Below are 57,671 nucleotides of genomic sequence, written 5' to 3'. Positions count from 1 at the left end.
AAAAGACACTAACACGATGTTAGTGTCTTTTCTTGTCCATTTTAGTAAAATGCAAGAAAAGCATGCTGTGCGTACAGGAGGAAAAGACGATGAAAACAATTGCCTGTCCAACATGTGATCAGGACGTGCAATGGGATATGAATGACCTGCAGAAGCTGAAGGCGCGGTGGGTGATGGTTTGCGAAAAATGTGGTGACTCGTTATTCAGCGTGTCAGAAGAAGAAAAGGAAATGATTCTGGTAGGCATCCGCTTGACGGAAGAGTATGTACCGGATATCATCCATGCTTATCACAATGAGGATGTAAAGAAACTCCCTTCTAGGGTTTGGTTTGGAGAAATCAAAAAAAGCAAGTGAGAGTAGGACTGATTGCAAGCTTTCATCATACTTCGAAAAACATGGAAAAATGGGTCCCTAGACGCTAGCGATTTCTTAGTGTCTTTTTATATTTATTCAGGTAAAATTTAGTCGAACGATATTTCGGAAAAATAGAGTTAAAAGAAGGGATTTCATGATTGTTCTTGGGATGATGATTTTCATTTGGTTGTTATCTCTCTGGCTGCAGCCGATCCTACAACCTTATGTGGAAGCCTTTCTGCTCTCATTATATGGGGACAGATATGAAACGTACATTCCTTATAAAATGACAGCCTTACATTATGTAGTATATGCCATGGCACTTGGTTTCATCCTTGGACTGCCACTTGAAATTAAATACAAAAGGGCAAAGTCAAAATGTCTCAAGAAGCTCAAGTTTTTTGACAGCCTCGAGTCCGAGAATATCCTGTTTATTCTTTCTCTTGCGCGTGATCAGCAGGGCTATGTGACGCCAATGGATATCGCGTCCCAATCTACTCTTACGATAGAAAAAGCCCAAAATATTTTAAGTAAGCTTCAAAAAGACGGTTTCGCTGAGCTAAGTGTAACTGAAAAGGGTGACATTCTCTATTATTTCGCGGGCTTTACTGAAGGTGAGGAATGAGCGGCGAATGATTAAATTTTTTGGTAGGTTAGTGATTCTTTTTTATGTTGTTGGCTTTTTTCTCATCCTTGCTTTGCTTCCTGGTATTTTTGTCATTGATGGAATCTACCGAGTCTTAGACAACACAATCTTCTTAGCAATCTTTATGAGTCTCATTTCCATTGGTTACGCGTTGTTTTGCATGGAAGGAAAAAGGCTGGAAAAAAAGCAAATGCAACGAACACAGCAAGCCGTTGCAATGACGGTCGCCAATCGTAATCATGGAGTCGTCTCTGTTGCATCGTTTGCGCTGGAATCGGAGTTGCCGCTATCGCAGTGTGAGGAAATTCTAAAAGAGATGGAACACCGAAAGGTTCTGAGGACTTCCTCCTTACTTGGCAAGATGGCCGTCTATCAGTTGGATGATCACGTATACGGACAAATGCCTTATGAAAGTGACGACAACGAGGAGGCTGATGATGAGGACTCAGAGTATGATGATGAGGACTCAGAGTATGATGATGAGGACTCAGAATATGATGATGAGGACACAGAATATGATGATGAGGAAACACAAGAGCTGGAACAATCGCAGCGCATACGCAAAAAAAGAATCGTTCGTGCTGTATTCATTACAGTTATCGGCACATTGATTGTGATCTCCGAAGAACAGATCTTACTAAATGTGAGCGAGTATCTCTATGCTGCAATTACTGCACTTATCTTTCTCGTTTTTATCGGACGTTACCTATTGTCCTCCCATCGAAAAGCGGATCAACGCCATTCGGAACACGATGTTTTGAGGTATGTCATGGATAAGGAAGGGGAACTCAATCCGAAAGAGATTCCTTATTATACGCATGAAAGCTATCAATCGATGGAGCCCATGATCGATAAATGGCACAAAAGAAACTACTGCTCGATTACGCATCAAGAAGACGGGGGAATCATTTATCTCTTTCCGAATTATACGGATGAGTCGGAAGTGTGCGAATATGACGAAGAGTATGATCCGATCCCTGAATGGATCGATAAAAGGTCGAGATTTCTACTATTTTGCTGTTTAGCATTTGTCTTCAGCTATGTAGGCGGCTATGCCCTTGTACATTGGAACAGCCTTATCTTCATTCTCGCTTGTACCATCATAGGAGGGATCTACGGTCATTTTGCCTTCACACAAAAACCGGAGCTAGAGAGAATGGAGCGAATCGCACTGCAAGTAGCTACGAAGAAGGGCGGTGCTTTAGCTGTTTACGAGTTGGCTTACAATGCCAGAATCACAATGGATGAAGCGGCGAAGGTATTAGAAAAATGGGAGCAAACGAACATTGCGAGAAAAGTGTATCCGGAGGAAGGCGTGCCAGTTTACATGGTGAGTGGCGTGGTTTCTAAAGAACAAAGACTAAGCTCGGAGCATGTTTGAATACACTCCCATAATCTGCACATACTACCATCACTCTATCAATCACAACCAGAGGTGAACAGCAATGGCACGTTCGAATTCCTTGGTTTCTGGACAAGCTCGCGCAGCACTTGATCAATTAAAGTACGAGATCGCTGCTGAATTTGGAGTCGAGTTGGGCGCAGATACGTCGGCACGCCAAAATGGCTCTGTCGGCGGAGAGATGACAAAGCGTTTAGTACAATACGCGGAACAACAAATGTTTCGTCTGTAATCCCACTACTATTCCATCAGCGAGCTGATCAAACCTCTGCAAGCGGTGGCGAATATAACGGGAATGAAATACTTGAAACCATTCTTGTTCCAAGGGGTATTGGGGGCTTCGGATGAACAAATTCAGCACAGTGCAGAAGAATATGTGGCTCATGCACTAAACGCTACCATGGAGCCGATAGGAAAATAATCAGACACGAGAGACGATGAGAAAGTTTTCATCGTCTTTTTTGTATGGCTTGAAGAGGTTCTGGGTGCCCCAGCAAAAACCCTTGACCAACAGGTACGCCAAGTGCCAAAGCGACAGATAAGTCTTCCGGCTCCTCGATTCCTTCCAGTACCAGCTGTATTTGATCTTGGCAGTAATGGAGGAAAAGTGAGACGAGCTTTTGCTTATTCGGCATGGAGGACAATTGCTTGCCGAAGTACCTGTCGAGCTTAACGATATCTGGTTCATACTCCACAATCTTTTTTAATGACGCGGCACCCGAGCCGATATCATCTAATGCGATCAGGAATCCATGCTGACGCAGCTCACGTATTTTTTGTCCCAACAATCTTATCTCCCACATCTTGTCTTCTTCATTGGCCTCGTTAATCTCCAAGACAATTCGATTGTTCCAGGACCCAAACAAGCCCTCGGTAATAAACGATAGGAAAGCAGGATTCAACAACGTAGAAGGAAACACATTGATGAACAAGAGCGGGACATGATCGTGAATAGTCACACTCGTAAAGTAGGATTCAATTGCTGTTTTCATCGACAACGTATCCAATTCATACAAGTGTCCTTCTGCACGAGCCTTTCGAAAAAGGAATGCTGGTGAGTGGCGTGTAGAGGATCGAAGAAGTGCTTCGTACCCGAAAAATTGTCCTGTCGTCAGATGCACCAGGGGCTGAAAAACAGGATATGGCGGTTCCTTTGCCAATACAACGTTCATGGAATCATATTCCTTCCTGCACCAAATATTTGACTTTAGGAAAAATTGTTTCCTTAAGGAAAGATAAGTTGTCGATATTTTACAACATAGCGGTGTTGTTTGCAATGAAAGCTTCATGCGCAATTAAGTTTTGCATCAAGGAAACAAAATTGCATATGTACAAAATATTTTTCATCTTGTAAACTAGGCTTGTAACCGACAATCAAGATTGGAGGAAATAGGAAATGGAAGCCTTTATGTTACCGGAACTGCCATATCGCTATGATGAGCTGGAACCTTACCTCGATGCGAGAACGATGGAAATTCATCACGGAAAGCATCATGCAACGTATGTGGCCAACTTAAACAAGGCGCTAGAAAACTACTCGCAGTTCAGGAATGCTTCGGTTGAAGAACTAATCAGTAACTTGGAGGATATCCCGGAAGACATTCGCATGGCAGTTCGAAATCATGGGGGCGGGCATTATGGACACAGCTTGTATTGGTCGATCATGAGTCCGACTGGCGGAGGGAAACCAACAGGGGATATTGCGAAAGGAATCGACAAGTATTTCGGAAGTTTTGAGGAAATGAAGGATGAATTGACAAAAGCAGCTGTCAGTCGTTTCGGTTCAGGATGGGGATGGCTCGTTGTCAACGGAGACAAGTTGGAAGTGACGAGCACGCCCAATCAGGATACTCCTTTTATGGAGAAGAAAACGCCGATATTGGTCGTAGATGTGTGGGAGCATGCTTATTACTTGCAGTATCAAAATAAACGCCCTGATTTTGTCTCGTCGTGGTGGAATGTGGTCAACTGGGAGGAAGTCAATCGTTTGTATAACGAAGCAATCCGCTAAGGCAGGTCCAGCCATGAACAGACACGCGGTCTATTTTCAAGAACAGGAAAAACGTCGAGAAATTTTGGTGTTGCTTAAGAAGCGCCGTTCGGTTAGTGTACAGGAACTGTCAAAGCATCTCGGCATAACTAAAGTCGCGGTGCGTAAGCATTTAGATGTTTTGCATAGGGAACGGTATATCGAATCTCGAATCGTTCGCCAACGAACAGGCAGACCAGCCTATGTGTATCATCTAACGAATACTGCTGAACAATTATTTCCGCGTCACTACAGCGATTTAGCTACAGAGATGGTGGCGGGTATTCAGGATTTGTATGGGGAAACTTTCGTCGATCAATTATTTGAGAAGCGAAAGGGGCGGATGCTGCAAACCTATCGAGAGATAATGAGAGGTCAAGGGTTTGACCAGCGAGTGAAAACGTTGGCGAGCATACAAAAGGAAGAAGGATACATGCCTCACTTGGAAAAAATCAGAGATGGTTTGTATACGCTCGAAGAAGCAAATTGTCCTCTCCTACAAGTAGCCATTGGCTATCGCCAAGCATGTCAATGCGAGCTCTCCTTGTTTGAGTCGCTAGTAGACGCGCATGTAGAACGCACTTCGTGTATGGCGGAAGGACAAGTGAAATGCCGTTACCTGATAAAAGATAAGCTCAGCCATGAAGAATCGTAGTGAGCAAGACATCCGTTACAAGGGCGGATGTCTTTTTGTTGTAAGCAAGGGGGGCGGTCGGTAATTCATAATTTTGGCAAGGCGGGGCAACGTCTTTCTCGGGTTTTGGGGAGAGGGTTGTTCTTTTTTGTCATGGGAAGACGAATTGTTTACCGAAAGGGCAAGTGTCTATACAATCTGACGGGCGATCACGTATGGATAAAGGGAGGAGTATTTGGATGGAAAGGAGTGAGGACATGTCGATTGACAAGAAAAATTCTAAGAATAGAAAGCCGATTCTTAACCATCGAGGCACCTTGAAAAAGTCGAGTGCATCACTCCCGCTCCTCTTTGTCGCACCGAAGGAACAGATGCAGCGTCAGGTAGGTGCCATGGATAAGCAGAAATTGTATCGCTCCAAGAAACCTAAGGGAAAACGAAACCACGCGCCTCGGACTCCGGTCAATCAGACAGCTACTGAACAAGTCACACCACAGTCCACTTCTCCCACCTCCATGGATGCCAAGGATCTTACGCAAGAAAACAACAGACCTCAGCAAGAACTGATTCAAGCAAAGGTAGTCTACGTGGAAAAGGCGGGTCAATCGTTCATGCAGGTTGCTTTCCTAGAAGAAATTTGGGACGTAGAATGGGTCCATTCCTTACGCGTGCCCTGGAAGCTTGATTGGAAAGAGATGGAATGTCAAAGTAAGATCGATGTCCAACACGTTCGCCACGATGATAGCAAAAAGATTGTCTGGCTGTCAGGTGAGGTGGAAATCAAGGGTTTGGGGTTCACTGTCCATTCGCAAAAAGTAGAGCATGAAACGATTCGCATTCCCTTTACCTCCACAGTATTACGACCTTCCTTGCCCAAAGCAAATGTAGGAACAAGTGCCATTCTCCTCACAGCACCAGCTTGTCCGACCAATAGATGGGTAGAAACGGGGGACTGGCAAATCAACATCACGGCAGATCCGCTCACCCATTCGCAATCAGGATGGAAGGGGTTCAGCGGCTTGGCAACCATTAGCGGTCGTGTATGGTGGTATCGGAAGCAGCTGGTTCCCGTTCCGCCCCCATACATAACGAAGAAGGTAAACAGTCTGTTCTAGAAAAAAGGGCAGATAACGCTTGGCATTAGCCAAATCCATGTTGAATCTAGTCCATATAATATAAAGAGAGTAGGTGGCTGATAAAGGAGTGAGTATAAATGGGTATACATGGTGATGGCTGCAAATGTGGCCAAACTGAAGTTACGCAAAATAGCTGTAGGGTGGAAAACGCCCGTATGTTTGGAATGGCTTCAACCGAAACCACTTTTCCTAAAACGATTAAAGTACCTGTAACGTTGGCAGAAACGGCTGCTGTCGTATGTGTGGAGGCTAATGTCCATTTGGAGAAGCCTGCACTGGAGATCGTTCGGGTATTAAAGAGTGTCATTCTAGAGCAATGTGAGCTAGTTCCCACATTCAGCCCGTTGTCTGCAAAGTTGTTTGTCAGTGGTTTTATTCGCAAACATATCGAGTACACCACAGTCGATCAAGCAACGGGAACTGCTGTATGCGGTGATGTACGGCATACAACGGCGCTGATACCATTCGATTTCTGTACGGATCTGACCTTTCCGGCTACAGGACCGACTTTGCAACTGGCACCAGATTTCGAGTCACACGGCGAATATTTGAATAAATCGGGTCATGCGGCAAAGATAAACGTAGGTTTGTTCGGCAATCGAAAAGTTTACAACGAGAGACCGTTTTGTGAGCTGTTATTCACGGAATTCACCGAATTAGACATCGGTTTGGAAAGTAAGCGTTGCAAAGACACAACCAGAACATTCTCGACCGTTCGTGAAAAAATCGTCCTGCGTATTGGTCTGAAGGTTTTGCAAGATCAACAAGTTCCTATTCCAACAACACCACCACCAAAACCGACATTTCCGCCACCTTGTCCTCCTAAGAAAAAATGGTAGTACAAACAACATAGAACTTATGAGACTATCCAGAAGCGATAATGGCACTGGGCAGTCTCTTTTTTATGGAAAGGAAGGGCGACCCAATGAACAAAGCACTTCAGTACGTCAGAATGCTAGCGGAACAATGGTATTGGAAGGTACGCTTCTGATTCCGAATGCTTCAGGTAAACTGAACGGGAAAAGTATCGCCAAGAAGCCGAAACGGGGCATGGGTAGCCTCATTAGCGGCATCACAATCACAGACTGAAGTAGGCTACCTGATTATAGTTGGTGCAGTTGGTGTCAAGTCTGTCCAGCACGCAGCATGGGTTGAAGTTTGCCGTCTCAGCAGGGAAGTTTCTTTGTTTAAAGAGTGACTATTCTTAAAATTAACAATTTTATACCCCTTTTCTATAGAGCCAGCATTCATTAAAGATTTAATAATTGGGACGATTGCATCTAAAAGTAGTGTAAACGTAATTATCAATAATTCAGCAAATGTTACTAGTCCCATATTATCTGTTTATGAAGGTGAGTTAATTGATGAAACCTTAGAAGGTGAGGGGTATTATACTTCGAATATTCAAATGAATTTTAATGATTCTTCAAATTTTTATGGAAAACAGTTGTTTATTGAAGAAGGTGAATTAGTTGACGAGGTAATCGATAGTGAAATTTCTAATGCGTCTAGCATAAAAATAAATCTGAACAATACTAGTAACATAGATTGTGAAGAAGTAAAAATTATCGAAGGTGAACTTATTGATGAAACTGTGGATGTTGAGGATGATTTTACCAATACTGTTATAGATCTTACCATGACCTCATCGGCTAAAGTTTCTGGAAATAAACTTGAAATTATTGGTGGTGAATTAGTTGATGAGATAGTAGATGCAACTAATGGTATACGAAGTAGCGTTAATGTTTCTATAAATGATACAGGAAATTTCGACAAAACGGGGTCTCAACTAAGCGAGGTTCTCATAACAGATGGTGAATTAATGGATGAAATAGTTGATGGAACTTATGTCGGGGTAAGTGCACTTCATATAAATGCTACCAATTCAGCTAACGCAAAAACTCCTTCGTTACCCCTTCTAGGTGATAGTATTTTACTCCCGCCTATTGATATTGACTCTATAGAACGATCAAATATTATTTATCATGTAAAAAATTCTGGAGTTCATATATAAACTTTTTCTTCTAGCTTATGTTTTCTGGAGAAGAGCACCATTTATAAGATAGTCCTACACCTTGCAAAAGCAAGTTAGGTGAAGGCATCTTTTTTTTCAGAACTTCGTGATGGATTTTTATTATTTCCCAAGACTAGCCACAAACAAAATCCGTTTCGGGGCATAAACTCTCCGTTCTTAGGTAGTAGCGGTCACTCATTTCTTTTACCATTTTTATTAAAAAGCGTGCGCTTTGGAAGGAGCAGGATGTGCGATGTTTCGAATCCGTATTAGTATATTTTTGAGTGTATTTGTGGCGATGGTGGGGTTGATGATTATTGCCCCTGTAATGCCGCCGCTTATACGTGAATTAGGCCTCAGTGAAATTCACTCTGGCCTCATTATTTCACTCGGTTCTATTGCAATGGCGGTGATGGCACCTGTCTGGGGGCGGTTAAGCGATCTCAAAGGAAGGAAAGCGGTCATTGTCATTGGTTTCCTCGGAATGTTTGTGAGTTATGTCTTGTTCACAGCGACCATGTACGCAGGATTATCGCAGGTAATAAGTGGCGGGCTACTCGTTGTATTGCTCATTGTGGCACGCGGATTGATCGGTATGTTTATCCCAGCGGTTCCATCTGCAGCGCAGGCGTATATAGCGGATGTCACGAGCGAAAATGGTCGAGCGGCAGGAATGGCCTTAATCGGTGCAGCCAATGGGATGGGTCTCGTTCTTGGTCCAGCGATTGCTGCCGCCTTTGCGCTAATCGGTCTGATATGGCCGTTATACATTGGTGCAGTGTTGCCGATTGTCGCATTAGGCATCGTGTGCTTCTTGATTCCAGCTCAAAAACCCATTATTCACGAAAAACCTCCCAAGGTGAAACCTTTTCAGAAAGGTCTCCCCTTATATTTGTTTGCCGGTTTGGCAACGATGCTCAGCATTATCACCTTACAAGTTGTTGGAGGATTTTATTTTCAGGATCAGTTGTCTTTGACAACAAAGGAAACCGCCAGAATGTTATCAGTAGGCCTTATGATTTCTGGTGTAGCGATGATTGTCACACAAGGACTGCAAATGAAAAATCCAAAATGGCAACCAAGATCGCTCATTCTTTTTGGGGCAGTGCTCTTACTAATCAGCTTGGCTCTCTTTCTTTTCTTTATCAATGTGATCGTCTATTACGTAGCATTTTTCTTGTTTGGTGTTGGAGCTGGGCTTATGATGCCAGGGTTTATGGCAGGGGCTTCCCTTGCCGTTGCTCGTGAACAGCAAGGAGGCGTAGCAGGACTTGTGGCATCGGTCCAAGGAATTTCCGCTGTCATCGCACCGATTCTCAGCACAAGCCTGTACCAGCTGAATAAGTACCTGCCTTTTGCCGTAGTAGCATTAGTTGTGGTGCTGATGGGAGCGACATTGCTTTTCGTCAAAAGCAGGTCAAAAATCAACGAAAATACAATGATAGATTCGTAATCAAAAACGATATGGATACCTGACATTCTGGCATATAATGGGGATAGCATACTCATACGAGGAGGTCCTTTGCTTCGTGAAAATAAGCGAGTTATCCCAATTAACCAATGTCAGTACTCGGTCGATCCGTCATTATGAAGAAAAGGGCTTGCTACAGGCAGAACGACTGGAAAATGATTACCGCCATTTCAATGAATCGGCAGTCAAGCGTGTCAAGATGATTCAACTGTACTTGAAGCTGGGGTTAACGGCGGATGAAATCAGAACGTTGTTCAGAGGGGAAGCAGCATCTCCCGATGATTACGAATATTGCGAGGAAATGCTGGCGATTTACGAACAAAAGCTCAGCAAAGTGAACGAACAGATTGAGGCACTCCAGGAGTGGAAGAAAACGCTCGAGAGGCAAATATCCATTACCCGTGGAAAAAAGGTTACGAGCTAGTTCATAGTCACGGCCCCGAAGCGATCAGCTGCTTCGGGGCCGTCTTATTACAACGAATGTAAGTTTTGCCCGATACCACCATCCACAGTTAACCTCGCACCAGTCGTAAAGGTAGCGTCAAAGGCGAGGAAAAGCACGGCTTTCGCCACTTCTTCTGATGAACCATGACGTTTCATTGGTGTAACCTTATCGCCAAGCTCCTGGAAGGTAGCGCGTTCTGTTTCCGTGAAACCAGCAACTCCCATGGAAGGCGTATCAATGAAACCGGGACTCACGACATTGACGCGAATACCCTTGTCTAGCAGCTCCACCGCAAACCCGGAGGCCAAGGAACGCAATGCCGCTTTGGATGCACTGTATACGCTCATGCCGGGGTAGCCGCCTTCATCTGCTACAGAAGATGTAAAAACGATCGAACCTCCTTCATGAATAAGCGGCGCCAAGCGTTGGACGGTAAAAAATGCCCCTTTCGTATTTACCTCAAAAATCCGATCGTAGGTCTCCTCAGTGACTTCCAAAAACGGTTCCAGAATGGAAGTGCCTGCATTCACATGGAGAAAATCGATCTTGCCAAAATGCTTTTCCACATCGTCTCCGAATGCTTGCACATCCTTCATGTTCGATACATCAGACACCACAACATGTGCCCGTTCGCCCAGCTCACGTTTTGCTTCTTCGGCATTTTTCGGATTGCGACCAGAGACGATGACCTCGGCGCCACCTGCCAGCAATGCTTTTGCCACGGCCAAGCCCATGCCATGTGTACCTCCAGTTACGACTGCTTTTTTCCCTGTATAGTTGTTCACTTTTGTTCCTCCTTGAGTGAATGAGTTATCTTTCTGCATGTAGTCTAAACGTTTACGCTAATGTGAAGGTCAAGTGAGATTTGGCATCAGTATTTAGAAGGTAGACATAAAAAGACACTAGGCTCGTCCAACGAGTGACTATTTGCGTAGATGGAAAATGCATATCACGATCCCATCAACAATCGGGTTGCAGTCGAATGGCTTGGTTATTTTTGGTATAATGAGTGGGCGTTGCGGCTTGGATTCAAATTTGAAATGGAAGTGGCTGTCGTGTTCATGATCAACCTGGAGGATTTTCCTCACAACAAAGAGAGTCTTCTTCGACTACTTGAAAAATCAAGAACAAGTAAACTATTCCATGAAGAAATGGCAAAATGGTGTTGGCTGTTTTGGTCTAGATGGCGCTCAGATGAAGAAGATTTATTTACGAAAACAGACGAGGAGACAATCGATACAGCAATTGAGATCGGAGAATGTTGGGTGGACAGACCTCAGAATGGAAGCCAAATCATCATTTTCGATGAGGAACAAATAGAAAAATGGATAAGTCAATTAAAAGAGGATCGAGATAAAGATAAATAGTTTTGGAGGAGAAAGCTTGGACACTCATCTTACCTTGAATTTCTTGTCCGCCTATGTCCACCATCATAAATACTATTTGGAGGCTTGGCGGGCGAAAGGACTCTCATGGAATTGGGGAGCAGCACTTTTTGGCGTAGCATGGTTTGCCTATCGGAAAATGTATGGATGGGCGACCGTTATTTATTTGGTGAACCTCTTTGTGGGTTTTGCCTTGGGTGCAATGGCACTCGATGATGCTACTTTCAATGAAGTATACATACTCTTTGCATTATTTCAACGAGCGATATTTGGACTAACCGGCAATTTTTTATACTATGTGTCGGCTGTTCGGAAAATAAAAAAAGCGCACAGTAAAAACGCCATGCTTGATATAGAAGATACACGAAAGCTTGGTGGCGTTAGTGTTCGCGGCGTAGTTGTAGTTGTGTTGGTCAATATTGGCTTTAGTCTGCTAGATGTACTACTCACATCGTGAAGAGAATTTTCTCACATGGGGAGGGAGATATAATGGGCGTAGCTTATAAGCTGCATTGTGAACGTTGCTCATACAACCAAAATGTGTACATGGGCGTTGGATTCAGATATGGTTATTTGAGCGAAATCGAAGAATGGTTCGAGGATCCAGCTGGCAAGGAGCGAATCCGAGAATTTATGAAGGACGATCATACAAAGTATAACTGCTTCCATGGTCTATATGTTTGCGAAAAATGCAAATACCTGCTAAATGCCCACTATTTGCACTTGCAGTCGGACACTGATTCGTATTTACAAAGCTATGATTGTCCACGGTGTTCAGAGAAAATGCCATCTATTCCGATTGACAAGGAGCTGGATCACGGGTATTCGCCGACTTGTCCCGAATGCGGGGAGGAAAAGTTGTCCGTGGAAGGTTTTTTGGATTGGGATTAGGGGGAGTATCTAAATCGTAGAGGTGGTTGCAAATGAAAAGTTGGCCAAATACTTTCCTACAACCTGAAGTATTAAAACAGCGCATGCTCGTGCTGAGTGCTCTGGATATTCTAATGTGTCAAGAGGAATGGCTACGCAGATATCAGTTCGATCCACAATGGGATGAAAACACAACATTCGCGAGCATTAACAACGGAGCAGGCGACGATCTTTACATCCTGTTCACCCCCGAGGGCGTTATTGTAAAAGGATTTGATCATGAATCGGAAATGAGTCCTCATGCCAGGGAAGAATACGAGGTTTGGCCTGGCATCTATGAGCAAGTCCCTCCTGCTTTGCTTCATCGACTCGATGACGAAGCGCTTACCAAAGAGGACGTTACGTTTTGCTTATGGCGAGAATCTACTGATCACGTGTGGAAAACGGGAGACGTACATAATCCGCAAGGGCTGGATGACGGATCAGATTTTTTACTTGGGATGATATATGATATTCCAGAAGACTATGTAGAGTGGGCAGAGGCTTACTACGAGGTGAAGGTTCCGTTTGATGTAGTTGGTTACACGTTTTCAAATACTGCCATTACCGAAGAAATGATTACGGAGCTGAATCCGGAAGTTGATCTGGAACTCGCGATCAAGGAACTTCAAGCGATTGGATTTACAGTTACGTAAAGTACGCCATGACTCATAAAAATACAATGGAAAGAAGATGACGATATGCCAAAAGGTATGTATTCTCAAGGGGTTGCCGTCCTGCTGTCAACGGCGGTTCCGATTCACAAAATAGCAGACATGCTCAAGGATCAATTTGAAATTGCCAACATCATGGAAACGTTCGACCAATGGGTGTTCAGCGGCCCTAGCTTGCTTATTCCGTATCGTCCAGAAGTAAACGGATATATTCAGGTCGATGTCGTCGATAAGCCTTGGCCGGATAGTATGGGCGACCCGGCAGAAGATACGATGTTGTTTGGCGCTTGGTCGATGGGCTTTTTCGGACCGATTACGTTCTCGAATAGCCTGGAGCGGGCAGCTCAGCAGTCGTGGGGATATCCTGAAGGGCGGCAAGCTGCATCCGAGCACAAAGCGTTTCTCCGTATTCGTTCTTCTTTCGTGTTGGGAGAGTCGAACGATCAGGCTCCTGTACTGCCTGAGGATTATGAAGCGCTCCCGGAGTTGATGACTGTCACTGCCATTGCTGAGTCGCTGTTGAAAATGCCAGAAGCCCTTTGCTTTTTTAATCCGAATGGGGAGTGCCTCGCGTCTGCCGAGCTGATGCAAGAGCTGAATCTACGCTATGAGCAAATACAGCTTCTTCCGCTGGAGTTGTGGTCCAATGTCCGGCTGTTCAATCTTCCGGAAGGATGGCTCTTGATGGATACCGTCGGCATGCAGCAGTTGGATGTGATCGATCATGAGGCGGTATTTAATGGGGATGCCTACGATCCGAATGAGGTCGCGAGTTTCCTGCGGAATATATCGAACTATGTATATGAGAATGGTCCTGTTATCAATGACGGAGATACAACCGATGGGCCGGGTGAAGAAATTTGGAAGTGTGTCTTGCTGGAGGAAGGGTTGGCAAGCCCACCGCGTGATGTGCTTCGCTGGTATCCAATGGATGGAAGGGAAAAGCCTGCGGGATTGGAATAATTGCGTTATCGCTTGGGACACCAAGGCAACTTGATATAAAAAGCACGACCATTTCCCTTGTTTAGTAGGGCATTGTCGTGCTTTTATTTGTTTGACCTACTTATTTGATAATCTCCTCGTAGATCAGCATACCGTCATGTGTATACACGCCTATCTTCTTGATCCCCGAGATGGTGTATTCGATGGCAACGGTCTCATTCGTAGGGGTGATCAGCAATTGATGTGGAAAGTTGAAGCTTTGATTGTTAGCTGTGTTCGCAATGATCTGGGAATCAGTATGAAACAATTGTCCCGTCTGCTTGAGCTCTTTCATTTGTTCTGGCTTATTTAGCACATATTGTTGAGGGGAGACGACTTTATCTGCTGCATTTATTTTGGCAAAGGTAAATTGCTTGTTGGTTTTCGTCACAGCGAGAAAGTGACCATCGGATGTTGGGTGGATAAACGCATATTTTTTCGAAACAATGAGCCCTTTTTTGTTCATGAGCACATAAAATTCTTCGTTACCTAGCTTACCTGAGACAATAAATGCTCCACTGTGCATATTCGATTCGACTTTATAGTTACGGGAAGGCTTCAGCATAATTTTGCCTTCATTGCTGATAAAATGAGTCTGGCCATTTATTTTCACACGATGCCAGCCTTCACCATATCCGAAATATTCATCAAAAAATGGCTTACTCAGTATTTTTCCATGAATATTTCTCATGCCCATCTTGTAATATTCGTACCCTTTTGCGTCTTTTACCATTTCACCATAGGGCAAGTAATACGGATCAAACGTTTTGGTAGTCGGTTCGGCTAAGTAGAATGGATGATCCGCGTCCGGAAACTTCTTTGTAATTTTCCCTGTTTTGGCATTGTACAGATACGGCAGGTTTCCCGGATAGTCCGTGCCCGTAAACCATTCCCCATGTATCTGCCTGAAAGCAACATCGCAACAGGTACCCATCGGTGAAACTTTGCCCTGCTTATCGTAGACCCAATATTCCGTATGCTTAAAAAAGCTGCCATTATAAAAATAACCGTACCCATTTCGGAGCGGGTACACTTCACTTTTATAAGCGAGGTAATTGCTTTTTATTACTTTTCCAGACGGTGAAACCAATGACATGGTGTAAGTCTTTGGAGATGAATCGTGCTTGTAAAGTGGTTGCTTCGTGAAAAGAAAGAATGGCTCTGTCAAATGAGACGGGATTTGCAGGTTTTGATACACAACCGGTAATTGCGGTGGATTTAATGGGTCTTCCTGCTCTTCAGCCTTGATTGGCGAAGTAGAGAAGAAGGTGAGGAACAGAACGAGCATGGTTTTTAATAGGGTAGAAAATTTCATGATAGGAATTCCTTTCTAGTAGGTTGATGAGTTGGGCCGTAATCTATGACGTTTCAACTGTGACAAATGTTACCATTCGTGTAAAAATGAAATCCAAAATCTCGAAAGGAGGCTACGAATATGCTTGGCGGTGACAAATTGTCAGAAACAGCGAAGGCTTTTATTCGGCAATGTACGAGAAGGGAAACCATTACAGACAGAGAGCAAGTAAAAAAAATCCTCCAACAGCATGGAATTCCAGCCTTTAACGCTTTGTTGGATGTGCAGGAAACGTATGGTGGTTTGAGCTATTCATTTGGTGGAGAGATCGACAATCGTTTTTGTATCGATTTATGGGGGAGCTTTGCTCATCGAGATGGTGAGGAACGGAGAATACCCGAGGTTTTGAATTATGAAGAACAAACGCTGGTAGAGTGTTTTCATGTGATGGATGATGGGTTGAGTAAGGCTGGTTATATAGATGAGAACGGCAAGCTGTATACGCTACACTATACTACGTTTCAAGTATATGCTGAAAATATTGAAGAACTGCTAGAGAGTGAAAGTGTCAAATACAGCCTGCTACGAGAGAAAAAACAATGGATAGTAAAATGGATAGAACAGTCAGACGTTGCGCATTGGCTCTCAAGTATAGAAGAGAAACCTATTCTTATTGAGCAGGCGAGTCAGGGATATCAAAAGTGGTGGAAGAGCCATGATGGCAGGTTATATGTTCATGTTCGAAATGGAAGTGGAATATATGGGGTGGCTTATGCGATGGAAGTCGCTGATCTTACGCAGCTCGGTCTTAGCAGTTATTCCATTCTGCGTGGGTTTCCGTTTGATTGCTCCTACCAATATGATCGTGAATGTGCCGAAGTCAAGAATACGATGGAAATGTTTCATTTTCAATCTCGTTTATACAAAACCTGTGATTATTCCAGGATCACCGTTCCCCAGGTAAAGGAAGCGAAGGACATCTATTTGTATGTCACGGGACAGAAAACCTACGAAAGAGAGCGACCAATCGAAGACTTTTTAATGAAATTTCCTGGGCTTGTACTACCTATCGAAGATTTTGAACAAAGTCTGCTGGAGTTTGCTTTATGCAATGGAGATGAACGGATTCTAAAGCTGATCACGTATATAGCTAGCTTCGCAAATCACCATCATCATAGAAGTACTTCTGCTGAGAACAACGTGGATCATTTATTGTTCCATGAATATTTGCGAAGGATCCACGTATTCATCGAAGCTCATCCAATGAACCTGCATCCATTGTACTTTCATCCCTATCGTGCAGCAGGTGTACCAGCTGAGCTTGATATTGATGAGAAAAATACAGTCGTGTCAAGAATGAGGGGTAACCATGCACAAACCGTTAGTAAGTTAACGTTGTACTATATGACTTGTGCCAAAGAAGGGAATGAGATCGCTGCTCACATCTATCGAATCTATGAACCTATGCTTTTACTATATGCACTAGAAGGAAGTATACGTGTAGATCATGGACTTATTGAGGTTGGTGGTAGCGCCTTTCATCCCTCAAGTTGGCAGGCGAGGGCTGGTAAAGATCCATTCGATGTGTATCACAGAACAGCTGAAGCCTGGAAAAATCGGAATGTAGAGTATGCCATTGATCAAATCAAACGCGTAAAATGGGATAAGAAAATCGGAAATACGGTGAAGCGAGGCTTTGGTATGGCAAAAAGAAATGACGAAACGTTGAAAGCTGCATTCACTCATTTAGAGAGCCGTCTAGGAAAAGATCTTTCTGAATCACCTTTGGCTTCTGATCATACAGAACGCATTCTGGCAAATCTATCCCATGACTACCCGCTCCTACAGACTGATGAAGGCGCCATCGCATACTTGATTTGCCAGCGATATCTAGGGTGGGCTCATTTAGTGGACCGAAAACATCCTGTCGCAACCAAAAGCCCGTGTTTGTACGAACCATTCATTGAAATACTTTATGAAGAGGAACAAATCGAGAAATGGGAAAGGAAGACGATGAATTTGATTCGGCTCATGGAACAGGAACCCATCGAAAAGTATGCGGAAGTACTGCGAAAGGAAAAAGGTTGAGATAAGGGAATACGAACTTTATATTAATTATATTAATATTCGTTCGGTTTTTAATGAGGCTCTTTGTTTGTTGTTAAAAAAATTACGGGGGTAATACTTTTGTACATACCTTTCGATCACCTTAAATCCGAACGATATGGAAATGAATCAGGTATCGGGAATGTTCATCGTTTTCCAATCAAAACCGCTTTCTGAGTACATTCCCTGGAACCGAAATCCGACAAAGCGTAGACAACCCCAAATACCCAAACAACGGATACAAAAACATGAGCAACTGACTGTACCCAATTAGGCACAATATGAAAGAAGTAGAGAATAAATACAAGTAAAGCCGCGATTCCGGAACGTCCAATAATTCACGCAACTGCTGACCAATCCCGAACACGTTCGAAATCAGTGTGGTAAAAATCTCGGAATAGAGCACGAAAACAAAGAACAGCTGGAGCCACTCGTTCCATTGGTCCGTTACAAAAAGAATGGGGATATTCATGAGACGGACATCGTCCCAGTTGGCCAACATAGCCGTATGGACGACGAGGAGCATGAATCCAAGCACGACCCCGCCAATGACGGCTGCCCGAAACAAAACGACCCTGTCACGGATCGCATAGCCGATCGGGATGAGAACAGATTGGGCCATGGCCAAATTAAAGGACACGTATAAGACTGTTTTCCATAAGAAGGAGTAATCGGATGGGGGTGAAAGAGGCATGGGAGATTCTGCGGTGCCATCCAGCAAAATGAGCAGAGCGAACAATAACATGGACGGTACAACAATCGCATTCACGACGAGTAGTTGCTCCAACCCTTTTCGCAGAAGCAACAGAGCGAACAAAATGGTGGCTGTGGTCCCGACCAAATATGGAATGTCAAACTGCTCCTCTAAGACCGATCCCGCTCCTGCCAACATGACAGTCGTTACGCCAAAAAGGGTGAGAAAGACCAAAATATTCATCGCACGACCGATCATCGGTCCAAACAGTTTTTGATTAAAGGATTCATAGGAGGGTGTGCGCAATTGATGAGCGATTAGCATCATCTTGTAGCCCAGCCAAACAAAAAGAGATGTGGCGAGCAGGATGCCGATTGTTCCGGCATGGCCGTAGGCGGTGAAAAACGCGAGAATTTCTTGACCGCTCGCAAACCCGGCCCCTACGACGGTTCCAATGTACGTTGCTGCGACCTGGATACTTTTTCCCCACAACTTCATACTGGTTTTTTCCTTTCCCATCCAAATAGATGCTAGTACAAGTGTATGAGTTTCGGAGAAAAACAGAATGAGAAAACTTGTCTATTTCACACCTAACCAAGGAAAAAAAGCGAATGGCACGTGACCATTCGCTTTTTCGTATAGAAACTGACATTTTACAGAAGAAACATGGCCACGATTGTCGTCACCAAAAGTCCGATCGCCACGGGATACAGATTTCGTCTCGCCAGCTCAAAAGGGTCTACGCCACAAATCGCCGCAGCCGGAATCAATGCCCACGGAATGATCGTTCCACCGCCGACCCAGATGGCGGCAATTTGTCCTAGCGCTGTTAACGTAGCCGCACCGGCACCCAAAGCAGTTGCGAACAGCTGAGCCAAAGAGCCAGCTAGTGTAATCCCGGAGAAGCCTGAGCCATCCAGCCCTGTAATGACACCTACTGCGGATACAGTAAGAGCAGATACTTCCTTGTTAATCGGAATCGTATGTGCAAGCGCCACGCCGAGGTCATTCACGATTCCATGTGAACCCTGCGGCAGGACCTCCCCAAACACCTTGATAAACCCACTGTCGCCCATATAAAAGAAAGCAGCAATCGGGATGACCGGACCAAATACTTTAAAGCCGAACTGAAAGCCTTGAATGAGATGTGTGGTTACCTGCTCGAGACCACTTTGCTTGTGCGCGAGCATCGTTGCGATGATGAGAATGAGCAAGGCGGTTCCGCCTACAAGCGCCGTTGCATCGCCTCCGCGTAAATCAAAAGCAAACATGGCCACGACATCGAGGATAAATAATACCGGCACAAGTCCAGCCAACGTACGACGCACGCCATCTGACAAAGGGACTCGTACGGAAGTAAAAACATCATCGGATACGACAGTCTCTTTGGGAGACGCAAGCACGCCGAGCTTCATGTCCTTTTTCAAATACCAGAATGCGATGGCAGTTGTCACAACACCCATAATGAAAACGAGAGGTACACTGGCCGTAATCACGTCCGAGACTGGAATTCCTGCGGCTTTGGACGTTAAAGTAGGAGCCCCTTGAATAATAAAATCGCCGGATAGTGCAATCCCGTGTCCAAACAAGTTCATCGAAACGGCGACACCCATCGCAGGCAAGCCAGCTCGCAATGCCACGGGCAACATGACAGCACCGATCAGTGCGACAGCTGGAGAAGGCCAGAAAAACCAGGAAATGACCATCATGACGATCCCGATCACCCAATAAGCCAATGTAGGATTTCGAACCAAATGGGTCATCGGTCGAATCATCGTTTCATTTACGCCCGTATCGGTCAAAACGTGACTCATGGCAACGATGATACAGATAACTAAAATCGTCGGCAATAGCTCGGTAATCGCATAGATGAAGCTGCCGAATATTCCACCGACGGCCGTTGTCACAGACCCTGTCGCGACGAAACCGAGGATCGCTATGCCCACGATACTAATCAGACTCGTATCTTTTCGCAAAACCATGACGAGAATAATGCCGATCACAAACAAGACGTACACACCATGTATCCACAAAAGCTCGATTCCCATGTCGCACCCTCCTTTTTCGTTACTCCGATGAAAGTACCTTGATGTCACAATATATGCGAAAAATAGGCCATGGGTGAACGCACATCCTAGAGCGGACAAGTGTATCAACGGAGAAACTGGCATTTTTGTCCATGATATGCCACTATTAATGAATGACGAATATTTGGGTTCCAAGCAAGAGAGGGGGATCGGCACATCGACGTCCTTAACCAGTTCGTCGTGCAGCCAACTACGATGAATTCGACTACACCCATCCAACGTAAAATGGACCAAGCAATTGAGCTTTTGGAGCGCCGTTTCCTGGAAAGAAGTGAATTGATTCGCCTTTTAATGCTCGGCATCATGAGCGGGGAAAATGCTTTGTTAATCGGTCCGCCGGGAACTGCGAAGTCTCAACTAGCACGGTCTGTCTCTCAGCTTTTTGGATCGGAACATTGGTTTGAGTATTTGCTTACCCGTTTTACGACGCCCGATGAGATATTCGGTCCAGTCTCTCTTCAACAATTGAAACTGGATCAATACGTACGAAAAACAGCAGGCTATTTGCCTAACGCTCAGTTTGCGTTTTTGGACGAAATTTTCAAAGCGAACAGCGCGATTTTGAATGCGCTGCTTTCTATATTGAACGAACGAATTTATTTCAACGGCAGAGAAAAAGAGGAGGTTCCGTTGCAGTTCTTAATCGCTGCCTCGAATGAACTTCCCGATGACGATGATCAATTGACCGCTCTGTATGACCGCTTCCTGTTCCGCTATGAGGTTCACTATTTGAAGCATGCTGCAAGCTATGAGCGCATGTTTTCATTGCCAACGACGCCTCTTCCTGTTGTGTTCTCTCTGTATGACGTGAAGGATATTCAAGCGACAGCGAAGCAAGTGGTCATTCCAGAAACCATCATTTATTTCTTGTACCGTCTAAAACAAGACCTGGAAGCAAAAGAGTATGTGCTCTCCGACCGTCGCTGGAGCAAAATCGCGCATGTATGGCGTACTTCTGCCGCTTTGCATGGACGTGAGCAGGTGACAATCTGGGACACCGTTTTCACTCCGCACATGCTGTGGAATGTTCCTGAGGACTTGACGGTCATGCAAGAAGCGTTTGAACAACAATTTACGGAAATGCTGAAGAATGATATGGAGAACGAATTGCCACTCCAACGCTTCGGACAAATTGCAGATAAATGGAAGGAAAAAGAATCGGAGCTGCATGCGTTCCAGTTTAAAAAGGAAGTGGGCGCAAAGCTGGGCAAGGAAGCGATGGAGCACAATGTCCGGTTGTTGGAGGAGAGTCGCGATGAGGTGGAAGAGACGGCGCGAGATTTGCGCAATCGTCTCATTCAGTGGGAGAAGCGGGAACACGATTTGCATGCCTATGTTCTGGAAAAAAACCGCTTGATTCCGCATGTAGAAAAATACGCGGTCAAATATTCGTACCTGCGAATTGAAGGCGAACGGATTTTGCAGCAGCTACAGCGCACGTATCGGACGATTTTTGACAAGGAAATCCCCGGGGCGGATTATGATTTTACGTTGTAGGGGGTAGTTCGTATGATCATTCGCGCTAGTGGTGTTGATCGCTATGTATTTGAAACGTACCTCGCCTCTTCGCGCACTGCTCAGGAATGGGTTCATGAGGCGCGGGCACGAGCAGCATGGTTTGATTTGGAGCTCTTGGCCGATTTTTTCCTCGTCTTTTATTTGGAAAAGCCGGAGATCGATCTGACGCAAGAATCCACTCCTTTTCATCATTGGATGATTCGTACGCTCATGAAGCAGTATTTTACACGCATGATTCATCCTCGTACAGTCGGGCAGGAAAGTGCGTCGTTCAAAACCGCAATCAAGGCCTTGTTGTGGCTGACAGAGACGTTTTCCGAGGAAGTGAAGCAGCGGGAGAAGGATCAGCGGCCCTCTCCGCTCTTGACTGGCTTAAAAGACCAGCAAGGTCAGGAAGGAAGTCAACAAGCACAGCTTTCCGAGCTACTGACAGAAAAACAAAAGACCAAGCTCGAGTTAGTTGGTTATACACTTCAACAGGGGAAGCGGGTCGTGGAAGACAAGCAAGAGGCCATGGACACCAAGCCGTTAGTGCGGGCAGAGGTATTGTCCTTGCAAAAGCGCATTACTGAGCTGCAAGAAGAAATGAAAGTCCAGTTCACGAAACGGACCAAGCTTCTGCAAAAGGTGAAAAAACTGGAGAGTGACCTCGCTCAGAGGGAAAAGCAGCTGGATCGACTCCAAAAGCAAGAGAAGGAAGCGATTGCCGCTTTTGAAAAAGAGCTGGGACAATGGCTGGAGCAATCGTTAAAGGCGACGCTATCCGCTGAAGAACTCGATACGCTTTTTGTTGAAGAGGTATTTACGGCCAGTCAGCGTTTTGCCAACCGAAGCTGGGGTTATGAGCTAGGCAAGCTGCGCAGGCAAAGCTTTGAGCAGTATTTGAAATGGATTGAGAAATTGAAGAGACATCCTGACCTGGTTGCTTTTCTGAACGAGGTAGGAAGGCAAGTTCATCGCTTTCGTGTGAAGCGTAAAGAAATTCGCTCCAGACATTTTCCTGAGGAATACTATGATTTGCGGCAATCGGGCGATATTGCACACATGCTGCCTGGTGAAGCAGTGCTTCTTGCTGATCCGGACTTCGAGAATTACTTCATGCTCAAATGGCTGGAGCAAAAGCTCATGACCTACGATACCTCGGGATGGGTGGAAGAACCGCCAAAAGGTCCGGTAATCTGTATGCTAGACACATCCCATTCGATGCGAGGAAGTAAGCTGCGGCTTGCGCAAATCTTCCTCATGACGTTTGCCGCCCTCGCGATGCTGGAAAAGCGTGATTTTATCCTCCTCTTGTTCGGGGCAAAAGGCGAGATCAAAGAGCAACCGCTTTATCACAAAAAACCTGATTGGCCTGCCTTCTACGGCTTGGCGCAAATGGCGTTTGGCGGTGGAACTCACTTTGACGCCCCGATGAAGCGAGCTATCGAGCTGGTTGAAAAGGAACAGGCGTGGCGTAGAGCAGATTTTGTCATGCTAACAGATGGAATTGGAGGCATTTCTCCTTATGTCCAAGAAAAGCTCATCTCTTTAGGCCAGCAGAAACAAGTTCGCTTGCACAGCTTGATTGTGGGTTCTGCGAGGCAGCATCTCGTACAAGCGTACGATTTGCTGGGCGTTTCTCACCGTGTCAAATTTGCGACGAGCTGGGAAGCGGATGGGGAAGAGAATACAGGACTGCTCCTGGATGTATTTCAAACAGCCAAATAAGTGATTCGACGTCACTTCCAAATCTCGTCTCCTCTCATGGGACGGGATTTTTTTAGGGAAGCTTAAGAAAAATTTTAACTCTTACCTCCTTTTTTCTTTAATAATTTCGCCTATGCTGAGCGTAGCTAACAATAGGATAGGGTAAAAGGAGGACACTATGAAGGAACTGATCAAGCTGGCCAAGCTTATACGGGGAGCCAATGTCTTGTTTTCAAATATTGCACAAAAAGAGCTAGAGACAAATGAAATCAATTGGCAACAAGTATTGATTCTCGAAATTCTTGGAAATGGGCCAAAAACGATGGGGGACATTAGCAAGGCTGTTGATTTGTCAAACAGCACAACTTCAGGCTTAATTAGTAGGCTGGAGGAGGAAAATTTGGTACGAAGATTCCGAGACCAAACGGATCGCCGAATCGTGTGGGTTTCACTGACGGAGCGATTATGCAGTGCATAAAGGAATCGGCTGAAAAAAAGTGGATAGACCGCTTCTTCTCAGCCGATGATCATGACCCCAATTAGCCGACTCTTGCTGCCATCGTACGTCCGAATTCAAGCTCGTCGAATTTGCTCTGAACGACTTGACGATCGTATTCCCACACGGCATCCTCCAGCGCATACTCCACCGGAACATCCCGGATAATCGTAGCCAGCTTTCTGCTCAAGTACACCTGATCGCGATTCTCTTCCAGCTTGCTGCGCATTTTAGGCGTACAATTTGCCAGATTTACATATAGGTTGTCCAGATCACCATGCTCGGTAATCAACTTTGTCGCTGTTTTCTCGCCGATACCTGGGCAACCTGGAATACAGTCAGATGCATCTCCCATTAAAGCTTTGACATCAACGACCTGTTCAGGTGAAATGCCACGCAATGCCAAGAGGCTCGCTGGATTATAATGCTCGTGTTTGCCACCATTTTTCAGGATTTTTACACTAACTCGCTCAGATATGAGCTGCAAGCTATCGTAATCACCCGTCGCAATGATGACCTCGTGTCCTTCTTCGGAAAGACGTGTGGAGAGCGTACCCAATACATCATCGCCTTCATAGCCTGGGCAACCCAAGTTCGGAACCGAGAACGCATCCGTTACTTCTTTTACCAAATCGAATTGAGGAATGAGCTCATCCGGTGCCGCTTGGCGATTTGATTTATAGCCGTCATACCATTGACTGCGCACCAATGACTCGCGCGAAGCGACATCCCAGCCCACTACAAGATGAGTAGGGCGCGTCAACTCTGCGTAATCGAGCATCATTTTTGTAAATCCATAAACCGCATTTGTGTACACACCTGTTGAAGTCTGGCGATAGGCTCCACCCCAAGCAGAACCATAAAAGGCGCGAAATAAAAAGCTCATGCCATCGATGAGCAGTACTTTTCCTGAATCATTCACAAAACCTTGCCCCTCTCACTACCAAACTATACGCACCATTATAGCATAAAGGAGCGGGACAACCTTGTCAGATTTTACAACTGAAATATCGTGAGAAAACGTGCATGTACTTTTATTACGGTGGGATGATAGTACCACAAGAGGTCAACACCACCTCTTGAAATCAACTTCCGGTCTCAAGGCGAGAAGCAAAACGCTGACGGTTCAACCCCGTCCCGGGAGAAAAAACGCGTCGGGAGGAATCAATCATGGCTAACAACCAAGGTGGAACCAACAATCTGGTAGTTCCTCAAGCGAACCAAGCTTTGGATCAACTGAAGTATGAGATTGCATCTGAATTCGGTGTAAATCTCGGACCAGACACTACTTCTCGTCAAAACGGTTCTGTTGGTGGCGAAATTACCAAGCGTCTGGTGAGCTTCGCTGAGCAACAAATGGCAGGTCGCCAAGTTTAACGTACTGACAAGTAAATAGCTGGATGAAGAGAGGTCCCTTTTTAGGGGCCTTTCTATGTTTACCATGAAAAGCCCTTTTCTTTCCTGGGTGGTGCAAACACACAAGCACAATCGCGGACTAGTCATATGGTGTAACGAACAGTTAACTATCCTCGTTTGTCCAGTGGAAAGGAGCGACTTCCGGCTATGAAGAAAAAAGAAGTAAAGCAGCTTTTAAAAAAGCATCCCGAATTTGAAGCGTGGGTTCTCGAAGATTCCATGCGGATTAGAGCGGTCAAAAGCAATCCCGATATGGCGGAAGAATTGTTTAAAAGATGGAACGACCGAAAAAAAGGGGTACTTGATTTTGAAGGCATCTCGCAAAAAACCAAACGTGCAAGCGAAATGCTAACAGGCGTGCAATCCATCATGGAAATGATGTCGGATTATTCGAAGAAACAATAAGATTACATTTGGAATGATTGGAGAAGGCTAGCTCATTAGCCTTCTTTTTCTTTTTCCTTTCAGGGTGTGTTTTGTTATACTAGAAAATGGGAGGGAGCATGTCTATGTTCAAATCAATGGTTAGTCTTATGTTGGTCACAGCATTGACACTCGTCTCTGGGACAAGCATATTCAGCCAGACAGTAGAAGGGGTTTACGCCCAAACAACGAAACAACAACCAGCGATCAGCGTAACACCAGCCAAAACATATCCTGGGGACGTTATTTTTGTACGCAGTAAAGAGCCACAAACCGTAACGGTATTCTCTCAGAACTATCGTTTGCAAAAGACACAGGATGAGTATGCCCGGTTTATCCCGATTCCTTTTAACACGAAAGCAGGCACCTATAAAGTTACATCTGCTGACAAAAAGCTTTCCGTATCTGTGACAATCGCACCGAAAAAATTTGAAGTAGACAAGCTTACGGTAAGTAAACAGCTCAACAAAATGCGACAGGATACGAATCGAATCAATGCTGATCAAAAAAAGATCAATGCAGCCAGATCAAACTCGAGAGCGGTTCCGTATTTCTCGGAGCCGTTTAAACAGCCAGCAGTCGGAAAATTAACGACTCCATTCGGCTACCAACGCGTAGTAAATGGTGTACCAGCCAATCGGCACTCGGCGATCGACATCGCGAACAAAACAGGAACGCCAATTTGGGCGAGCAACCATGGGAAAGTGGTTCTGGCCGACTCTTTATACTTAACAGGTAATACCATCATCATCGATCACGGGTTAAATATTTTTTCCATATATGCTCACTTGTCCAAGTTAGATGTCAAGACAGGGCAAGAAGTGAAACAGGGACAGGTGATTGGACAAATGGGTAGCACCGGTTTTTCTACAGGTCCTCACCTTCATTACGGCATGTTAGTGGGTAATACGTATGTAAATCCGCAGCCGTTTTTTGATGCATCACCTTTCCTCTGGAAGTAATTGGAGGTGTCTTCATGAGAGTCACAAATGTGCCAAGCAAGGTGCTCAACAACATGGTTCATTTCTTGGCGCCGTATGAACAGGCAGTTGAAGAGCTAAAGTTAAAACTAAAAGGAATAAAATACGGCTTTCTAAAAAGCGGCCGTTATTCTCCTATTGAATTTGTTGTCGGACGAGTAAAAAAAGTCGACAGTTTAGTAAAGAAGGCGAACGAAAAAGGAATCGACTTTTTGGGAGATCATTGGCAAAGTGACGTCGCCAAGGAAGTCCAGGATATCGCGGGCCTTCGAGTCGTATGCCGCTATGTAGACGACGTGCGCGAGGTGCTCCAGTTGTTGCAGGAGCGGGAGGATATCGTCATTCACGATGTCAAAGACTACATCGCAGCTCCAAAGGATTCCGGCTACAGAAGTATTCACATGATTGTTTCTTATACGGTCTACCACGGCAGCGAAAAGAAAACACTCTTTTGTGAGATCCAAATCCGTACATTGGGCATGAACTTCTGGGCGACGAATGAACACGAACTGCGCTACAAGTATGCGGGCAACATTCCGACAGATGTCTTGGAGCAGCTTCATGAAGCGTCCGTGATCACACATCAGCTCGACGTGTTGATGAACAATTTGCGTCAAGAAATTCTCACACCGGCAGAAGTTGATACGACATTGGAAGAAAAATTGGAAGAAATATTTTCCTTGTATGTCAAGCAGGATTTGGATTCTGCCGCCGCTTTGTACAGAGAACATGTCAGTGGCTTCGAAGAGGCTTTTGCGGACAATCCTAAGTTTAAAATGATTCACGATTTGTTGGGGATCCGGTTGAAATAACGTCTTTTGTTGTCTACAGACCAAATGTAACCTGAAAAAACGCGACAAAGTAGGAAAGGATATAGACTAACATGCGCTTTTTGCTAACGAACCTACTCGTTGTGGTGATGGTTTTGTTCAACCTTGGCATGTCTTCCGCTTTTGCCGAGGAGTCATCAAGCCTGGAGCCTAACACTCTCACTGGACAATCAGCCATTCTGATTGATGCTACAACGGGACAAGTCTTGTTTGAAAAGAACCCTCATGAGAAGCTGTACCCTGCTAGTATTACAAAAATCGCAACAGGTATTTACGCGATAGAAAAAGGGAAACTGGATGACACTGTCACTGTCTCAAAAAAAGCACGCCGTGAAGAAGGTACACGCGTCTATTTGGAAGAGGGAGAACAGATTTCCCTACGCAATTTATTGTACGGACTGCTCATGAATTCAGGTAACGACGCTGGTACAGCGATTGCTGAGCATATGAGCCAGACCACAGAGCTTTTTGCAGTGGATTTGAACGCCTATTTGAAAGAAAAAGTAGGTGTCACCGAAACGAATTTTACCAATCCACACGGACTGCATGATCCGAATCATTACACAACTGTTGCTGACATGGCCAAAATTTCGCAGTACGCGATGAAAAACCCCGTTTTCAGGGAAATTGTCGGTACGAAGCGGCTGCCTTGGCATGGACAAACGTGGGAAACGGTATTGGTGAATCACAACAAGCTCCTGCGCGATTATGAAGGTGCAACGGGAATCAAGAACGGTTTTACTGATCAAGCGATGCATACCCTGGTAGGCTCCGCCAAGCGTGGAGAAATGGAGCTCATCGCTGTCACGATGAAGGCGTCTACAAGTGCAAATGCATACAAAGATGTGAAAAAACTACTGGACTTTGGTTTTCAAGGATTTGAGACCAAACCAATCGCCAAAAAAGGGGATTCTTTTTCAGAAGTAGCTGTTCCTGGCAACAACTCGGTCGTGACTTTTACAGCCAAGGAGGACTTGTATGCGACGGTTCCCAAAGGTGTGGAGCCATTGGTAGAGCTAAAAGCAGATGGGAACCTGTCTGTTAAGGCTGGCAAGCTAGCCGTCTCTTATCCGTTGCTTCGTCATGATCCGCCTGCTCCAGCTCCTACTACTGTGTTTGGGGATTTAGAAAGTAGCGACACACATCCACTGGCCCGCTATAGCGTATTGATCGTCTGGTTAGGAATGAACCTTTTCTTAATCGTGTTTACGTTTTCCCGTGCACAGAGGAATAAACGAATCCGCGAGCGCAGTCTTCAACGGCGGTTCTATTAATGCGAAAATGAGAATCAAAACAGGACGTAGCAATATGCACGTCCTGTTTTTTTTGCGAAATGACGGTGAAACTGACTGTTTTATGTAGGTCATCTCTTGTTGAGTGGTGAGGGATAGATGCCGTGTCCAATCGTGGAAAGCGCGCGTACATTAGAGTAATAACTTTTCATCTGGTGAGGGGGAGTGAGATGGACAACCGAATCTATGATCACCCTGCCGTGTCCGTCATCATCCCAATAAGTGACAGCGCCAGGAGTGCGAAAAAGCTGCTCTCTGCTGTCAAAAGAATAGATCCACACACGGAAATAATCGTCGTATGCAACGGAGTGAGCTCCCATGAAGATACCCTATCCAATGCATGGGGAGCACAAGTCATTTCAACCGGTTTGGAAGTAGACAGCCATGAGGCAAGAGCGATTGGGTCTGCTCACGCGAGGGGAGATGTTGTCCTCTTTATCGACGAACGCCTCGCCATGCCTCTTTTATACTTGAAGAAATATGTCATGCTAGTCAAAAAGGGATCAGATGTCATTATCACGACATGCTCGGACCGCTCGGTATCAAGAAGAGGAAAACGTTCGCCAAGAAGTGCCTATTGCTTGTTGAACCATCTTCTTGGTCAAAAAAGAATGGGCTCCGCTTCCTTTGAAAACATTCCATTTGCCTTGAGCCGGAATGCTCTAGAGGCGATTGGTTCCGAGAGTTTATGCAATCCGGCAGTTGCTTTGGTTCAAGCATCAGCCTTGGGGCTCAAAATGACGACAATCGCCCCGTTTTCTCCGGAAAAACAACCAACCGGCACTCGTGATATCGTACGAAAAGACATCCGTACGATTTACCGGGAGCATGCGAAAGCAATCCAGTTATTAACGGGTGGAACGAAGCTCCGACAAGCAGATCAGGATGGACAACGACACCGCGACTTGGTGCATTCAACAGACGTTCTGCATTTGCGCTCGGTCTTTCATCTGGAATCGCGCGTAAAGGAGGGCGGTGGATGGGGTGGCAAACGCAAAGCGAAATATGCGAGATCCCACAAAAAAACGCAGAGAAGAGCACATTAATGGCAAAGAAAAATGCCAGAATTTACATCGGTTAAGTGTCATCCTCTCTGTTCACCACGAGCGGACGATTAAAAAAGTACTCAACCAAATTGAGAAGCTCCGGCCCATGGAAATCGTACTTGTTGTGGATGGCTGCCTGGATCAATCGGTGAAAAAGATACTCACGTATTCTTCTTGTCCACTCACAGCGTTTGTGTACCCATTTCCATTAGGGGATGATGTATGGAGAGCAATTGGTGCCAAGGAGGCCACAGGAGATGTGTGGTTGTTTCTCGATGCGGATCACGTTGTAGCTGCAAATGACATGCAGTCCTTTGTCAGAACGTGTTACCGGGGAGCAGACATCGCTTTGAGAAAGCCCATAACATCACTTCGACAACCATCAATAGAACCGGATACCGTTTTGCTAGCGAAGACATTTCTCAATACCTTAGTTTCACGACATGAACTAGGAACTTCCTCGATGTACGACTTACCTTTTGCCATGACGCGACAAGCTGCCTCTATCATCGGCGTTCAACATTTGGTTGTACCTGCCGTTGCGCACGCCATTGCTCTGCACAATCAATTGCGAGTCGAGCCATCTCCTTACATTGCATCAGCAAAGCTTACGAGAAAAAGAGCGACACAAAGAAAGAATAAACCAAGCGTTAACCAGACGATCCTGGGAGATCACTTGGAAGCAATGGATTACGTGATGTCCCTTAAATGAAATGAAACCGTTGTCGAGGCGATGCCATCTGTCGGTATCGCTTATTCGTTATTTTCAAAAGTCTCGTGCAATCATGCAATCTTAAGTCACTGGAATCATTTGATCTCTTGACTTTGCATTGTTCGGTTTTTGTAGTACGATAGGCAAGTAGGTCATTTTTTCTTGATAAAGGAGCAAACAGATTATGAGTATCCATATTGGAGCACAGCAAGGTCAAATTGCTGAAACCATCCTGCTGCCGGGCGATCCGCTACGGGCCAAATACATTGCTGAAACTTTCCTCGAAGGAGCAGAGTGCTACAACAACGTGCGTGGCATGCTCGGCTTCACAGGTACATACAAAGGTAAGCGCGTTTCTGTACAAGGAACGGGCATGGGAGTTCCTTCTATCTCGATCTACGTCAATGAACTCATGCAATCTTATGGTGTTCAAAACTTGATCCGCGTAGGCACATGCGGCGCGATCCAGGAAGACATCAAAGTACGTGATGTGATTATTGGTATGGCTGCATCCTCCGATTCTCAAACGAATCGTCTCCTGCTCAATCAGGTTGATTTTGCTCCGACTGCTAACTTTGATTTGCTGTACAAAGCGTATCAAGCAGCGACAGAGCGCAATCTGTCTGTGAAAGTGGGCAATATCTTTACGAGCGACAGCTTCTATCGCGAGAACCTAGATTTGTACAAAAAATTGGCATCCTATCAAGTGCTTGCTGTTGAAATGGAATCTTCCGCGCTGTACACTTTGGCTGCAAAATACAAGCGCAACGCATTGTCTATTCTCACCGTAAGTGATCACATCCTGACGGGTGAAGAAACATCCGCTGACGAGCGCCAAACAACCTTCAATGAAATGATTGAAGTGGCGCTGGACGCAGCTCTGATCAAGTAAATTAGCATGCAGACGACATCCCACTGGCAAACTATCGTCAGTGGGATTTTATGTAGAGGATAGAAAAAGGGGATGGAATCATGAAACATAATTACCCTGCCTTTTTTGAAACGGCATTTGACGAAGGGTATACGATAGAGCAGGATGGCTATTTATATCGGTTGTTCCGCCAAGATATGGGCAAGCTTCAAGTGAAAACAGGAAAAATCGTGGCGAACGATCCGTTTGTCATGTTTGAGACTGAACCGTATGAGGAGGTTTTCCCAAAGGGGAGCTTCTCCGTACAGCTCGCTATCGCGCAAGTTCAATCCCTGTCAAAGGAAGAGCAAACGGATGATTCTCTGGAGCCAGATGAACGGGTAGCATTGGCACGGATTGCCTTCTCAGACAAACCTGTCGTGTCTTGGAAAATGGCTGTTTGGGCGGAGTCAGATGTGTCACAGCTTGGCGAAGGAGAGTTTTTTGGCTACGGTGTGGATGCGGGTACAGGCTCGTTCATGGATGCAGAAGCTTGTGCGCTTTTGGAACGAGAAATGGAGAAGGACGAGATGTTTTATGAGACGTTGACGAAGAAAATGGACCAAACGTATAAACACACGCGTAGTTGGGGTCTGATCGATATAGGGGAAGGCTGTAATGTCGCTATGTTTTCAACAGGATGGGGAGACGGCAGCTACGCGAGCTATATCGGTTACGATGCCGAGGGACAAATCGCACGATTGGTAACAGATTTTTACTTGTTAAATTGGATGGGAACGGCTGAAGAATAGAAGTTGGGGTAAACGGGGAAGGAAGAGAGAAGAAAAGCATATAAACGCAAAAGTAGAGTGCCTCCAGTGGCACTCTTTTTATTGGTTATTTTTTCTTATTTCGTTCAAGGTACTGCGCCAGGTTATTCAAGGTATTTTCGTACGATCTTTTTTTCGGTGTAGAGGTGATCGTTTTGGATTTTGGGATTACTTTGGTCATTTGGGGACCTCCGGGCGTTTTTAGTTATAGTGATCTTAATTATAATATAAATGAATTTACAATAAATGCAAACGATATTTTTTATTTAAAATGAATTTTTTTATTATAATGAAATTTAAGTGGTATTATGCCGTTTATGTAGATGGATGATGAATGTCTTAGTGTTTTGTGAAGCTGATAAACATACTGAAAAAGCTCTTATTACTAATTAGGTTTATATGAGAGCAAGTTTCGGTAATGCATGTATGTCAGATGGCACTGATAGATGGGAAAAGCTATTTATTTTGTGTTATCTTTCAATTAGATCCGTCTAAGAATGAGTTTGTGACACCTAGCTTATAAAAACAGGTGAGTACCCCTTTCAGAAATTATGCATTTCATTTTGAGTCCGATAATATATATTATGTAAACTGATAAAAAGAGCAGAAATCGGCTAGGTGTAAATGTAATGGGATTTTGTCTTGCGACACAAACATACTACTAATCAGGCCCGATAGTAGCGTTTAGCAGTATGTTTGTGTCGTATTACTTAAGACACAAACATACTGCTATAACTGTCGAGTGACACAAACAAGTACACTAAATTTAAATCATTGGTATACTTTGAATATGTCACAGTTTTATTTTTTTAATGTTAATAATACGAGCATAATAATGTAATTAAGAATGATAACAACATAATACTTTTATATACCAATGTACTCGAGTAACCATTGTTTATTGGTTTTTTCATTTCAGTTCATAAAAGAGCAATTTCATGAACTGAAATGAAAATAAAGAAGAACCAATTTTTACAAGGGTTCCTCTTTTGCAATCTTTTTATTTTATATAATTCAAGTAATTACTTCTCTAAAAATTATCTTTCATTTTCAAAAAGTATTTGTTGATATTCATCTGATATGGGGACTTTTTTCTGTAATGCGATTTCCATTGATCAGGTATCCCTCCTAATGAAAAATCCTCCCAACTTCCCTCCCAATGCATCTGTAACAGGATATTATCTCTATGATTATTGATGAAAAAATCTAAAGGATGAACTAATTCCTTCAGATCCCCTAAAAACTCAATTAATCCTATTTTGTTTAATTGAAACCTATAGTAGTGAAGCGGAATTGCAAATTGCTTTCCAAGGATTTGTCCCCGAAATAATCTTTTTAGCATTTTATCGACAAAATTTTGTTCGATAAGATCCCAGGGTATCCGACTGAAACTTGTTGTTTCAAAGAGTTGATCATATAGCCATAATTGCCACAGTTGGCATGGTGTTTCTATATGCTCTTGCCCTTCTACAGCTAGTAAAAATAACCCAGGGAAGTTCTCAGGAGTAAGTTGGTATTTTTTTGTCAGAGTACGGAAAAGTTCTGCTTCTTCATTCGTTAAATCTTTTAATAAGTTACGTCTTCTGTCCATAAGATTTTGAAAATAAGCTTTTTGAGCAGCTTTTTTTGTTGAACTTGTTCTTGTTGTTTGGCTAACTCTTCTTTGGCGAGCATGCTTTCCACAAAACTCGTTAGATTGTTGCTTAATTGCTCTTCTTGTTTTTCATAAAAATCGTTTAGTTCTTGAATTCATAAAGATAAACGAATCTCCTGTGAGTGCAGATCTCTGATTGCCCCGGGGCCCTTTTCTGGTTGAATTAAAACTGCGGATATGTTACTGGTTATGGATACATCTGGGCAAACATCAAAATTGATACCGTTAAACTTATATAGAAAACGTTCATGTACAATTACTTTTTTAGTTATGGCATCTAAGTAAAACACGCGTTGGTTATCTTGGTAGATTGCATTTTCTAACGGGGATTTTTTCTCCTTGTTTCTTTGTAATACGGACATTCCTAGTATCCAAAATGCTTTAATTCCAGCTGAGTTATATAAATGGTTTCTCTTAATCCAAATGTCTTTAGAGATTGGGGAGCATTGAAATTAATTGCCCATTTTTCACCATTTGGATGGATAACCATTACATCACTACGTTGTTGGGTTTCTTTGACACGATATTCCAACTCTACTTGCGATTCAGGATACGATTCTTTCATATGTTTATACAACAGATACTTTCCATTTTGATGCTCTATTGTTTCGTTTTCGCCGTATTTATCCTCTAAACAGTTTTCTTTAGATTTATGCTTGAAATGTGGGCGAACACTATCTGTTTGCGACCAATATCGTACTTCATCATGGCACGCTGCGCACATCAATTCCCCACTTTTAGCTAGTGGCTGTAGTTCATCTTTCGATTGTTCTAAGGTACAAACACGATAGCCTGCAATCGTTCGAGCAACAAACATACCTTCACCTGCTCTCAATCTTGTTTAATCAACCTGACTATTTATCACAAGTTATTTCAGAAGTACACCATGTGAAAATTAGTTTTTCCATACTAGTAACTAACAGTTATCAACAATTGATACATCTTTTTACCTTGAGATCGGAGAACACATGATAATTAACGTTATATTCTGTTGTATTTTTCTCTATCTTTCTGATTAAAATATGGCTTATAGACATTTTTAATCATTCTCATTTTCTCTGCTTTTATTAAATCATCGATTAGACTGTTATGTAATATTGTCCCTTTCATTACTCCTTGTGGTGTAGGATAAAATCCAATCCAAGGAAAATAATATCTCATATGCCAGCGGTTTTCATCTGTATATTTTGAAAAAGTCTGGCCATGAATATATAAGAAGTACGTGTTGAAAACAAATTCGATTTTACAATTTTGATTTAACCTTGCGTCGCAGAACGCATTAGCAGACTTTAGTGATGTATTTTCGAACAAACAATGTTTCTCGTACCATACGGAATAGTGATTCAAATCATCATACATGATTTTATAATCTTTTATAGTACATAAGATCGCTCCTAATAGATTTCTACTATCATTCATGTCCAAAAGGAGCTCACTTTAGAATGGGAAGTTCCACGAAATTATAGCTTTACCCTGAAGAGATTAACCCCATGCACTGTTTGAAATGAATTGCTTGCAACCTGTTGATTTGGTGCTATTTCTGTGTAAAAAAGCTCTTTTCCTAAGAAAAATAGGTATTAGGCTATTCAATTCTTCCATACCAAAAGACAAAAAGGCCAGTCAAAACACGAAAAAAGTGTTTGACTGGCCTGGTTTATTGAGGTATCGCACCCAATAGTTTAGTACTAATTACTTCAGATTATAATTATTACAACCTTTTTCAAGCAAGGGTTATATAATTTCGTTCTAAGTTTACGGTTTTGAAGAAGCTATACTCATAATCAAAAACATAAATTATGACTTGATTATTCATGTTACTTCTGAATCTAATTCCATAAATCCCAAGAATTTAGATACTTTCTCACTTTGGGTGTATCATGAAGAAGAGCAGATTGTTTAAACATGGAAATCGTGTATAATGGTGATAATGATTTTCGTTATTATATAAACTGGTAAGGAGTAGTGAAGATGGATCTTCTGCTTCCAATCACCACCATCGCAATGATTTCCGTTGGGGCCTTCTGTCTTTTTATCGCTATCGACAATGATTCCAGAGCATTTCCAAAAAAATGGGCTCCGGTTGCAAATAAGGGATCAATGTTCTCCATGATGACTGAACGTAAAGTAGCGAAGACCAGAAAATAAATAATGCTAGCAGAATTAACGCTAACAAAACGAGGTTTTCTTGACTAACAAAGTGTAACCACTTGATAAATACGGGCTTCCTGTAACGCGTGGGTGGATCGAACTGAAGATAATGAAAATGCAGGCTACACGTGTATGTGCGCCTGCATCATTTTCTAGCTTCTCCCAATCACTACACCTAGAACGGTTTCCCATATTCGCGAAATACCTTGCTTTTCATTGTCTGTTATCCTGTTGTCTTGATTCGAATACCTTCCCGTTGGCGTAACAATCGCAATCCATTCAGGATGACCAGGATCGTGCTGCCTTCATGTCCAACCACGCCCAAAGGAAGGGCAATTCCTTGAATGAAGTTGGCAGAAATGAGCAGGGCGATCACGGTCATGGCAAAGATGATATTTTGTTTGACGATCGATTTGGTTCGCTTGCCAAGCTCAATGGCTTCAGCAATTTTTCGCGTGTCATCGTTCATCAGCACAAGGTCAGCCGTCTCAAGTGCCGCGTCACTCCCAGCTACGCCCATCGCGATTCCCACGGTGGCAGTGGCCAAAGCTGGAGCATCATTAATGCCATCACCTACCATCGCAACCTTACCGTAGGTAACATTTAGTTCCTTGATCCGATTGACCTTATCCTCCGGCAATAAATCGGAATATACAATATCAATTCCCAACTCCTTGGCAATTGCCTGTGCCGTAAGATGCTGATCACCAGTTAGCATTGCTACTTTCACGCCTAGGTCCTTTAGCATGGCGACCGCATCCTTAGCTTCAGAACGGATATTGTCACGCAACGCGATCACACCGACCGCTCCCTGTGAATGATGCATTACCGTTACGGTTTTCCCTTGACGTTCGAGTCGGTCAATAACCTCAGACACTGCATCCGTCATGAACCGCTCTTCCAATAACGCTGGCTTTCCGATTTTCCACAAATCCCCCCTCCATTGTGCTTGAATTCCCCAGCCTGTAAGTGTAAGAAAATCAGTCGGACGCTCTATTTCCACCCCTTTTGACTGCGCTTCAAGTACAATCGCTTTGGCTAACGGATGACCTGACAGGCTTTCAAGCGATGCAGCAACCCGCAGCACGTCGGTTTTATCGTATCCCTGGAAGGAAATAATGTCAGTAACAACAGGGGTGCCGGCTGTCAACGTTCCAGTCTTGTCAAATGCTATCACCTTGATCGTAGCCAGATTTTCCAGATGTGCCCCGCCCTTGAACAATAGTCCTTTTCGTGCACTATTGGATATAGCAGACAACATGGCCGGCATGATGGAGGCGACCAGCGCACAAGGCGATGCGACAACGAGAAACACCATCGCTTTATAAAATGCCTGATTCCAGGACATGTGCAAAGCAAAAGGTGGAATCACGATCAGAAGTAAGCATACCAGAATGATGATCTTCGCATAAATGCTCTCAAACCGTTCCATAAACTGTTGAGAAGCGGGTTTCTCACTTTGCGCCTCCTGTACAAGACGAATGATTTTGGCAAACAGCGTCGATTCGCTCAGTTGACTTACTACGATAAATAAAGCCCCTTGACAATTTAGTGTTCCGGCAAAAACTTCATCCCCCGCTCCTTTATCCACCGGAACAGATTCGCCGGTGATCGAGGACTGATTAACGGCCGATACTCCCTGCTTCACGACACCATCAGCCGGAATACGTTCCCCCGGTTTAACTAGGACGATGTCCCCGAGCCGTAAGTGTTCAATCGCGACCAGCGTCTCCACTCCATCCTTGATCAATACGCCGGTTTCTGGCTTACTATCCATTAAGGAGGATATATCCCTTTTGCTTCGGTCCATTGTATATGTTTCCAAGGCTCCGCTCAGCGAGAAAATAAAGATAAGGACCGCTCCTTCTGCCCAGTACCCGATGCTTGCTGCGCCGATTGCGGCAACGAACATCAATAAATTGACGTCAAGATCTCGCTCTACGATAAGAGTGAGCAAGCCTTCCTTTGCTTTCACAAACCCTCCAACCGCGAATGCAAGCAAATAGAAGATGACGGACCACAGTTGTGAAGTACTGCCAATAACCCAAGCAACGCCAATGAAAATCCCGCAAGCTAACGCTGCCAGACCTTCGCCATAACGATACAACCACTCTTTCTTTTCAGTTCCTAATGATCTTGAACTCTCCATTTCTTGATGTTTGACACAACCATCTGCTGCTTCAAAATTCGGACTCATACGCAACTTCCCCTCTCTTTGAGAATGAATTCCATTACTAGCCCCTATAAAAGGGTACATGCTGCTCCAAATTCGGAGCAGCATGTACAACGGGAATATTTCCCGCATTTTACTACATTCAATTTTTTGCCTTTTCCCAACTTTATGATATTAATCTTAATCCAATTTATGCAAAAAATAAAGATTATTTTTCATTAGGGAAACTTTTTGTTGTAAAGGAAATTATTTTTACGTAGGATAACAATGTAGGATTAAACCAAAATTTCATCAGATTTTTTTTGCGTAAAATGTTTCCTTCGAGAAACATTTTTTACCACTAGAAAGATGGTGTTATCTTCCAAAGGGGGTTTTTTCGGTTATGTTTCTGATTGTTAGCCTTATCGTTTACACAGCCATTTCGCTTACGGTTTTATTCGGTGCACTCCTATGCTTTCGACGCTTGGAGCAGAATCATGTATCTGATTCTATTGCGACCGTTCAAAGGTACAAGCGACTCTACTCCAAGCTGTTTTAGCAAAACTAACAAAGCATTGGTAAAATCCATGGCGGAGGTGACGAAACTACTATGTTGGAACTATCGTGCATTTTATTGGAAGGGGCCCTTTTATCTGTCGTTTTTCTGGTGATTTTGCTCGTAACCTTGTATTACAATCCGCGGATCTGGCTAAAGGATTACCCAAAAGACATTCAGCAGGCCGTAAAGGAACGAACGAAAAAAGAAACTCGGCAATTTACGTATATCGGAACACTGATCATGGCTCTCGTTGCCGTCCCTTTCATCACTTCTCTTTACTATACTGGCGATCAGGTTACGTTCGCAGGAGCGTTTCTGCACTTTTACATCGTTTTCACGATAGTCAGCCTGGTGGATTTACTCATCCTGGATTGGTTCGTTTTTTGCTGGATCACTCCGCGCTTTATCATCATCCCCGGCAGCAACGGAGCAAAAGGCTACAAAGACTACCGCTTCCATTTCATCGGTTTTCTGAAAGGAGCCGTGATCTACGTGGTCTTGGCCCTGATTCTCGCCGTCTTGCGCGTGTTGGTCGCCTATTTCTAGCAGCTTGGGATTACATACGAGACACAAATGAAGCCTCCCATCCTTTCGTCAGGACGGGAGGCATTTCTCATATGAATGGCTGAATGAGCCTTTCGCTATTCAGAAAGCTCACTTCATTTGGTAGACAATCCCCTTTCGCACAAATCGACATGATGTAATCCCCTGGAACTTCGTACGTTCTAAGTGACCATTCCGGCCTCGCGCTCCCCTTCATGCGTATGCCCGCCGTTCCAAGATGAGTTATGACAGAAAAAGATTGAACGGGAATGAGCAATCCTTTTCCCACCGCCTTGACGAAGCTTTCCTTCCTCGTCCATATCCGATAAAACTCACGCAGCTGTTCATACGGTTCTTGGGCTGACAAACACCTGATTTCCTCGGGGGTAAACGCATACTCTGCTATATCCAAGTCAAGACCTAGTACTTGCTCGATATCGACTCCGACTTCCCGATCGCCAATTGCTGCTACGACCCACTCCCCTGAATGGGAAATGTTGAACTGAACTTGGCCTGCATGCGACAGCATCGGTTTTCCGTATTCGTTTTGGCTCAGATGAATGTCACCCAGCGCCCATCCAAAATGGCGATTTACGACATACCTGATCAATAGATCTCCAATTAACGAACGGAATGCGTCCTCTTCCCTTTTGTAGGAACAAATACGCGCTCTTTTCTGTTTATCCACCGACTGCAAGAGCTGTTGAAAATACTGTTGCAGACACTTTATGTTTTTAGCCCAATTAACCGCATATACCATCAGGCTTGCTTCGCTCATACTTGCAGCCTCTTCTGGTCTCTCTTCAGTTTCATCGTGCCCATCCCAAGAGCGATGGTGAATCCTACGAAAGAAAGCACTCCTCCCAGAATGAACACTTGTTGTAGCGAGGAGGTCAACACGTGCATCCACGTGTCCATCATTTCTGGCGGCAATGTGCCGCTTGCTTGGCCTTGCAGCAGGATATCTGCTGTAAGGCCACTCTCTAGCGAAGACGAGGCGGGTGCAGCTTCAAAACGATAGAGACCTTGTTGCAGCCGGGTCGACATCAACGCCGCCATGAGGCTCGCACCGAACACACCGCCAAACATACGGAAAAAGGATGAAGCTGATGTCATACTACCCCTCCACTGTTTATCGACCGCTTCCTGCATGGCGATAGTCAGGATTGGGATGACCACTCCCAATCCTGTTCCTGCAGCCCACATATACGTGCTGACAGCTGCTCTGGATGTGTCTGCATGCATCGTAGCAAACAGGAAAAACCCGAGCGCAATCAGAAACATGCCGATTGCCAAAACACTCCGATAGGTCAGTAGCAACAGCAGGCGCCCCCCAATAATGCTGCCGATGACAAATGAGATCATCAGTGGCAATAACGCATTCCCAGCGACCGTAGCATTATCTCCAAGTACCTTTTGCAGAAAAAAAGGAATGTAGATGATCGCACCATACATCGCGATTCCTGTAAAAAATGCGACGGCGCATACAAGCGCGACAACCTTGTTTCGAAACAGAAACAATGGCACGATTGGATCTTTTGCCTGTGCTTCAATCCGAATGAAGCCTGCCAGAAATGTCAACCCGATCACACACAATGCCAGGGAAGGAAAGGAATTCCATTCAATTCTAAGCGAAGGATCTGAATGACCGACCAAAACCAGATCAATCAAGAGGACACTCGTGCCTAGCACCAATGTGATGATCCCTTTCCAGTCAACGAGTTGATTTCGTTTTGTCGTGCTTTCCGGCAAAAACAAGCCGATGAATAGCATACCGAGCAGGCCAAACGGCAGATTGATATAAAAAGCCCAGGTCCAGTCCCCTTTGTCTACGAGAAATCCGCCCACTGAAGGACCAAGAACACTTGCAATCCCGAACAGCATGCCGAATATCCCTTGCATTTTCGCCCGTTTTTCCGGAGTAAACAAATCTCCAACAATGGTCAGGGTCACGGGAACGACGGCCCCTGCCCCGATTCCCTGAATTCCGCGGCTGATAATGAGCATGGGCATGTTCACGGATAATCCGCATAGCAGCGAGCCCAGCATGAACAAGCCCATTCCGATCAAATACGTTTTGGTTCTGCCGTATTGATCAGCAAATTTACCAAAGAGGGGCATTCCCAGGATGGTCATCATCATGTAGATCGAAAATATCCAGCTGTACAGGGAAAAGTCACCCAGCTGATTGACGATCGTGGGCATGGCTGTAGCCACAACCGTCGCATCTAGAGCTGACAAGATCATTCCCATTATCAAAGCAGCGATAATCCAGCCCACACGGACATTCGGCTTCACATTCATAGCCTTTTTACCTCCATTATCCGGACTCCTTACTGAAAATGAAACATTTCGACTTCCTCGCTATTCTTCTCCTTCTTCGCTTGGACTGTCTTGCTTTCAAGGAGAGGGCAATGTGGATCATGAAGGATGTTTTCTAGTAATCGTTTGAAAGCTTCAGCCATATGCGTGATCGATTCTTCTGCAAACAACGCTTCTTTATAGGAAAAAGCAACCCGCATATGACCGTCCTCTCTTTCGATGAATAAACCGAGATGATGCGCAACGTTCGATTTCAGATACTCCCATGATTTGCATACAAGCGGACCTGCATTCTGCTCCACACGGTCAGAATCGATGAAATTGAATCCGACTTGCAACGGAAGACGGACAAAGGATGGATCTGCCTTCATTTCTTTGGCTACTTTTTCAAAAGGAAGGCGTCTGTGCGTGAGTGCCTCAGTGACAATACTGTGGGTATGGGAGAGAAGCTGTACAAAATCCCAGTCCGGGTCCAATATCAATCGGAACGGAAGCCTGTTTACAAACATCCCCATCACGCCTTCAATCTGTTCCCAGCTTCTCGTAGAGACAGGCGTGCCAATCACCATATCTAATTGACCGCCTACCCGCAACATTAGGACACTAAATACCGAGAGCCATCCGGAAAACAGACTGATGCCGTTCTCCTGGCATACCTGTTTAAATCGATGCACATGAACAGGTTCCAAGTTTAGCCAGTAATAAGCACCCTTCCCCAAATCATCTCCTGTGTCGCTGCGATACGGAAGAGACAGCCGTGCTGGATAGCGGTCCAGTCTTTTTTTCCAGTAGTCCACATCTTGTTGATAACGAGCGGTCCGTTCGGTTCTGCGAAGCCATATAGAATAATCGGTATACTCTAGCGGCAAAGAATCTAAACGATCCTCCTTTTCCCCTGTGTAATAGCTGTAGGCGCGCATCAAATCCGCTACGAAAATTCCAAAGGAGGCCTCATCCGCAATGACGTGATGAAAGCCAAATTGCAACAAATGGCTTTGCTCTTCGAATACAATCATCCGGAATCGGTACAGCTTCCTGTCATCTGCGAAAATGGGTGTTGCAGCAAATTCAGCCTGAAGCTTTTTAAGCGTCTCTTTCCGATCGGGATCATACCGCAAATCGATCCACTCCAGCTCTACTGTCTCAGCCGGCTTCACTACTTGGACGGCTTCGTTACCGCGCAGCAATATTCGGGTTCGCAGTACGCCTTGCTTTTCCAAGACGGCTTGCAACGCATTTTGAAACAAATCCTTAGACAAGGGGCCAATCAACTGCATAGAAGCAGGCAGTAAATAATGGTCGGATGTCCTCAGTTGCTCAGCCAGCCAAATGCCTTCTTGGGCATAAGTAAGCGGTGCGGCGATTTCTTTTCCAGCGGCCTCTGACGATTCGAAAGACTCCCGCACGGGACCGATTACATCCAGATCTGACGAATCAACGTCAGTTTCCAGCATTTTGGCGAGTCCTGCAATGCTCGTACCTGTAAACAGTGCAGACAGTGGTACGGGAATACCTATCGTTTTCTCGATCCTTTGCGCGATGCGAATCGCCAACAGCGAATTGCCTCCCAGCTTGAATAAGTCATCCGTATCCTGAACGTGCCTCACTCCCAGCACATTGGCAAATACAGATTTGATCTGCGCCAATACATGCGAGCAGTCCTCATTTGTGTTGTCCGTCTTATCGAATCCTGCCTCTACTTCCTGGATTGGTAAATTCTTGCGATCTACTTTTCCATTTGCAGTGAGCGGGATATGCTGCAAACGGATGAAAAAGGTGGGAACCATTGCCAATGGAAGCTTTTCCTTCAGATAGGCTTGTAACTGCGACGGCTCCATAACGGCCTCAGCTACATAGTAGGCCGCCAATGTTTGTTGCGATTCCCAAACGGTTACCACGGCCTTTTGGATGCCTCTAAATTGGCACAAGGCATGCTCGATTTCTCCCAATTCAATCCGTTGTCCACGCAATTTGACTTGTGTGTCGGCTCTCCCCATGAACTCAATATTTCCATCTGGCAAATAACGTCCCAAGTCACCAGTCCGATAAAGTCGCTTGCCACTGACCGGGTGGAGAATGAAGGATCTGTCCGTTCGTTCGGGTTCATTTAAATAGCCTTTTGCTACCCCAACCCCTTCGCAATACATCATGCCGGTAACCCCGATTGGGACTTGTTCTAATCTGTCATTGAAAATGTAATATCGCGCATTGGCAATTGGTTTACCATAAGGAATGGATTTCCAGCCAGGATCAATGTGATCGACCGGATAGGAAATGTTCATAAAAGTTGTTTCCGTAGGTCCTCCAATACTAATAAAACGAGCAGTAGGAGCAAAACGACGCAAGTCAGCAGGAAGTCCGAGGCCAACCCAGTCACCGCCAGCCATAAACAAACGCAAGCTCGGTAGCACCTGATGTACACTTTCTTGCATATACATTGTGAACATTTCCATAAAGGCGGGAACCGAATTCCAGATGGTCACCGAATGCTGCTCCAGTAGCGCTAGCCAATGCCCAGGGTCTCTCGTCTTATCATGATCAGGCAAAACGATAGTACCCCCTGCTGTGAGCATGCCTAGCGTATCGTACACAGAAAAATCATGATGCAGCTGTGTTAACGCCAAGGTACGGTCGGAAGCGTTCACTTGATTGGAGTGATTCAAGTGATGCAAAACATTCATCAGGCCCGGAAGCTCCAGCATGACACCTTTTGGAACACCCGTCGAACCAGACGTAAACAAGACGAAAGCAACCCCAGACTGTTTTTGATATCCGGGCAGCTCTTCCCAATGGATAAGTGCCAACCTGTCTTGCTGTTGTCTCATGCCTTCATGGCTCGCTCTTGCGTCAACATTGAGAAGCGGGCAGCCGTACGAAGCGACGGACGAAGCAAGCCATGATTGGGTTAGAATCACACGAGCAGCGCTTTCTTTTAGAACATGCGCCAACCGTGCTTGCGGCCAATCTGCTGGTACCGGAATATACGCAGCACCGCACGCTAGCGTGGCGATCATACCGACGATCTGCTCCCAACCTTTTTCCATCCAGATGACAACATAATCTCCTTCTTTAACCCCGCTTTCACGAAGGAGCACAGCGATCATTTTGGCCTTGCTAAACAACTCTTCATAGGAAAGCTGTAAGGAACTGGTCAAAATCGCGGGTTTTTTGGCATAGTGGGCGCAATTATCCACCAGTGTTTCCAGCAAGGATCGATTTGGCCAGCTCTTGTCCGTCTCATTGGCCAGATCCATCACTGACAATTCCTGTTTGGCAGTTAGTTCCCAGTATTCGGACTTCCATGCGGAAGCGTCCGACGCCAGCTTCTGAATCATGTTGCCATACGCATCAAGCATGCGATTCAACACATCCGGTTCGAATAGCTCTTCTACGCAATCCCAAATCAGGTGAAGCTCACCGTTCCTGCTGCTAACGATGGCGTCAATCCACACTTGTGATGTTTGGCTCATCCAGTATACAGACTCAAATGATCGGCCAGTTTCCTCCTTGCCATCCGCCCCCAAGTGAAGCAGACTGGTAAAGACAACCGGAGCAGGCGAACGTAACGTTTCTCCCCGTTGGCGTGACAGCTCTCGCAGCACCTCCACTCCGCTGAATAAGCGGTGATCCATATCTCTCCAGAAGATACTTTCTATCTCTCTTACCTCTTCCACAAAAGGCTTGCGCTCTCGCAGATCAAAACCAAACGGCCATACGGAAGCAAATTCCCCCGCTAGTTCGTTTACTTGCGAATGTATTTCCAAACGGTTAAATTGAGCTGCACTCAGTAAAAATTGCTGTTGCCAAGACCAATGACCCATTACATGTGCAAAAGCTGCGAATAAACTTAATTGCGGACTCACGCCAAAGCTCGCAGCGTTCTCTTGAAATTGCTCCCAGTCCTTCTGCAAGATCGTACGCGTTAGTTGGATGGGTGTTGGCGCTATGATATGATGAGGCTGTTTTTTCAAGGGAAGCTCAGGCGGTCCCGGCAATTCTGGCAGCTTCTCCAGCCAATACTGCTTCGCTTTGTTATAAGCCGCTGACTTTTTGTGTCCAGATACCGCACATACATAGTCTCTGTAAGAAATGTCTATCGGCTCTACCCACTGATTCGGCTCCCGGTAAAAGGCTTCGAGCTGCTTGGTCACCATACTTTGACTCCAGCCATCGAGAATGAGCCCATCATAATACAGATGAACAATGGCCTTGCTTCCTTCCAGCAAGGTGACCTGGGCGTCGAATAAAGGAATTTGCATCGGCGAGAATACCCGACTAGACAGCCTGCTTCTTTTTTGTTGGAGCACTGTTCCCTTCTCTTCCGCATCCAGTTCTCGGATATCTTCCAGGGGGATGTTGAAGCGATCCAAAGCCGGCAAGATCCGTTGCATACCCTCCTCCGTCATGACGCACCGAAGAGCATCGTGTCGTTCGATCAACCGATGCATGGCTGTCAGCATGCGATTATGATCGTATTCGGTGCACTCCAATTCGACATACACATGCGTAGCGATACTGCCGATTTCAAAATCAGACATTCGGCCTACATAGTACGCTTGCTGCAGGTCATTTAATGGAAACGGCTCGTATCGATTTTCTTCATCTGGTTGTATAGAAGGCAGGCAATCGGAAGCTTTCGGAGATATGTGACGCTTAACCGCTTCTGCAACTCCCTGAATACTCGGGTTGGAGAAAAAGTCTGCAAGCGACAGTCTCACGCCAAAGTGATCATTCACAGCAGACAAGAGATGCAGTGCCTGCAACGAGTGTCCACCCAATGTGTAAAAGTTTGCAGTGGGAGAAATGTTTTCGAAACCGCACACCTCGCGCCATATACTCGCCATCTGACGCTCATGCTCATCCGCGATTACTGGCGTCTCTTTACTAATTGATGAAGGTGTCCACTTGTTCGCCAACTGCTTCCGATCAATCTTGCCGCTCATTGTTCGGGACATCTGGTCTACTTCGATAAAGTGGGTAGGCATCATGTAAGGAGCTAGCCTGCTCCCAAGGAAGTGTCGAATCACAGTTTCCTCCAAGGAAGCATTCGCCGTAAAGTACGCAACGAGCACCTCACTCCCTTGGTCGATGGGCTGCAATTGCACGACCGTTTCGAGTATTCCCGGTATCTTTTTCAAGATGCTTTCGATTTCGCCTGGCTCAATCCGGTATCCGCGCCACTTCATTTGATCGTCGATTCGACCGAGATATTGGATGTGCCCATCCGGGAGACGACGGACCTTGTCACCAGTCCGGTAGATCGTTTCCCTGGGGATATACGGGTGAGACAGAAACCTCTCGGCAGTCAGCTCGGGGCGATTCAAGTAGCCTTTTGCCACTCCTTCTCCACCAATGAACAGCTCCCCTGTCATTCCATCGGGCACCAGTTTTAAGTCACTGTCCAGTATGTACAAACGAATATTGGCTATTGGCTTACCGATTGGAATCGGCTCTCTCAGGCCGTCAGCGACACAGTCATAGCATGTCACATCCACAGTTGCCTCTGTCGGTCCGTACAAATTGATCAAGCGGGCTAGAAATGTTTTACCTAGCAACGAATGGAAGGCTTCTGCCTGACTGTAGTGCAATGCCTCCCCACTGGAAAATACATATCGCAAGCTTTTCAGAAGAGGTGTCGCTTCTTGCTGCCGTGCATGCTCGAGAAAGACGGTAAGCATACCCGGAACAAAATGCATCGTCGATATTCGTTCCTTGGCAACCGTTTGCCAGATCGTTTCTGGGTTCTTTTCTCCTCCGGGACGAAGAAAATGAAGCCGTGCACCGCTAATGGACCACCAGAACAATTCCCATACCGACACATCGAACGTAATCGCCGTTTTTTGCAAAATGACATCCTGTAGCCCGAGTGGATAGGCCGATTGCATCCACAGCAGCCGGTTCATGACAGATCGGTGTGAAATCAAAACCCCTTTTGGAATACCTGTCGAGCCGGAAGTGTATAAGCAGTAAGCCAAACCCTCGGGAGACACATCAATGTTAGGACGATCTGCACTATAACTATCCAGTGTCTTTGCATCTTGAACCTGTTTTCTGTTGCTGCGATTAGCAGGAAGCCCTTCTGTGTGGTTTACCTTCATCAACACATCGTAACGGAACGAGGTTAGCTCATTCTTGAGAGTTCCTATTTTTTTCTCGCATTGTGTCTCTTTGACAGCAGGAATTTCCCCAGACAGTTCTTCCCAGAAAACCTTCGGCAGAAATAATTCATTGGACCAGTTTGTTTTCGTTCGGGCATCGGGATGCACCGCTTTATAGCGAAGCAACGACTCCTCCAACTGTGCTTTTGTCTCTAAATCCATGACATCACCGATGAAGAGAATGCCATCGTCCTTGCATAAGGCAACCGATTTTTTCAGGACCTCCAGCAAATATCGATGATGGGGGAACAATTGCACGACGCTATTGATAATCACGATGTCAAAGGGCTCCTCGGACAATTGGTCAATCTCATGCGCTGCCAACGTTTGCAGGCGGATATGGGAAAGACCTTCCCGCTCAGTTCGGACTCGATTGGCTGCGATAGCAGACTCCGAGAGATCCGTTCCAACATACAGCCCTACGTGAGGTGCTACCTTGTACATCGTTAAGCCTGATGCGCACCCGATCTCGAGAACGCGACAACTGTGGTGCAAATAAGGCTCCAGCTTGATCAACACATTATTTGCATATTGTTCCATTTCCTCTTTACTGAAAGACTCTCCGCTGTAGCTGCTCACCCAACCGCCAGCTTCAATTTCATTGCTTGCCTTTTGATTGACGAAGTTCCACAACTGTTCATCCATTAGGTCATGCGATTGCGAGGCCAAATCTTGTGCGTGATGGCTCTCGTTTAAAGAGAGGCATACTTGGACTTCACGAGTAGCCCATAGAAGTCTCTCTGCTGTGTCCAAATGACGAGAGCTGGTAATGATCGTGCGGATATTGGCATCCTGAACAATACTCGCAAGCCGTTGCTCCGAATCAGTGGGGGCCAAAGGAACGTAAGCACCACCAGCCTTCAGAATCCCTAGGAGTGCAACCATCATATGAACGGAGCGCTCCATGCAGATACCGACTAGCTCCTGGGCTGCAATACCTCTCTCAGCTATCAAATAGTTGGCCAACTGATTTGATTTTTGCTCCAGTTGTTGATACGTAAGTGATTCATAATCATCACTCACAGCGATCTCAAACGGCCTTTTCTCCACTTGTCTTTCAAATTCCCGGTGGATGGCCTGATCGAGTGGATACTGGACATGTGTTCGGTTTACCTCAAAGAGTAGGTGCTGCTGTTCTTCCACCGAGACGATTTCCAGCTCGTTTACAGTGCGAGTCTGATCAGCTAACATTTCGCGAAGCAACAGCATATATCGCTCCCCAAGAGTACGAGCGAGCTGTTCGGAAAACGCCTCGCATGAATAATGGACGCGAAGGTGCAAGCAATCTTGGCTTCTTATCAATTGCATGGCGAGATCATATGTCTTCAGAGACGTTTTCCCATCGTCGATACTTTCCGCAGTTCCACCTGTTTCTTGATAGAAAAAAACATAGCGAGGTAGCTTCGTCTCATCCATAGACACATGCTGGTCGTCTTTTGTTAAGTAATCCTGCTCTATTACTTGTTCGATTGTTTTCGAACGATCAATCTGGCTGGGAACCACTCGAAAACCTCCCAGCTCATCGTCCTGAAAAGCTATACGCTCTTCTTCCAAGCATTTCACAGCGAAAACCTGAATGGCACGATATACGATCCGCTTGAACTGTTCTGGGTCGAAGCTCTCTGCACACAGGTACTCGGAATCCACTTGTTCCACCAAATACACACAACCTATTTGGAGCTTATTCATTGCCTATTCCCCTTTCAACCAGTTACGTATCGTCGTGCAGACAGCAACATGATCCTCTACAAAAAAGTGGTTGCCATCTATCGTATCCATCGTAAATGAGGTGGTCGTATACATTTGCCATTCCTCTATATCTGTTTGGGGAGCGACAATGTCATCTTTGCCTGCCAAAGCGAAGATCGGGATTGCGAGTGGCTGCCTTTCATGAAAAAGATAAGATTCCAAAACGCCTATATCTTGTCGGAACAAAGGGAGAAAATACTCGATAAACTCCGGATGAGCAAGCAATTCTTCCGGTGTTCCTCCATACTCGCTTACGTGGTTAATTAAATGCTCATCGGGAAAAGTGGAAACACGTTTCAGTCGAGCGCCTAGTAAATGAGGCGGTACTGCGCCGGATACAATTAGGGCAATCGGGGGCTTCCCCTTTTCGGTGAGGGAACGAGCCAGTTCATAGGCAAGCACCCCCCCCAAGCTATGTCCGAACAGGAGGAAGGGGCTGTTGAGGGTAGTCAACAGCTCCTCTATGATTTCTCCTACCCAGGCTGTCATCGTTGCTGGTAAATCGTTTCGAAATGGATGTCCTGCCCTGCCTGGATATTGGACAGAGCTAACATCTATGTCGTCGCCTATGGAATGCTTCCACTGGGCAAACAAGGCTGTGCTGCCACCTGCGTGAGGCAGACATATACAACGGTAAGTCGCATTCTTTGGATGTCTGTCGGGCCGTATCCAACGGCCCGATCTTTCAGTCATGCTCATACTATTTTCCTGCTCCTAATCCAATTCGTACCGCCATATTTCCTCCCGGATGTTGATTGTCCCGAATATCTTGATGGCATTGGGCTAGGTCTTCCCATTCAATGATCTTGGATAAATAAGGACGTATGGACGATTGATTTATGGCATCATACGTTTTGAAATAATCTTGGCGACCGCCTGCATGGCTTCCCTGCAAGCGTTTTTGTCCCAGCCACAGGTATCGCAGGTCAACTGTGCCGATATAGCCGGAGGTTCCACCACAGATGGTAACCATCCCTCCGTTCTCCACCACAAACATGGAAGTCGGCAACGTGTTTTCCCCCGGATGTTCAATAACGATGCGCGGATTTTTCCTTTCTCCGACAATGTTCCAGATTTCTCTGCGGAATTTTAAAGCCTCTCTTAGCCAAGCCTTGTACTGCCTTGGCTCCTTGTACCCTTGCTCCAAGGGGCCAAAATGCTTGAATTCCGAACGGTTTATCCAGCCTTTTGCCCCTAGGCTCATGCACAGTTCGGCTCTCTCTCGGTCAGAAACCACCACAATGGGTATGCCACCGAAATAATTGACGATTTGAATCGCCATCGTCCCGAGCCCTCCGGAACCTCCCCAGATCAACACCACATCCCCTTCTTGTATGTGGTGTTCACTATACGCGGTCAACATGCGCATAATCGTTGCTCCTGTAGCAGAGAATGCGGCTGCTTCCTCCCACGTGTAATGCGTAGGCTTGGGGACGCATTGCTCCTGTTGAACCTTACTGAACTGTGCAAAAGCGCCCCAGTTCGCTTCGTAGCCCCAGACTCGAAACGTAGGACTGAGAACCGGGCAATCGCCTCTTTTTACAACAGGGCAATTGTAATCCGCCTGAACGCCAATCACGACGACCTCATCGCCTACCTTGACCATGTCTACACCTTCCCCGACCGCGTAGACAATGCCACTTGATTCACTGCCGCATATATGGAAAGGCTGTGGAGCATCTCCCCATTTTCCATGGTCAGCTATCACATTTTTCGGCTGACCGAGACCTGCCCAGACTCCATTGTAATTAATACCAGCCGCATAATTGCATACAATGACTTCCCCCCTCCCAGGCTTAGGCACATCAACAATTTCGACCTGGAAGGCTTGGAGAGGCTCGCCGAACCGCTCCTTGCGCACAGTCCATGCGTACATTTGCTTTGGCACCACTCCTACAGGTGGAACCTCACCAATTGGAAAAAGTTGATCCGTTCTAACCGCTGATCCTATGCTCATACTCATTCTCCTCCTCATGAAAAGTCATAATCCTCTGCGCCCCTTGATTGCGAGGTAGTTGAAACAAGACCTGCCTCTTCTTCGGTCGAAAGCATTGCCAGCTTCTCTACAGAGGTTCCCGGCGAGGCAACCGCCGATTCCAGCAAACGGATATAGTGCCTGATCATTTGAGCAATCGTCTGTTCCTCAAACAAATCTGTGCTGTATTCGACGAAGCCTTTCAGCCGACCATCTTCTTCTGCAAGCGATAACGTGAAGTCAAATTTGGCTCCTAACGACTTCGCTTCCATCCACTCCACTTGGACCCTTGGCCACTGCCACTTCGCGCTGGTCGCATTTTGCAGGACAAAAGCATGCTGGAACAACGGATGGCAACCTCTATGGCGCGGAACAGACAGATTTTTTACCAGCAAATCAAATGGATAATCCTGATGCTGGAACGCTTCAAGTACCGTTCGCTTGACTTCCTGGACATAGCTTCGGAAGGGCAGACCGGAAGTCACTTTGCTTCTGAGTACGACCGTATTAGAAAAATACCCGATGATCGGTTCCAGCTCAGCGCGGGTTCGGTTTGCTACCGGAGAGCCTATGCATACATCACTTTCTCCCGAATATCGGGACAGCAGGATGGAATAAATAGCGAATAAAGCCATATAGAAGGTCGCTTTTTCCTCCTGGCAGAAAACTTGCAGTGCCTTAGTCGTTGTCTCTGAGATAGCGAATGTATGAACCTTCCCTGCAAAGCCCGGAATAGGTGGACGCAGCTTGTCAGTTACGAGAGGTAAATGTCCAGTGATCCCCGAAAGCTTTTGGGTCCAGTAAGTCAATTGTCGCTCTCCTTCTCCTTGAAGAAGCCACTCCTTTTGCCAGACTGCATAATCGCAATAATTGTAAGCAAGCGTACGTAGCCTCGGACTTTTTCCTTCGATGAAAGCGGTGTAGCATTCGGACCATTCACGAATAAAATTGTCAACCGACCATCCATCAGCCGCGATATGATGAATATTCAAGAACAAGTGAAATTCCTCTTGCCCTGTTTTGAACAAGGCGATTCGAATGGGAATATCCTTGGATAGATCGAAAGGCTTTTGAAAAATCGCATACTGCTGCTCTTTTAATCGCTGATCGATGTCGACTCGAGGCAATGTTGTCCAGTCTTCCCTAAGCACGGATAAGTTCGCCTCAACAATTCGCTGGCGATGATCCCCATTGTCGGACGCATAGACGGTTCGCAATATTTCGTGTCTTTCGATCAACATCTGAATGGATCGCTCCAACGCCCTTTCATCCAACACCCCTGTCAGCTTTAAGTGGGCTGGCATGTGATAGTACGCAGAGTCAGGCTCCTGGAGATGCATCATCAGCATGCGCTCCTGTGCATGGGAGAGCGGCAGACTTCCTGTTCGATTGATTCGGATTAGTTCATTTGCGGCAGGCTTACTTGCAGGCTCCTGTTGACTTAGTAAAGAGCGAAGGTAGTCACTTAATGTTCGGACTGTCGAGTATTCGTATAACTGTTCAAAATCGAGCTCTACTCCAAATTTCGTTTTCATCCTGCCCATCATTTGGGTACCCATCAAGGAATTGCCGCCAAGCTCGAAAAAGTCGTCCTCTTCCCCAAAATTTTCGTGTTCCAGTACTTCTCGCCAGATTCGGTGAACTGCTTGTTCGATTGTTTCATCGACAGCTTTGTCGGCCACACCATGCTCTTCATGGGAGATTGACTGCTGCGGCACAACATCTATGGACACTCGTTCGTTTTGTTCCGGCCAGCACACGAGAGGTTCAAAGCTATAGGTCGGAAGCGGAATCCTTTGAGAATGCGAATCCTTGTAGTATGCTTGCCAATCCACTTTGATCCCGGCCTGGTAGAGCACCTGAAAACTATGTAGGAGTGACTCTTTTGGCATATGGACGAATACAGGTTTATTGTCCAAGTCATCTATCGCGAGAAGCGTTCGAGAAAGCACGCCATTCGAAGCTAATTCAAAAAACAACGCGTCATGTTTGGTACAAAATTGACTTGCCCATACTTTTAGCCGGGTATGATCAAATGCATCTTCCTGATACTGATTTGCCGCAGCCAAGCCTTCAGCCAAGGTCATTTGTCCTGTTACGAATCGGACGGCAAAATTCCCAGTCCCCGTCCCCAAGACATGCAATGCCTTGAATCCTTTTGCCGAAAGGACTTGATAATGGCAGATTTGCATCGCTGTTCGCCTTACGTGCGGATGGGTTATATCGGACTCACGACTGCAACGCTCCCACCAGTGCTTCCATACCGGCTCCTCTTCCATCCAGCGTGTAATCAGGTTCTCCTCAATCGGAGCATCTCCCGAGCAGAGAAGAACCATCGCCCTCGGAAGTGTCTCGCAAATGCCCTCCCGTTGTTCCAAACCATCCAAGTATCTTTTCAGTTGTTCAAGGTTATTCACTACCATCGCAGCACGAACGGGATAATCGTCGCGACCCGCATTCAGTACATAACTAATTTGCGAAAGCGAGAAGGGGTTTTTTTGTACATACGCCCCCAAATGTCTAGCAAATGCGGTCAATGATCGTTCGGTCATCGCACTGAGCGTAATGAGTTGATGGCCTTCTTCTTGCGGCTTTCCTACCGAACCCTTTTTGGTCAATTGGCCACTTCCTGCTTCTCGGACAACGGCATGAACGTTAGTTCCCGATAATCCAAATGAGCTGATTCCAGCAATTTTCGGTTCAGCTTGCCATGGTTTGGCACGATCAATGGGATAGACCGCCGATTCGGCAAAATTGATCAAAGGATTTGGCTTTTGAAAATGAACCAATGGATAGAGGGTGTCATCTCTCATCGACAAGATGACCTTGATCAATCCAGTGATACCCGCACTGTTTCCAAGGTGCCCGATATTGGATTTGACAGAACCAATGGCGCAGAATGACGTATCTGTGGTATACAGGCGAAATGCATCCGTCAATCCTTTGATCTCAATCGGGTCGCCAAGCCTTGTGCCTGTACCATGTGCTTCTATATAGGAGATTTGTCGGGGATGAATGCCTGCCTGTTCCCATGCTTCCCGAATGACTTCCGTCTGCGCTACTGGGCTTGGAGCTCCCAGACTGTTGGATCTCGCTGCATCCTGGTTCATTGCACTTCCAGAAATCACTGCATGCACATAATCTCCGTCTCGAATAGCGTCTTCCAGTCTTTTTAGCAGGACAATCCCCGCACCCTCTCCTGCGCCAGTTCCATTAGCCCTCTCATCAAATGATTTGCTTCGTCCGTCAGGTGCCGCGATTCCGAGAGGTTCATTCTCCAACGCTTCGATTTCGTCCAGAATCGGGAGTAGGTTCACTCCCCCCGCCAAGGCTGTATCTGCTTCTTTATTCCGTAATGATTGGCATGCAAAATGAACAGCAGCCAGTGACGACGAGCATGTCGTGTCAATCATCATGGCAGTGCCACGCAAATCGAGGTAATACGAGATTTTTCCGGCAATGGCCGCTGTATGGTTGCCTACGAATGCCACTCCCGATTTCTCACGTAGCAATCTACCATATTGATTTCCTGCTGCACTCATCATGACAGCGGTACGCGTGCCCCGGAAGGAGCTGAGTGAATACCCTGCGTGTTCAATGGCTGCGCAAGCTAATTGCAGTGCAACCCTTTGCTGTGGATCCATCGATTTGGCTTCTTTCTGGGAAATCCGAAAAAACGGATAATCAAAATGCTCCATATGCTCAACGTAAGCCATCGGCACATAGCGGCGATCCAAAGGCAAGCCTGCCAGCTTTACGCGGTGGAGCGGCGCCTCTCTGACCGTATCAGCACCAGACATTAGCAGCGGGGCGAGCTCCTCTAGATTGTCGGCCAGCGGAAACATTCCGCTCATACCGATTACAGCAATTTCCTTGCTCATTCTCTCACCCCCAGGATTATCGCTAAAACGTAATTCCAGTTAGTTCTTCCGCTTTTGACTGATCGTCATCATTGCCCTTTGTATGTTTTTCCAAATAAGCGGAAAGCTGACGGATCGTCGGGTATTGGAACAGGTCGGTAACACTCAGGCTGGTATGGAACTGTTCATTGATGCGGGAAATGACCCGCACCGTGTGCAGCGAATTCCCTCCGACTTCAAAGAACTTGTCGTCTAGCTGAAATTGCCAGTGCTGCAAGGTTTGGCCCCATATCTCCATCAATGCCCGTTCTGTTTCATTGACGGGTCCATCAGCAGTTCTCCCTCTTCCTTTCAAAAGGGTGACCAGCCTTTGCTCATCTACGCTGCCCATGTGGTCGAACGGAATATGCGGAACAAACTCGGTTCGTACAAGGGACCCAATTAGACTGTTAGAAACGACTCCTTCTATCGGTTCTCTCGTTTGGCTGGAATACACGAGCGTAAAAGCAGGCGCTCCCTTTTGGGAAATCACTCCATACTGCTTGCATAATTCATCGGCTGTCCCATGCAAGCCAACAATCATGCTGCAATTGTTGCGCTGCATGACAGCTTCTAGAGACACGAGAGCCTGCCATCTGGACATCATCTGGCGGGATGCCCCTGCGTTTTGTCCTCCGTTTAGCATCGTGCTATTGGTATCCCAGAAGCTCCATTGGATACTCTTGCAAGTTACTTGATGAATGCGGCTCAACACTTCGCTGTCGAGACAACTGCTGGCAGCAGAATACGCAGCAAGTCCGCTCCCGCCCAGAAGGCTGTTGACCGAGGAGAACATAATGACCTCGATATTTTCCTGAGTTTGTGCCCAATCAAGTACATTGCGACCGCCTTGAACTTTTGCCCAAAACGCTTCTTGCAAAGCCGCCTCCGACATGTTGCGAATCAGCGTATTGTCCATCTCTTTCCAGTTGAAGTGATGCCCTTCCCCTGCCAGATGCAAAATACCATCTAGATGACCCCAGCGTGCTCTTACGCTATCAAATGCTCTGGACAAGTCCTCCATGGAGGTAACATCCGCACGCTCATAAACGACTTCGCCCAACGCTGACAGGCTATCCATCGCGGCTCGAAGCTCACTCCCACGCTCTCCGCCAGCAGTATGAAGATCCGTTCTGCCAATCAACATCACTCTTGCCTTATAGATAGACAGAATGTGAGCAGCTACAATACGACCGATGGCACCTAGACCTCCTGTCAACACATAGACACCGCCTTGACGGAATCCTCTTTTGGCATCGATGTCTTCTTGTGTCATCGATACTTCCTTGAGCACAGGTACATAGCGCTTTCCTTCTCGATAAGCCACTTGTGGACTGTACGCGTGTTCTGCTGTTTCTGCGGTCAACAAACCTGCCCAAGTCCTCCAGTCTGATACTTCGTTATCCATATCTACATGCTTCACCATTACATGAGGCATTTCGACCGAAACTGTACGCAAAAATCCAGTCAAGCTGCCTAAAGTCGGGGAAATGATATCCTTTTCCTGGACACGAACAGCACCTTGGGAAACAACAGTCAATCGCAGCGGGGCATTGTCATTGTCACCCCCAAACTCCTGTAACAAATGCAGAAGCGGTAAAAGCACGGTATATGGCCTGTCGCAACTGGCCAGATCATTCTGGCAATACATGATGATATCTGTTCTCTCGCCTGCTTCACGAATCGATCGGTGCAGGCGCTGAACATGACCAGGGTCTTGCACATTCAGGAAGAAGCGCGAGCCATGCTGTTCAAAGCTGGTTCCAGGCTGAACCTCGTAAGTGGTCATGCCTTGACTCCTTAGGATTTGAGCGATACTTTCTCCCGCTCCATCTTTTTCTGCAAAAATGACACGCGTGCGATTTTCTCCCCCATCTCCCGGATTGATCCATTCACGCCGCTCCCACTGTTTCTCGTAAAACCACGAAGGGATGCCAATGGCCCTGCCAAAACCGCGTCCCGTGTATACCCCACCTCGGTATCTATCTCGAAGAACCGAACGATTAATCTTGCCAATCGATGTTCGTGGAAATTCTTCCGCATGAATAGGAATCAATTCATCCACGAATACACCTGTCTTTTGCAATACCCTGTGACGCACGAAAGAAGCAGCCGCTTCCTGATCTTGCCCGTCAATAAATGTGCAAAAAAGTAAGACTCTGTCAGT

48 protein-coding genes and 1 pseudogene (1 of these 49 only partly in view) are annotated in these 57,671 nt (G+C 45.7%); 33 read left to right on the top strand and 16 right to left on the bottom strand.

Annotation, left to right across the window (positions count from 1 at the left end):
- Positions 1 to 89: 89 nt before the first annotated feature.
- From C7R92_RS02655 to C7R92_RS02635, 5 genes are all read left to right on the top strand, one after another.
- Complete coding sequence (locus C7R92_RS02655) at positions 90 to 356, top strand: hypothetical protein (RefSeq protein ID WP_106833152.1); 267 nt, start codon at positions 90 to 92, stop codon at positions 354 to 356.
- Positions 357 to 510: 154 nt separating this feature from the next.
- Entirely contained in the window at positions 511 to 981 is a 471-nt protein-coding gene (locus tag C7R92_RS02650; RefSeq protein ID WP_106833151.1) for a MarR family transcriptional regulator, read from the top strand.
- A 7-nt stretch (positions 982 to 988) separates the two neighbouring features.
- On the top strand, positions 989 to 2,383 hold the full coding sequence (locus C7R92_RS02645) for a DNA primase (RefSeq protein ID WP_106833150.1): 1,395 nt from the start codon (positions 989 to 991) through the stop codon (positions 2,381 to 2,383).
- Between the two features lie 64 nt (positions 2,384 to 2,447).
- Positions 2,448 to 2,636 (top strand): alpha/beta-type small acid-soluble spore protein, encoded by a 189-nt coding sequence (locus C7R92_RS02640; RefSeq protein ID WP_017248903.1) that lies wholly within the window; start codon positions 2,448 to 2,450, stop codon positions 2,634 to 2,636.
- 15 nt (positions 2,637 to 2,651) lie between these two features.
- Entirely contained in the window at positions 2,652 to 2,825 is a 174-nt protein-coding gene (locus C7R92_RS02635) for an NAD(P)H-dependent oxidoreductase (RefSeq protein ID WP_106833149.1), read from the top strand.
- Between the two features lie 28 nt (positions 2,826 to 2,853).
- On the opposite strand, the gene C7R92_RS02630 is transcribed toward C7R92_RS02635, so the two are convergent.
- Positions 2,854 to 3,576 carry an EAL domain-containing protein gene (locus tag C7R92_RS02630; RefSeq protein ID WP_106833148.1) on the bottom strand — a complete coding sequence of 241 codons (723 nt, stop codon included), beginning with the start codon at positions 3,574 to 3,576 and terminating at the stop codon, positions 2,854 to 2,856.
- A 224-nt stretch (positions 3,577 to 3,800) separates the two neighbouring features.
- Here C7R92_RS02630 and C7R92_RS02625 point away from each other — a divergent pair, with 224 nt between their 5' ends.
- The 7 genes from C7R92_RS02625 (at position 3,801) to C7R92_RS02595 (ending at position 10,112) form a co-directional block, all read left to right on the top strand.
- Entirely contained in the window at positions 3,801 to 4,415 is a 615-nt protein-coding gene (locus C7R92_RS02625; protein WP_069844911.1) for a superoxide dismutase, read from the top strand.
- 13 nt (positions 4,416 to 4,428) lie between these two features.
- Positions 4,429 to 5,088: a helix-turn-helix transcriptional regulator gene (locus tag C7R92_RS02620; protein ID WP_106833147.1), complete on the top strand. Its 660-nt coding sequence runs from the start codon at positions 4,429 to 4,431 to the stop codon at positions 5,086 to 5,088.
- 218 nt (positions 5,089 to 5,306) lie between these two features.
- Positions 5,307 to 6,182 carry a hypothetical protein gene (locus tag C7R92_RS02615; RefSeq protein ID WP_106833146.1) on the top strand — a complete coding sequence of 292 codons (876 nt, stop codon included), beginning with the start codon at positions 5,307 to 5,309 and terminating at the stop codon, positions 6,180 to 6,182.
- Between the two features lie 98 nt (positions 6,183 to 6,280).
- The gene (locus C7R92_RS02610) at positions 6,281 to 7,042 is read left to right on the top strand and encodes a CsxC family protein (RefSeq protein ID WP_069844915.1); all 762 of its coding nucleotides are present in this window, start codon (positions 6,281 to 6,283) and stop codon (positions 7,040 to 7,042) included.
- A 569-nt stretch (positions 7,043 to 7,611) separates the two neighbouring features.
- Complete coding sequence (locus C7R92_RS02605; protein ID WP_244195623.1) at positions 7,612 to 8,217, top strand: hypothetical protein; 606 nt, start codon at positions 7,612 to 7,614, stop codon at positions 8,215 to 8,217.
- Between the two features lie 253 nt (positions 8,218 to 8,470).
- On the top strand, positions 8,471 to 9,670 hold the full coding sequence (locus C7R92_RS02600; protein ID WP_106833145.1) for an MFS transporter: 1,200 nt from the start codon (positions 8,471 to 8,473) through the stop codon (positions 9,668 to 9,670).
- Between the two features lie 76 nt (positions 9,671 to 9,746).
- Positions 9,747 to 10,112: a MerR family transcriptional regulator gene (locus C7R92_RS02595; protein WP_069844919.1), complete on the top strand. Its 366-nt coding sequence runs from the start codon at positions 9,747 to 9,749 to the stop codon at positions 10,110 to 10,112.
- 47 nt (positions 10,113 to 10,159) lie between these two features.
- On the opposite strand, the gene C7R92_RS02590 is transcribed toward C7R92_RS02595, so the two are convergent.
- Entirely contained in the window at positions 10,160 to 10,918 is a 759-nt protein-coding gene (locus tag C7R92_RS02590) for an SDR family oxidoreductase (protein WP_106833144.1), read from the bottom strand.
- Positions 10,919 to 11,068: 150 nt separating this feature from the next.
- Here C7R92_RS02590 and C7R92_RS02585 point away from each other — a divergent pair, with 150 nt between their 5' ends.
- From C7R92_RS02585 to C7R92_RS02565, 5 genes are read left to right on the top strand one after another with little or no spacing between them, the layout of a single operon-like run.
- Positions 11,069 to 11,500 (top strand): hypothetical protein, encoded by a 432-nt coding sequence (locus C7R92_RS02585; protein ID WP_106833143.1) that lies wholly within the window; start codon positions 11,069 to 11,071, stop codon positions 11,498 to 11,500.
- 16 nt (positions 11,501 to 11,516) lie between these two features.
- Positions 11,517 to 11,975: a DUF2628 domain-containing protein gene (locus C7R92_RS02580; RefSeq protein ID WP_106833142.1), complete on the top strand. Its 459-nt coding sequence runs from the start codon at positions 11,517 to 11,519 to the stop codon at positions 11,973 to 11,975.
- A gap of 32 nt (positions 11,976 to 12,007) precedes the next feature.
- Complete coding sequence (locus tag C7R92_RS02575) at positions 12,008 to 12,409, top strand: hypothetical protein (RefSeq protein WP_106833141.1); 402 nt, start codon at positions 12,008 to 12,010, stop codon at positions 12,407 to 12,409.
- A 32-nt stretch (positions 12,410 to 12,441) separates the two neighbouring features.
- Positions 12,442 to 13,083: a hypothetical protein gene (locus C7R92_RS02570; RefSeq protein WP_069844924.1), complete on the top strand. Its 642-nt coding sequence runs from the start codon at positions 12,442 to 12,444 to the stop codon at positions 13,081 to 13,083.
- A gap of 45 nt (positions 13,084 to 13,128) precedes the next feature.
- A complete protein-coding gene (locus C7R92_RS02565; protein ID WP_106833140.1) occupies positions 13,129 to 14,064 on the top strand; it encodes a DUF4261 domain-containing protein in 936 nt (311 codons plus the stop codon).
- 100 nt (positions 14,065 to 14,164) lie between these two features.
- Here C7R92_RS02565 and C7R92_RS02560 read toward each other — a convergent pair whose 3' ends face one another.
- The gene (locus C7R92_RS02560; protein ID WP_106833139.1) at positions 14,165 to 15,397 is read right to left on the bottom strand and encodes a hypothetical protein; all 1,233 of its coding nucleotides are present in this window, start codon (positions 15,395 to 15,397) and stop codon (positions 14,165 to 14,167) included.
- 120 nt (positions 15,398 to 15,517) lie between these two features.
- Here C7R92_RS02560 and C7R92_RS02555 point away from each other — a divergent pair, with 120 nt between their 5' ends.
- Positions 15,518 to 17,464, top strand: a complete 1,947-nt coding sequence (locus tag C7R92_RS02555; RefSeq protein WP_106833138.1) for a hypothetical protein — start codon at positions 15,518 to 15,520, stop codon at positions 17,462 to 17,464.
- A gap of 178 nt (positions 17,465 to 17,642) precedes the next feature.
- On the opposite strand, the gene C7R92_RS02550 is transcribed toward C7R92_RS02555, so the two are convergent.
- Together C7R92_RS02550 and C7R92_RS02545 are read right to left on the bottom strand one after the other, a co-directional pair.
- Positions 17,643 to 18,674 carry a YkvI family membrane protein gene (locus tag C7R92_RS02550; protein WP_106833137.1) on the bottom strand — a complete coding sequence of 344 codons (1,032 nt, stop codon included), beginning with the start codon at positions 18,672 to 18,674 and terminating at the stop codon, positions 17,643 to 17,645.
- A gap of 155 nt (positions 18,675 to 18,829) precedes the next feature.
- Positions 18,830 to 20,224 carry a hypothetical protein gene (locus tag C7R92_RS02545; protein WP_106833136.1) on the bottom strand — a complete coding sequence of 465 codons (1,395 nt, stop codon included), beginning with the start codon at positions 20,222 to 20,224 and terminating at the stop codon, positions 18,830 to 18,832.
- Between the two features lie 234 nt (positions 20,225 to 20,458).
- Between C7R92_RS02545 and C7R92_RS02540 the strand changes: the two genes are divergently transcribed.
- The 3 genes from C7R92_RS02540 to C7R92_RS02530 all read left to right on the top strand — a co-directional run bounded on the left by C7R92_RS02540 (position 20,459) and on the right by C7R92_RS02530 (position 23,948).
- The gene (locus C7R92_RS02540) at positions 20,459 to 21,760 is read left to right on the top strand and encodes an AAA family ATPase (RefSeq protein WP_069845468.1); all 1,302 of its coding nucleotides are present in this window, start codon (positions 20,459 to 20,461) and stop codon (positions 21,758 to 21,760) included.
- Positions 21,761 to 21,772: 12 nt separating this feature from the next.
- On the top strand, positions 21,773 to 23,491 hold the full coding sequence (locus tag C7R92_RS02535; protein ID WP_106833135.1) for a hypothetical protein: 1,719 nt from the start codon (positions 21,773 to 21,775) through the stop codon (positions 23,489 to 23,491).
- A gap of 157 nt (positions 23,492 to 23,648) precedes the next feature.
- Positions 23,649 to 23,948 (top strand): MarR family transcriptional regulator, encoded by a 300-nt coding sequence (locus tag C7R92_RS02530; RefSeq protein WP_069844930.1) that lies wholly within the window; start codon positions 23,649 to 23,651, stop codon positions 23,946 to 23,948.
- Between the two features lie 61 nt (positions 23,949 to 24,009).
- On the opposite strand, the gene C7R92_RS02525 is transcribed toward C7R92_RS02530, so the two are convergent.
- On the bottom strand, positions 24,010 to 24,888 hold the full coding sequence (locus C7R92_RS02525; RefSeq protein WP_106833134.1) for a 5'-3' exonuclease: 879 nt from the start codon (positions 24,886 to 24,888) through the stop codon (positions 24,010 to 24,012).
- Positions 24,889 to 25,136: 248 nt separating this feature from the next.
- On the opposite strand from C7R92_RS02525, the gene C7R92_RS02520 reads away from it, so the two are divergent.
- The 9 genes from C7R92_RS02520 to C7R92_RS02480 all read left to right on the top strand — a co-directional run bounded on the left by C7R92_RS02520 (position 25,137) and on the right by C7R92_RS02480 (position 32,327).
- Positions 25,137 to 25,343, top strand: coding sequence for an alpha/beta-type small acid-soluble spore protein (locus C7R92_RS02520; protein ID WP_007729231.1), 207 nt, complete (start codon positions 25,137 to 25,139; stop codon positions 25,341 to 25,343).
- Between the two features lie 186 nt (positions 25,344 to 25,529).
- On the top strand, positions 25,530 to 25,787 hold the full coding sequence (locus C7R92_RS02515; RefSeq protein ID WP_106833133.1) for a hypothetical protein: 258 nt from the start codon (positions 25,530 to 25,532) through the stop codon (positions 25,785 to 25,787).
- Between the two features lie 104 nt (positions 25,788 to 25,891).
- A complete protein-coding gene (locus C7R92_RS02510; protein WP_106833132.1) occupies positions 25,892 to 26,767 on the top strand; it encodes a M23 family metallopeptidase in 876 nt (291 codons plus the stop codon).
- A 14-nt stretch (positions 26,768 to 26,781) separates the two neighbouring features.
- Positions 26,782 to 27,597 (top strand): GTP pyrophosphokinase, encoded by an 816-nt coding sequence (locus tag C7R92_RS02505; protein ID WP_017248607.1) that lies wholly within the window; start codon positions 26,782 to 26,784, stop codon positions 27,595 to 27,597.
- A gap of 71 nt (positions 27,598 to 27,668) precedes the next feature.
- Entirely contained in the window at positions 27,669 to 28,889 is a 1,221-nt protein-coding gene (locus C7R92_RS02500) for a D-alanyl-D-alanine carboxypeptidase family protein (RefSeq protein WP_069844934.1), read from the top strand.
- A gap of 188 nt (positions 28,890 to 29,077) precedes the next feature.
- Positions 29,078 to 29,953 carry a glycosyltransferase family 2 protein gene (locus C7R92_RS02495; protein ID WP_106833131.1) on the top strand — a complete coding sequence of 292 codons (876 nt, stop codon included), beginning with the start codon at positions 29,078 to 29,080 and terminating at the stop codon, positions 29,951 to 29,953.
- The gene (locus C7R92_RS02490) at positions 29,913 to 30,665 is read left to right on the top strand and encodes a glycosyltransferase family A protein (protein WP_106833130.1); all 753 of its coding nucleotides are present in this window, start codon (positions 29,913 to 29,915) and stop codon (positions 30,663 to 30,665) included. The genes C7R92_RS02495 and C7R92_RS02490 overlap by 41 nt, the downstream gene beginning before the upstream one ends.
- A gap of 184 nt (positions 30,666 to 30,849) precedes the next feature.
- Entirely contained in the window at positions 30,850 to 31,557 is a 708-nt protein-coding gene (deoD, locus tag C7R92_RS02485; protein WP_069844937.1) for a purine-nucleoside phosphorylase, read from the top strand.
- Positions 31,558 to 31,637: 80 nt separating this feature from the next.
- The gene (locus C7R92_RS02480; protein WP_106833129.1) at positions 31,638 to 32,327 is read left to right on the top strand and encodes a DUF4241 domain-containing protein; all 690 of its coding nucleotides are present in this window, start codon (positions 31,638 to 31,640) and stop codon (positions 32,325 to 32,327) included.
- Positions 32,328 to 33,375: 1,048 nt separating this feature from the next.
- On the opposite strand, the gene C7R92_RS02475 is transcribed toward C7R92_RS02480, so the two are convergent.
- Together C7R92_RS02475 and C7R92_RS33365 are read right to left on the bottom strand one after the other, a co-directional pair.
- Positions 33,376 to 33,936, bottom strand: coding sequence for a hypothetical protein (locus tag C7R92_RS02475; RefSeq protein WP_106833128.1), 561 nt, complete (start codon positions 33,934 to 33,936; stop codon positions 33,376 to 33,378).
- A 158-nt stretch (positions 33,937 to 34,094) separates the two neighbouring features.
- Positions 34,095 to 34,564, bottom strand: a pseudogene (locus tag C7R92_RS33365) (competence protein CoiA family protein).
- A 1,403-nt stretch (positions 34,565 to 35,967) separates the two neighbouring features.
- On the opposite strand from C7R92_RS33365, the gene C7R92_RS31955 reads away from it, so the two are divergent.
- Complete coding sequence (locus C7R92_RS31955) at positions 35,968 to 36,144, top strand: hypothetical protein (RefSeq protein ID WP_158265722.1); 177 nt, start codon at positions 35,968 to 35,970, stop codon at positions 36,142 to 36,144.
- Between the two features lie 226 nt (positions 36,145 to 36,370).
- Here the strand turns inward: C7R92_RS31955 and C7R92_RS02455 are convergent, their stop codons facing one another.
- The gene (locus C7R92_RS02455) at positions 36,371 to 38,296 is read right to left on the bottom strand and encodes a heavy metal translocating P-type ATPase (protein ID WP_244195635.1); all 1,926 of its coding nucleotides are present in this window, start codon (positions 38,294 to 38,296) and stop codon (positions 36,371 to 36,373) included.
- Positions 38,297 to 38,702: 406 nt separating this feature from the next.
- On the opposite strand from C7R92_RS02455, the gene C7R92_RS31950 reads away from it, so the two are divergent.
- Both C7R92_RS31950 and C7R92_RS02450 read left to right on the top strand, forming a co-directional pair.
- Positions 38,703 to 38,858 (top strand): hypothetical protein, encoded by a 156-nt coding sequence (locus tag C7R92_RS31950; RefSeq protein ID WP_158265721.1) that lies wholly within the window; start codon positions 38,703 to 38,705, stop codon positions 38,856 to 38,858.
- A gap of 51 nt (positions 38,859 to 38,909) precedes the next feature.
- Complete coding sequence (locus C7R92_RS02450) at positions 38,910 to 39,404, top strand: nitroreductase (RefSeq protein WP_106833123.1); 495 nt, start codon at positions 38,910 to 38,912, stop codon at positions 39,402 to 39,404.
- 67 nt (positions 39,405 to 39,471) lie between these two features.
- On the opposite strand, the gene C7R92_RS02445 is transcribed toward C7R92_RS02450, so the two are convergent.
- The 7 genes in view from C7R92_RS02445 to C7R92_RS02415 are tightly spaced (at most 29 nt apart) and all read right to left on the bottom strand, a layout consistent with a single transcriptional unit that may run on beyond the window.
- Positions 39,472 to 40,179: a 4'-phosphopantetheinyl transferase family protein gene (locus C7R92_RS02445; RefSeq protein ID WP_106833122.1), complete on the bottom strand. Its 708-nt coding sequence runs from the start codon at positions 40,177 to 40,179 to the stop codon at positions 39,472 to 39,474.
- Entirely contained in the window at positions 40,176 to 41,705 is a 1,530-nt protein-coding gene (locus C7R92_RS02440) for an MDR family MFS transporter (RefSeq protein ID WP_106833121.1), read from the bottom strand. The genes C7R92_RS02445 and C7R92_RS02440 overlap by 4 nt, the downstream gene beginning before the upstream one ends.
- 29 nt (positions 41,706 to 41,734) lie before the next feature.
- Positions 41,735 to 49,570, bottom strand: a complete 7,836-nt coding sequence (locus tag C7R92_RS02435) for a non-ribosomal peptide synthetase (protein ID WP_106833120.1) — start codon at positions 49,568 to 49,570, stop codon at positions 41,735 to 41,737.
- A gap of 3 nt (positions 49,571 to 49,573) precedes the next feature.
- Entirely contained in the window at positions 49,574 to 50,329 is a 756-nt protein-coding gene (locus tag C7R92_RS02430; RefSeq protein WP_106833119.1) for a thioesterase II family protein, read from the bottom strand.
- Between the two features lies 1 nt (position 50,330).
- The gene (gene ccrA, locus C7R92_RS02425; RefSeq protein WP_106833118.1) at positions 50,331 to 51,587 is read right to left on the bottom strand and encodes a crotonyl-CoA carboxylase/reductase; all 1,257 of its coding nucleotides are present in this window, start codon (positions 51,585 to 51,587) and stop codon (positions 50,331 to 50,333) included.
- Positions 51,588 to 51,601: 14 nt separating this feature from the next.
- Positions 51,602 to 55,486, bottom strand: a complete 3,885-nt coding sequence (locus C7R92_RS02420) for a condensation domain-containing protein (protein WP_106833117.1) — start codon at positions 55,484 to 55,486, stop codon at positions 51,602 to 51,604.
- Between the two features lie 22 nt (positions 55,487 to 55,508).
- On the bottom strand, positions 55,509 to 57,671 hold the final stretch of the coding sequence (locus tag C7R92_RS02415; protein WP_158265720.1) for an SDR family NAD(P)-dependent oxidoreductase. 3,681 nt of this gene lie beyond the right edge of the window; 2,163 of the gene's 5,844 nt are visible here — the last part of the coding sequence; its start codon lies beyond the right edge, outside the window; the stop codon is at positions 55,509 to 55,511.

The sequence above is a fragment of the Brevibacillus porteri genome, assembly GCF_003013475.1.
Lineage (GTDB): Bacteria > Bacillota > Bacilli > Brevibacillales > Brevibacillaceae > Brevibacillus > Brevibacillus porteri.
This window is presented reverse-complemented; position numbering and strand designations above follow the sequence as displayed.

Bases quoted from the DNA above. Each gene is read 5' to 3' on its own strand.
- C7R92_RS02655 (WP_106833152.1), top strand. From the start codon at position 90: ATGAAAACAATTGCCTGTCCAACATGTGATCAGGACGTGCAATGGGAT.
- C7R92_RS02650 (WP_106833151.1), top strand. From the start codon at position 511: ATGATTGTTCTTGGGATGATGATTTTCATTTGGTTGTTATCTCTCTGG.
- C7R92_RS02645 (WP_106833150.1), top strand. From the start codon at position 989: ATGATTAAATTTTTTGGTAGGTTAGTGATTCTTTTTTATGTTGTTGGC.
- C7R92_RS02640 (WP_017248903.1), top strand. From the start codon at position 2,448: ATGGCACGTTCGAATTCCTTGGTTTCTGGACAAGCTCGCGCAGCACTT.
- C7R92_RS02630 (WP_106833148.1), bottom strand. From the start codon at position 3,576: ATGAACGTTGTATTGGCAAAGGAACCGCCATATCCTGTTTTTCAGCCC.
- C7R92_RS02625 (WP_069844911.1), top strand. From the start codon at position 3,801: ATGGAAGCCTTTATGTTACCGGAACTGCCATATCGCTATGATGAGCTG.
- C7R92_RS02620 (WP_106833147.1), top strand. From the start codon at position 4,429: ATGAACAGACACGCGGTCTATTTTCAAGAACAGGAAAAACGTCGAGAA.
- C7R92_RS02615 (WP_106833146.1), top strand. From the start codon at position 5,307: ATGGAAAGGAGTGAGGACATGTCGATTGACAAGAAAAATTCTAAGAAT.
- C7R92_RS02610 (WP_069844915.1), top strand. From the start codon at position 6,281: ATGGGTATACATGGTGATGGCTGCAAATGTGGCCAAACTGAAGTTACG.
- C7R92_RS02605 (WP_244195623.1), top strand. From the start codon at position 7,612: ATGAATTTTAATGATTCTTCAAATTTTTATGGAAAACAGTTGTTTATT.
- C7R92_RS02600 (WP_106833145.1), top strand. From the start codon at position 8,471: ATGTTTCGAATCCGTATTAGTATATTTTTGAGTGTATTTGTGGCGATG.
- C7R92_RS02585 (WP_106833143.1), top strand. From the start codon at position 11,069: ATGGAAAATGCATATCACGATCCCATCAACAATCGGGTTGCAGTCGAA.
- C7R92_RS02575 (WP_106833141.1), top strand. From the start codon at position 12,008: ATGGGCGTAGCTTATAAGCTGCATTGTGAACGTTGCTCATACAACCAA.
- C7R92_RS02570 (WP_069844924.1), top strand. From the start codon at position 12,442: ATGAAAAGTTGGCCAAATACTTTCCTACAACCTGAAGTATTAAAACAG.
- C7R92_RS02565 (WP_106833140.1), top strand. From the start codon at position 13,129: ATGCCAAAAGGTATGTATTCTCAAGGGGTTGCCGTCCTGCTGTCAACG.
- C7R92_RS02560 (WP_106833139.1), bottom strand. From the start codon at position 15,397: ATGAAATTTTCTACCCTATTAAAAACCATGCTCGTTCTGTTCCTCACC.
- C7R92_RS02555 (WP_106833138.1), top strand. From the start codon at position 15,518: ATGCTTGGCGGTGACAAATTGTCAGAAACAGCGAAGGCTTTTATTCGG.
- C7R92_RS02550 (WP_106833137.1), bottom strand. From the start codon at position 18,674: ATGAAGTTGTGGGGAAAAAGTATCCAGGTCGCAGCAACGTACATTGGA.
- C7R92_RS02545 (WP_106833136.1), bottom strand. From the start codon at position 20,224: ATGGGAATCGAGCTTTTGTGGATACATGGTGTGTACGTCTTGTTTGTG.
- C7R92_RS02540 (WP_069845468.1), top strand. From the start codon at position 20,459: ATGAATTCGACTACACCCATCCAACGTAAAATGGACCAAGCAATTGAG.
- C7R92_RS02535 (WP_106833135.1), top strand. From the start codon at position 21,773: ATGATCATTCGCGCTAGTGGTGTTGATCGCTATGTATTTGAAACGTAC.
- C7R92_RS02530 (WP_069844930.1), top strand. From the start codon at position 23,649: ATGAAGGAACTGATCAAGCTGGCCAAGCTTATACGGGGAGCCAATGTC.
- C7R92_RS02520 (WP_007729231.1), top strand. From the start codon at position 25,137: ATGGCTAACAACCAAGGTGGAACCAACAATCTGGTAGTTCCTCAAGCG.
- C7R92_RS02515 (WP_106833133.1), top strand. From the start codon at position 25,530: ATGAAGAAAAAAGAAGTAAAGCAGCTTTTAAAAAAGCATCCCGAATTT.
- C7R92_RS02510 (WP_106833132.1), top strand. From the start codon at position 25,892: ATGTTCAAATCAATGGTTAGTCTTATGTTGGTCACAGCATTGACACTC.
- C7R92_RS02505 (WP_017248607.1), top strand. From the start codon at position 26,782: ATGAGAGTCACAAATGTGCCAAGCAAGGTGCTCAACAACATGGTTCAT.
- C7R92_RS02500 (WP_069844934.1), top strand. From the start codon at position 27,669: ATGCGCTTTTTGCTAACGAACCTACTCGTTGTGGTGATGGTTTTGTTC.
- C7R92_RS02495 (WP_106833131.1), top strand. From the start codon at position 29,078: ATGGACAACCGAATCTATGATCACCCTGCCGTGTCCGTCATCATCCCA.
- C7R92_RS02490 (WP_106833130.1), top strand. From the start codon at position 29,913: ATGCGAGATCCCACAAAAAAACGCAGAGAAGAGCACATTAATGGCAAA.
- deoD (WP_069844937.1), top strand. From the start codon at position 30,850: ATGAGTATCCATATTGGAGCACAGCAAGGTCAAATTGCTGAAACCATC.
- C7R92_RS02480 (WP_106833129.1), top strand. From the start codon at position 31,638: ATGAAACATAATTACCCTGCCTTTTTTGAAACGGCATTTGACGAAGGG.
- C7R92_RS02475 (WP_106833128.1), bottom strand. From the start codon at position 33,936: ATGGACAGAAGACGTAACTTATTAAAAGATTTAACGAATGAAGAAGCA.
- C7R92_RS31955 (WP_158265722.1), top strand. From the start codon at position 35,968: ATGGATCTTCTGCTTCCAATCACCACCATCGCAATGATTTCCGTTGGG.
- C7R92_RS02455 (WP_244195635.1), bottom strand. From the start codon at position 38,296: ATGGAGAGTTCAAGATCATTAGGAACTGAAAAGAAAGAGTGGTTGTAT.
- C7R92_RS31950 (WP_158265721.1), top strand. From the start codon at position 38,703: ATGTTTCTGATTGTTAGCCTTATCGTTTACACAGCCATTTCGCTTACG.
- C7R92_RS02450 (WP_106833123.1), top strand. From the start codon at position 38,910: ATGTTGGAACTATCGTGCATTTTATTGGAAGGGGCCCTTTTATCTGTC.
- C7R92_RS02445 (WP_106833122.1), bottom strand. From the start codon at position 40,179: ATGAGCGAAGCAAGCCTGATGGTATATGCGGTTAATTGGGCTAAAAAC.
- C7R92_RS02440 (WP_106833121.1), bottom strand. From the start codon at position 41,705: ATGAATGTGAAGCCGAATGTCCGTGTGGGCTGGATTATCGCTGCTTTG.
- C7R92_RS02435 (WP_106833120.1), bottom strand. From the start codon at position 49,570: ATGAATAAGCTCCAAATAGGTTGTGTGTATTTGGTGGAACAAGTGGAT.
- C7R92_RS02430 (WP_106833119.1), bottom strand. From the start codon at position 50,329: ATGAGCATGACTGAAAGATCGGGCCGTTGGATACGGCCCGACAGACAT.
- ccrA (WP_106833118.1), bottom strand. From the start codon at position 51,587: ATGAGCATAGGATCAGCGGTTAGAACGGATCAACTTTTTCCAATTGGT.
- C7R92_RS02420 (WP_106833117.1), bottom strand. From the start codon at position 55,486: ATGAGCAAGGAAATTGCTGTAATCGGTATGAGCGGAATGTTTCCGCTG.